This is a genomic window from Acinetobacter sp. AOR41_HL (assembly GCF_027854645.1).
GTDB lineage: Bacteria > Pseudomonadota > Gammaproteobacteria > Pseudomonadales > Moraxellaceae > Acinetobacter > Acinetobacter nosocomialis.
In genome coordinates this window covers 230686-288356 of record NZ_JAKTHZ010000019.1, presented here as the reverse complement: position 1 = coordinate 288356, position 57671 = coordinate 230686, and the positions used below count along the sequence as shown (strand labels likewise).

General features: G+C 38.1%; 52 protein-coding genes and 2 pseudogenes (2 of these 54 only partly in view). 21 read left to right on the top strand and 33 right to left on the bottom strand.

The window, feature by feature from the left end:
- The 4 genes from antA to MKL35_RS07155 all read left to right on the top strand — a co-directional run.
- Nucleotides 1-1252, top strand: partial view of an anthranilate 1,2-dioxygenase large subunit gene (gene antA / locus MKL35_RS07170; RefSeq protein ID WP_000204407.1) — the 3' portion only. 164 nt of this gene lie to the left of the window's left edge; only the last 1252 of its 1416 coding nucleotides appear in the window; the start codon falls outside the window, past its left edge; its stop codon occupies nt 1250-1252.
- Nucleotides 1253-1254: 2 nt separating this feature from the next.
- Nucleotides 1255-1746 (top strand): anthranilate 1,2-dioxygenase small subunit, encoded by a 492-nt coding sequence (antB, locus tag MKL35_RS07165; protein ID WP_032010360.1) that lies wholly within the window; start codon nt 1255-1257, stop codon nt 1744-1746.
- A gap of 5 nt (nt 1747-1751) precedes the next feature.
- Nucleotides 1752-2786 (top strand): anthranilate 1,2-dioxygenase electron transfer component AntC, encoded by a 1035-nt coding sequence (antC, locus tag MKL35_RS07160; RefSeq protein WP_209796226.1) that lies wholly within the window; start codon nt 1752-1754, stop codon nt 2784-2786.
- A 451-nt stretch (nt 2787-3237) separates the two neighbouring features.
- Nucleotides 3238-4296, top strand: a complete 1059-nt coding sequence (locus tag MKL35_RS07155) for an AraC family transcriptional regulator (RefSeq protein WP_106479364.1) — start codon at nt 3238-3240, stop codon at nt 4294-4296.
- Between the two features lie 56 nt (nt 4297-4352).
- Here the strand turns inward: MKL35_RS07155 and MKL35_RS07150 are convergent, their stop codons facing one another.
- From MKL35_RS07150 to MKL35_RS07130, 5 genes are read right to left on the bottom strand one after another with little or no spacing between them, the layout of a single operon-like run.
- Nucleotides 4353-5300: a SphA family protein gene (locus tag MKL35_RS07150; protein ID WP_032010356.1), complete on the bottom strand. Its 948-nt coding sequence runs from the start codon at nt 5298-5300 to the stop codon at nt 4353-4355.
- A 54-nt stretch (nt 5301-5354) separates the two neighbouring features.
- On the bottom strand, nt 5355-5885 hold the full coding sequence (locus MKL35_RS07145) for a flavin reductase family protein (protein WP_000379652.1): 531 nt from the start codon (nt 5883-5885) through the stop codon (nt 5355-5357).
- A gap of 28 nt (nt 5886-5913) precedes the next feature.
- A complete protein-coding gene (locus tag MKL35_RS07140; RefSeq protein ID WP_032010355.1) occupies nt 5914-7152 on the bottom strand; it encodes a styrene monooxygenase/indole monooxygenase family protein in 1239 nt (412 codons plus the stop codon).
- A gap of 42 nt (nt 7153-7194) precedes the next feature.
- Nucleotides 7195-7980 carry an SDR family oxidoreductase gene (locus tag MKL35_RS07135; protein ID WP_032010353.1) on the bottom strand — a complete coding sequence of 262 codons (786 nt, stop codon included), beginning with the start codon at nt 7978-7980 and terminating at the stop codon, nt 7195-7197.
- A 12-nt stretch (nt 7981-7992) separates the two neighbouring features.
- Nucleotides 7993-9243 (bottom strand): dienelactone hydrolase family protein, encoded by a 1251-nt coding sequence (locus MKL35_RS07130; RefSeq protein WP_032010350.1) that lies wholly within the window; start codon nt 9241-9243, stop codon nt 7993-7995.
- 330 nt (nt 9244-9573) lie between these two features.
- Here MKL35_RS07130 and MKL35_RS07125 point away from each other — a divergent pair, with 330 nt between their 5' ends.
- Nucleotides 9574-10917 (top strand): MFS transporter, encoded by a 1344-nt coding sequence (locus MKL35_RS07125; RefSeq protein ID WP_032010349.1) that lies wholly within the window; start codon nt 9574-9576, stop codon nt 10915-10917.
- 68 nt (nt 10918-10985) lie between these two features.
- Here MKL35_RS07125 and MKL35_RS07120 read toward each other — a convergent pair whose 3' ends face one another.
- From MKL35_RS07120 to MKL35_RS07110, 3 genes are all read right to left on the bottom strand, one after another.
- Nucleotides 10986-11972 (bottom strand): AraC family transcriptional regulator, encoded by a 987-nt coding sequence (locus tag MKL35_RS07120; RefSeq protein ID WP_022574581.1) that lies wholly within the window; start codon nt 11970-11972, stop codon nt 10986-10988.
- Between the two features lie 321 nt (nt 11973-12293).
- Entirely contained in the window at nt 12294-13079 is a 786-nt protein-coding gene (locus tag MKL35_RS07115) for a 3-hydroxybutyrate dehydrogenase (protein ID WP_270913212.1), read from the bottom strand.
- 33 nt (nt 13080-13112) lie between these two features.
- On the bottom strand, nt 13113-14534 hold the full coding sequence (locus tag MKL35_RS07110; RefSeq protein WP_002049969.1) for a GntP family permease: 1422 nt from the start codon (nt 14532-14534) through the stop codon (nt 13113-13115).
- Between the two features lie 669 nt (nt 14535-15203).
- Here MKL35_RS07110 and bla point away from each other — a divergent pair.
- Nucleotides 15204-16058: a putative subclass B3 metallo-beta-lactamase gene (bla, locus tag MKL35_RS07105; protein WP_081404400.1), complete on the top strand. Its 855-nt coding sequence runs from the start codon at nt 15204-15206 to the stop codon at nt 16056-16058.
- Nucleotides 16059-16194: 136 nt separating this feature from the next.
- On the opposite strand, the gene MKL35_RS07100 is transcribed toward bla, so the two are convergent.
- Complete coding sequence (locus MKL35_RS07100; protein ID WP_004708845.1) at nt 16195-16638, bottom strand: BLUF domain-containing protein; 444 nt, start codon at nt 16636-16638, stop codon at nt 16195-16197.
- Between the two features lie 230 nt (nt 16639-16868).
- On the opposite strand from MKL35_RS07100, the gene MKL35_RS07095 reads away from it, so the two are divergent.
- Nucleotides 16869-17132 (top strand): hypothetical protein, encoded by a 264-nt coding sequence (locus tag MKL35_RS07095; RefSeq protein ID WP_270913209.1) that lies wholly within the window; start codon nt 16869-16871, stop codon nt 17130-17132.
- 206 nt (nt 17133-17338) lie between these two features.
- On the opposite strand, the pseudogene MKL35_RS07090 reads toward MKL35_RS07095, so the two are convergent.
- Nucleotides 17339-17707: pseudogene (locus MKL35_RS07090) on the bottom strand (helix-turn-helix domain-containing protein); the annotation flags it as partial.
- On the opposite strand from MKL35_RS07090, the gene MKL35_RS07085 reads away from it, so the two are divergent.
- From MKL35_RS07085 to MKL35_RS07050, 8 genes are all read left to right on the top strand, one after another.
- Entirely contained in the window at nt 17684-18109 is a 426-nt protein-coding gene (locus tag MKL35_RS07085; RefSeq protein WP_228132246.1) for a hypothetical protein, read from the top strand. The pseudogene MKL35_RS07090 and the gene MKL35_RS07085 overlap by 24 nt on opposite strands.
- Nucleotides 18110-18292: 183 nt before the next feature.
- On the top strand, nt 18293-19228 hold the full coding sequence (locus MKL35_RS07080) for a LysR family transcriptional regulator (RefSeq protein ID WP_106479365.1): 936 nt from the start codon (nt 18293-18295) through the stop codon (nt 19226-19228).
- A 121-nt stretch (nt 19229-19349) separates the two neighbouring features.
- On the top strand, nt 19350-20075 hold the full coding sequence (locus MKL35_RS07075) for an alpha/beta hydrolase (protein ID WP_032012019.1): 726 nt from the start codon (nt 19350-19352) through the stop codon (nt 20073-20075).
- 279 nt (nt 20076-20354) lie between these two features.
- Nucleotides 20355-21236 (top strand): LysR family transcriptional regulator, encoded by an 882-nt coding sequence (locus MKL35_RS07070; RefSeq protein WP_002050110.1) that lies wholly within the window; start codon nt 20355-20357, stop codon nt 21234-21236.
- A gap of 244 nt (nt 21237-21480) precedes the next feature.
- Nucleotides 21481-22185: a CoA transferase subunit A gene (locus tag MKL35_RS07065; RefSeq protein ID WP_004887294.1), complete on the top strand. Its 705-nt coding sequence runs from the start codon at nt 21481-21483 to the stop codon at nt 22183-22185.
- Nucleotide 22186: 1 nt separating this feature from the next.
- Nucleotides 22187-22828 (top strand): 3-oxoacid CoA-transferase subunit B, encoded by a 642-nt coding sequence (locus MKL35_RS07060; protein WP_032012017.1) that lies wholly within the window; start codon nt 22187-22189, stop codon nt 22826-22828.
- A gap of 115 nt (nt 22829-22943) precedes the next feature.
- Nucleotides 22944-24353 (top strand): short-chain fatty acid transporter, encoded by a 1410-nt coding sequence (locus MKL35_RS07055; protein ID WP_032012016.1) that lies wholly within the window; start codon nt 22944-22946, stop codon nt 24351-24353.
- Between the two features lie 65 nt (nt 24354-24418).
- Nucleotides 24419-25591 (top strand): thiolase family protein, encoded by a 1173-nt coding sequence (locus MKL35_RS07050; RefSeq protein ID WP_023896762.1) that lies wholly within the window; start codon nt 24419-24421, stop codon nt 25589-25591.
- 61 nt (nt 25592-25652) lie between these two features.
- Here MKL35_RS07050 and MKL35_RS07045 read toward each other — a convergent pair whose 3' ends face one another.
- The 4 genes from MKL35_RS07045 to MKL35_RS07030 all read right to left on the bottom strand — a co-directional run bounded on the left by MKL35_RS07045 (nt 25653) and on the right by MKL35_RS07030 (nt 28954).
- Nucleotides 25653-26549: a LysR family transcriptional regulator gene (locus MKL35_RS07045; protein ID WP_004887299.1), complete on the bottom strand. Its 897-nt coding sequence runs from the start codon at nt 26547-26549 to the stop codon at nt 25653-25655.
- Nucleotides 26550-26786: 237 nt separating this feature from the next.
- Nucleotides 26787-27683, bottom strand: coding sequence for a LysR substrate-binding domain-containing protein (locus MKL35_RS07040; protein WP_002050172.1), 897 nt, complete (start codon nt 27681-27683; stop codon nt 26787-26789).
- A gap of 773 nt (nt 27684-28456) precedes the next feature.
- Nucleotides 28457-28678 carry a hypothetical protein gene (locus tag MKL35_RS07035; protein WP_000668585.1) on the bottom strand — a complete coding sequence of 74 codons (222 nt, stop codon included), beginning with the start codon at nt 28676-28678 and terminating at the stop codon, nt 28457-28459.
- Nucleotides 28679-28768: 90 nt separating this feature from the next.
- Nucleotides 28769-28954, bottom strand: coding sequence for a hypothetical protein (locus MKL35_RS07030; RefSeq protein WP_004708863.1), 186 nt, complete (start codon nt 28952-28954; stop codon nt 28769-28771).
- A 413-nt stretch (nt 28955-29367) separates the two neighbouring features.
- Between MKL35_RS07030 and MKL35_RS07025 the strand changes: the two genes are divergently transcribed.
- Entirely contained in the window at nt 29368-30786 is a 1419-nt protein-coding gene (locus tag MKL35_RS07025) for an aspartate ammonia-lyase (protein ID WP_002047389.1), read from the top strand.
- Between the two features lie 55 nt (nt 30787-30841).
- On the opposite strand, the gene MKL35_RS07020 is transcribed toward MKL35_RS07025, so the two are convergent.
- Entirely contained in the window at nt 30842-33061 is a 2220-nt protein-coding gene (locus MKL35_RS07020) for a TonB-dependent siderophore receptor (protein WP_119689260.1), read from the bottom strand.
- Between the two features lie 521 nt (nt 33062-33582).
- Between MKL35_RS07020 and MKL35_RS07015 the strand changes: the two genes are divergently transcribed.
- Nucleotides 33583-34869, top strand: coding sequence for an MFS transporter (locus tag MKL35_RS07015; protein WP_032012013.1), 1287 nt, complete (start codon nt 33583-33585; stop codon nt 34867-34869).
- Nucleotides 34870-34908: 39 nt separating this feature from the next.
- On the opposite strand, the gene MKL35_RS07010 is transcribed toward MKL35_RS07015, so the two are convergent.
- The 8 genes and pseudogenes from MKL35_RS07010 to MKL35_RS06975 form a co-directional block, all read right to left on the bottom strand.
- Nucleotides 34909-35190, bottom strand: a complete 282-nt coding sequence (locus MKL35_RS07010; RefSeq protein WP_032012012.1) for a gamma-butyrobetaine hydroxylase-like domain-containing protein — start codon at nt 35188-35190, stop codon at nt 34909-34911.
- Nucleotides 35174-36172: a HEAT repeat domain-containing protein gene (locus MKL35_RS07005; RefSeq protein ID WP_270913204.1), complete on the bottom strand. Its 999-nt coding sequence runs from the start codon at nt 36170-36172 to the stop codon at nt 35174-35176. Before MKL35_RS07005 ends, MKL35_RS07010 begins: the two co-directional genes overlap by 17 nt.
- Nucleotides 36169-37008: an ABC transporter ATP-binding protein gene (locus MKL35_RS07000; RefSeq protein WP_032012010.1), complete on the bottom strand. Its 840-nt coding sequence runs from the start codon at nt 37006-37008 to the stop codon at nt 36169-36171. The genes MKL35_RS07005 and MKL35_RS07000 overlap by 4 nt, the downstream gene beginning before the upstream one ends.
- A gap of 1 nt (nt 37009) precedes the next feature.
- Entirely contained in the window at nt 37010-37864 is an 855-nt protein-coding gene (locus tag MKL35_RS06995) for an ABC transporter permease (protein ID WP_032012009.1), read from the bottom strand.
- 34 nt (nt 37865-37898) lie between these two features.
- Nucleotides 37899-39329: pseudogene (locus MKL35_RS06990) on the bottom strand (ABC transporter substrate-binding protein).
- Between the two features lie 19 nt (nt 39330-39348).
- Entirely contained in the window at nt 39349-39594 is a 246-nt protein-coding gene (locus tag MKL35_RS06985) for a 4Fe-4S dicluster domain-containing protein (RefSeq protein WP_000864074.1), read from the bottom strand.
- 20 nt (nt 39595-39614) lie between these two features.
- Nucleotides 39615-41348 carry a fumarate reductase/succinate dehydrogenase flavoprotein subunit gene (locus tag MKL35_RS06980; protein ID WP_032012007.1) on the bottom strand — a complete coding sequence of 578 codons (1734 nt, stop codon included), beginning with the start codon at nt 41346-41348 and terminating at the stop codon, nt 39615-39617.
- 28 nt (nt 41349-41376) lie between these two features.
- Entirely contained in the window at nt 41377-42120 is a 744-nt protein-coding gene (locus MKL35_RS06975) for a GntR family transcriptional regulator (RefSeq protein ID WP_032012006.1), read from the bottom strand.
- Between the two features lie 241 nt (nt 42121-42361).
- Between MKL35_RS06975 and chrA the strand changes: the two genes are divergently transcribed.
- Nucleotides 42362-43711 (top strand): chromate efflux transporter, encoded by a 1350-nt coding sequence (chrA, locus tag MKL35_RS06970; RefSeq protein WP_209796229.1) that lies wholly within the window; start codon nt 42362-42364, stop codon nt 43709-43711.
- Nucleotides 43712-43729: 18 nt separating this feature from the next.
- Here the strand turns inward: chrA and MKL35_RS06965 are convergent, their stop codons facing one another.
- Nucleotides 43730-44584 (bottom strand): helix-turn-helix domain-containing protein, encoded by an 855-nt coding sequence (locus tag MKL35_RS06965; protein ID WP_002050074.1) that lies wholly within the window; start codon nt 44582-44584, stop codon nt 43730-43732.
- 166 nt (nt 44585-44750) lie between these two features.
- On the opposite strand from MKL35_RS06965, the gene MKL35_RS06960 reads away from it, so the two are divergent.
- Nucleotides 44751-45668, top strand: a complete 918-nt coding sequence (locus tag MKL35_RS06960) for a DMT family transporter (RefSeq protein WP_002050038.1) — start codon at nt 44751-44753, stop codon at nt 45666-45668.
- 31 nt (nt 45669-45699) lie between these two features.
- Here the strand turns inward: MKL35_RS06960 and MKL35_RS06955 are convergent, their stop codons facing one another.
- The 4 genes from MKL35_RS06955 to MKL35_RS06935 form a co-directional block, all read right to left on the bottom strand.
- Nucleotides 45700-46704, bottom strand: coding sequence for a homoserine dehydrogenase (locus MKL35_RS06955; protein ID WP_032012004.1), 1005 nt, complete (start codon nt 46702-46704; stop codon nt 45700-45702).
- A 109-nt stretch (nt 46705-46813) separates the two neighbouring features.
- Nucleotides 46814-47605, bottom strand: coding sequence for a sulfite exporter TauE/SafE family protein (locus MKL35_RS06950; protein ID WP_016805535.1), 792 nt, complete (start codon nt 47603-47605; stop codon nt 46814-46816).
- A 179-nt stretch (nt 47606-47784) separates the two neighbouring features.
- Nucleotides 47785-49440, bottom strand: coding sequence for a bifunctional protein tyrosine phosphatase family protein/NAD(P)/FAD-dependent oxidoreductase (locus MKL35_RS06945; protein WP_032012002.1), 1656 nt, complete (start codon nt 49438-49440; stop codon nt 47785-47787).
- A 12-nt stretch (nt 49441-49452) separates the two neighbouring features.
- Nucleotides 49453-50148: an MBL fold metallo-hydrolase gene (locus MKL35_RS06935; protein ID WP_016805533.1), complete on the bottom strand. Its 696-nt coding sequence runs from the start codon at nt 50146-50148 to the stop codon at nt 49453-49455.
- A gap of 191 nt (nt 50149-50339) precedes the next feature.
- Between MKL35_RS06935 and MKL35_RS06930 the strand changes: the two genes are divergently transcribed.
- The gene (locus tag MKL35_RS06930; RefSeq protein ID WP_032012001.1) at nt 50340-51611 is read left to right on the top strand and encodes a sigma-54 interaction domain-containing protein; all 1272 of its coding nucleotides are present in this window, start codon (nt 50340-50342) and stop codon (nt 51609-51611) included.
- A gap of 69 nt (nt 51612-51680) precedes the next feature.
- Nucleotides 51681-52592: a bestrophin family protein gene (locus MKL35_RS06925; RefSeq protein ID WP_032011999.1), complete on the top strand. Its 912-nt coding sequence runs from the start codon at nt 51681-51683 to the stop codon at nt 52590-52592.
- 51 nt (nt 52593-52643) lie between these two features.
- Here the strand turns inward: MKL35_RS06925 and MKL35_RS06920 are convergent, their stop codons facing one another.
- The 5 genes in view from MKL35_RS06920 to MKL35_RS06900 are tightly spaced (at most 29 nt apart) and all read right to left on the bottom strand, a layout consistent with a single transcriptional unit that may run on beyond the window.
- Nucleotides 52644-53702, bottom strand: coding sequence for a 2,3-butanediol dehydrogenase (locus MKL35_RS06920; RefSeq protein WP_032011998.1), 1059 nt, complete (start codon nt 53700-53702; stop codon nt 52644-52646).
- Between the two features lie 29 nt (nt 53703-53731).
- Nucleotides 53732-54517 (bottom strand): acetoin reductase, encoded by a 786-nt coding sequence (locus tag MKL35_RS06915; protein WP_032011997.1) that lies wholly within the window; start codon nt 54515-54517, stop codon nt 53732-53734.
- 26 nt (nt 54518-54543) lie between these two features.
- Nucleotides 54544-55947 carry a dihydrolipoyl dehydrogenase gene (gene lpdA / locus MKL35_RS06910; RefSeq protein WP_032011996.1) on the bottom strand — a complete coding sequence of 468 codons (1404 nt, stop codon included), beginning with the start codon at nt 55945-55947 and terminating at the stop codon, nt 54544-54546.
- Between the two features lie 10 nt (nt 55948-55957).
- Nucleotides 55958-57493, bottom strand: coding sequence for a 2-oxo acid dehydrogenase subunit E2 (locus MKL35_RS06905; protein ID WP_050598867.1), 1536 nt, complete (start codon nt 57491-57493; stop codon nt 55958-55960).
- 1 nt (nt 57494) lies between these two features.
- Nucleotides 57495-57671, bottom strand: the end of a protein-coding gene (locus tag MKL35_RS06900; protein WP_016805198.1) for an alpha-ketoacid dehydrogenase subunit beta. Its footprint extends 843 nt past the window's final position; the window shows 177 of its 1020 coding nt (coding positions 844-1020); the start codon falls outside the window, past its right edge; its stop codon occupies nt 57495-57497.

Here is a 57671-nt window from a genome sequence, read left to right as displayed (position 1 = left end):
TCATGAAAGTGAAATTCCAAACAATCATGATTTCCTAACCGTTCAAATTGGCCGCCAACCGATTATTGTAAGCCGTGATGGTAAAGGCGAACTACATGCCATGGTTAATGCTTGTGAACACCGCGGTGCGACCTTAACACGCGTTGCTAAAGGGAATCAATCTACATTTACCTGCCCATTTCATGCTTGGTGTTATAAGTCAGATGGTCGCTTGGTTAAGGTAAAAGCGCCTAGTGAGTACTGTGAAGATTTTGATAAATCAAGCCGTGGTTTAAAACAAGGCCGTATTGCCAGCTATCGTGGATTTGTATTTGTAAGCCTTGATACTCAAGCAACAGATTCACTAGAAGACTTTTTGGGCGATGCAAAACTGTTCCTTGATTTAATGGTTAACCAGTCGCCAACAGGTGAACTCGAAGTACTTCAAGGCAAGTCATCTTATACCTTTGCAGGTAACTGGAAACTACAAAATGAAAATGGCTTAGATGGCTACCATGTAAGTACCGTTCATTATAACTACGTCTCTACAGTCCAACACCGTCAACAAGTCAATGCCTCAAAAGGTGAAGAACTCGATACACTTGACTATAGCAAGTTGGGTGCCGGTGACTCAGAAACTGACGATGGCTGGTTTAGTTTCAAAAATGGTCATAGTGTTTTATTTAGTGACATGCCAAACCCAACAGTTCGTCCGGGCTACAGCACGGTTATGCCATATATGGTCGAAAAATATGGCGAAAAATATGCTGAATGGGCAATGCATCGTTTAAGAAACTTGAACTTGTACCCTAGCCTATTTTTTATGGACCAGATTAGCTCACAACTTCGTATTGTTCGTCCTGTGGCATGGAATAAAACCGAAGTCATCAGCCAATGTATTGGCGTTAAAGGTGAATCTGCAGAAGCACGCCGTAACCGTATTCGCCAGTTTGAAGATTTCTTTAATGTGTCGGGTCTTGGTACACCAGACGATTTAGTTGAATTCCGTGAGCAACAAAAAGGTTTTCAGGCACGGCTGGAACGTTGGAGCGATATTTCGCGTGGTTGTCAGTCTTGGGAATATGGCGCGACCAAAAACTCACAAGATTTAGGCATTCAACCCGTTATTACTGGCCGTGAATTTACCCATGAAGGACTCTATGTAAACCAGCATGGACACTGGCAACGTCTCATGCTCGACGGCTTAAATAAAAAAGCGCTGAAAATGCAGGATATTACTTTTGAAAACAATGCTGTAATGGATGAGGTGTAACCATGTCACAAGAACTACATTTTGCTGTATCTCAGTTTTTGTACAAAAAGGCAGAGCTTTGTGATGCTTATGACTGGGATGCCTACCTAGAGCTTTACGATGAAGATAGTGAATATCATATTCCACAGTGGATTGATGACCATAACTATGTTCAAGATCCAAATCAGGGCTTGTCTTATATCTATTATGCGGACCGTACAGGCCTTGAAGACCGTGTATTCCGTATTCGTACCGGAAAAGCAGCATCTGCAACACCGTTACCACGTACTTTGCACAGCATAAACAATATTCGAGTTAAAACACTGGAAGATGGTCTTATCGAAGCAAAAGTTGCATGGCAAACGCTTTATAACCGTCAAGGTTTAGAAGGCTGTTTTTACGGACATGCCGCTTATCTTTTACGTCAAACCGCTGATGGTTTCCGTATTCGTCGTCAGCACAGCATTTTGCTGAATGACAAAATTGATTCCGTTTTAGACTTTTATCACGTTTAAGGGGAATGAAAATGGGACATTCAGTTGCACTTAACTTTGCCGATGGCAAAACCTTTTTCATTTCGGTAAATAACGACGAATTGTTGCTTGATGCAGCAGTTCGTCAGGGAATTAACCTGCCGTTAGACTGCCGTGAAGGTGTTTGTGGTACCTGTCAGGGACATTGTGAAACCGGCATTTATGAGCAAGAATATGTCGATGAAGATGCATTAAGTGAACGTGATTTGGCCGAGCGAAAAATGTTAGCTTGCCAAACAAGAGTGAAATCCGATGCAGCTTTTTATTTCGATCATGATTCTGCTATTTGCAATGCTGGTGATACCTTAAAAATTGAAACCGAAGTGACTGCGGTTGAGCTGGTTTCAGAAACAACAGCAATTTTACATCTTGATGCGAGCAGTCATGCTGAACAACTTCAGTTTTTGCCAGGTCAATACGCTCGTTTGCAAATACCGGATACTGAAGACTGGCGTTCTTATTCTTTTGCAAATAGACCAAATGCGACCAATCAATTGCAATTTCTCATTCGTCTCTTACCAGACGGTGTGATGAGTAATTACTTACGTGACCGTTGTCAGGTTGGACAACGCCTACTTATTGAAGCACCGCTTGGTAGTTTCTATTTACGTGAAGTAGAGCGACCACTGGTTTTTGTGGCGGGTGGAACTGGTTTATCAGCTTTCTTGGGAATGCTTGATAACTTGGTTGAGCAGCCTAACTCACCTGCCGTTCAGTTGTACTACGGCGTAAATAGTGAAACCGACTTGTGTGAACAACAGCGTTTACATGCTTATGCTGAACAGTTACCAAACTTTAGCTATCACCCGATTGTGACTAAGGCAACGGAAACTTGGCAAGGTAAAGCCGGTTATATCCATGAGCACTTAAATAAAGATCAACTGGCCGAGCAAGCTTTTGATATGTATTTATGTGGCCCACCGCCAATGATTGAAGCCGTTAAAAATTGGTTAGATGAGCAAGCTCTGCAAAACTACCGTATCTACAGCGAGAAATTTTTACAGAGCAATACCTCACGTTAAAAGTATAAATAGCTTAAAAACTACTAAACCTGAAATGATTCAATATACTCTTATAAGGGGTATATTGAATTTTTGCATTTAAATTAAAAGCTTTTATATATCAATAATATAAAATAATGAATTCCGACAAAATAAATTGACCAGTTCGCACGGATTTGTTATAAATTTTGATAGATCTTAAGGAATAAGATCATGATGAGATTAAGTTATAGCACCTTTTATATCCCCCTATTCTATTTCTCGAATGTATTAAATTGATAGACAAAATCTGACTTAAAAATTTGAGAAAATCATATTAATTAGCGGTTAAATTGGTCTGTATTTTGCTTATATCTCATTGTATTTTACGCGTAACTTAATTTTTTTAAGTGCCGTATTTACTTGATGTACAGCGAAGTTTTAAAGCTTTTGCAACACAGGTAAATACAGGAGTGAGCCAAAAGGGATAAATATGAACCAAGCCAACTCCCACGAACTCAATGGACGTCATTTTCAAAATGAGTCTATCTTTACTGATCATAATTTGGTGTTCGATCACCACGATTTAAGCGAAACCTGCCGCAATGTAAGCCAAATTTTTAAACCGCATGATCTTAAAATCTCTCATCAGAAGCGAGATTTCAGTGCAACTATGCACCATGTTAAAACAGGTGCATTGTCTATTAGTCGCTTGGAATATGGTGCAGATGTCATTATTGAACCAGATCATCTGGATAACTTTTACTTAATACAAATTCCAACTCAAGGCTATGCAGAAATCGAATTTGGTTCGCAAAAGTTTATTTCTTATTCTCAAGTTGCTTCTCTTATTTCACCTCAGCAATCTTTACGTATGCGCTGGCATGCGAACTCACCGCAGCTCATTCTAAAAGTGTCAAAGGATGATTTTACTTACCATTGCCGTCAACACATTGCCGATTCAGAAAATAACTTACTTATTTTTGATCCAAAATTAGATTTTTCTACCCAAGGTGGAGCCTATTTTTTACAGCTTGTTAGAACCTTAATGGATGCTTTAGCATGCGAACAGCATCCGCTTCATCATCCATTAGCCTTTAAACAGTTTGAGTCAAATTTATTTAATGCGCTCATTTATGGTCAGCCCAACAATGCATTACATAAGCTTGATCATTATAAAGAAAAAACCGTTTCTCCTTATTTCGTGAAGCGTACAGAAGCCTACATTAAAGAACATTTGCATGAGCCGCTCAATGTCGAGATTTTAGCTGAACATGCAGGCGTGAGCGTAAGAACTCTATTTACTGGTTTTAAAAACTATTTGGGGACCACCCCAATGTCTTATTTAAAAGAATTACGCTTTGAACAAGCTCATTTAGAACTCATGCATAATGAAAATCTGTCGGTTACTGACGTTGCATTTAAATGGGGATTTACTCACTTGGGTCGTTTTTCTCAAGAATATAAACGCCGTTATGGTGAGTTACCTTCGTCTACTCGCCGTTCTGGTCACAGTGAAGGTTCAGGCTTAATTACTTCAATTTTTTCTTAAACTAAAACAGATAAAAGCCTTTTATATTTGTTGATATAAAAGGCCTTTTTTATGACTTAGAAATGATGAATATAACGAACTTGTAGTCGCGTACCTTCTGGACGATTTTCAGCATCTTGCTCAAAATATGCATTTGCAACCAAGTGATCATTTTTAGAAAAACTATACATCGCACCGGGACCAATTGCCCAAACTTGTTCACGTCGACCTTTGACTTTTTCACCATCGACTTCGGTATCTGTAACTTGTTTTAGCCAATAGCCATTGAGCCCTAAACGGAACTGTTCGGTAATGGCATAGTCTGTTGCAAAGTTTGCATGGATTGCTTGCCCTGCCTGCATATCATTTGCTCCAGCAAACGCATAGCTTGGGTCATTATTCTTAAAGTTATAGAGATAATGGATACGTGTTGAAGCTGTCCATTTTGGATTAAACCAATATGTGGCAGCCCAATACGGGTCAAATGAAACGGCGTTATTACCTGGGTTAATATCTTTTTGCTGGTCGTATTCGCCAGTAGGTAAATTCACCTGAAACTCAAAACGATGTACAAACTTCGGTCCTTGTGCGCCCATGACTGGATCGAACTGAATAAAAGGCCCAATCATAATGTCCCCAAAGCCACTTTGGGCTTTAATTGCCGCATTATTCAAGCCATCATCCATGTCCATTTTACTGACAAAAGGAATCAGAAAATTTATGCCTAGACTGGCTTTATCTTTTACTCGGATATTCGATAAATAACTAATCTGCTCAACCAGTACTTGATAATTTAAATCTGTTTTAGGTAAACCGAGTTTTTGTCCATTGGCATCGACCAGTTTATCGCTATTGTAATTTTGAAAATAGGTTTGAGCATACCAACCGGGTCCTGCGGGTAATCCACCATCGAGAAAGCTGGTCATACCTAAGTTTACGGTCGGTAAATCATAGGCATGTGCAGCCAAAGGCACACCCAACAATGTCCCTGCTAAAAAGCCATGTTTAATTAAAGTGCTTTTCATCTTCTTATTTCCTATAAAAAAAATCACGACCGGATTGATCGTGATTGTGGTGAATTAATGGGCTAATTCTGGATGCTCAGCAGCAATCCGATACTTTCCTGCGTGAAATACCAATGGTTCACCTTGGCGTTGTTGGTATTGTTCAATTTGACCAATAAAAATCAGGTGATCTCCGCCTTCATACTGATTTACATTGCGACAAACCAAGGTTGCGAGTGCATCAGTCAAAATTGGAACGCCAGCATTGCATTGTTGATGAGCAATGCCTGCAAATTTGTCTTCGGCACCTCGAGCAAAATGCCCCGAAAGCTGATGATGCTCTTGTGCCAACATGTGAATGGCAAAATATTCAGCTTCTACAAAATCAGGCAAACTTGGCGCCGTTTTTGAAAGGCTCCACAAAATTAATGGCGGATCTAAAGACAGTGAGGAAAATGAATTGGCTGTCATACCTATCTTCCGGCCATCTTTGCCACGAGTTGTAATCACGGTAACGCCAGTTGCAAACTGACCAAGCAAATTACGGATTTCTCTTGGGTTTTCGGCATTAATCGCTTGTAAAGCTAAAGTTTCAATTGTGTCCATTTTTAAATCTTCCTTTACTGTTTTGCCCTTAAGCTACTTTTGCTGTGGTTTTTGAAGTTAAGAATGCTTGAGCTTGATTTGCATCAAACCACCACGGAGCAAAAGAGCGCGGGTCATCAAAGTTATTGGCCATAATTGAAGCAATGCTCTGGTTTTGGCTTGCAGCTGCTAATAGCTCAACAACATGCGGTTGTGGCGGTACGAGCAAGCTATTGGTCCAAGCCACGACTTTTTCTGCATAAGCCCAATAGCGTTCAAAAGTTTGAACCATCCATTGTTCGCTAAAGCTTTGATTATCATTGGCTAAAATGGCATCAAAATAGATCTTGCTACACTTAGCCGCATTGTTTGAGCCTTGACCAGTAATTGGATCATTGACCACTAAGGCATCTGCCATACCAAAAATCTTCTTGCCAGACGGTAAGGTTAAAACGGGTTTGCGTACGGTCGGCGGGAAGCGCCCTGCTAAATATCCACCAGCATCGGTTAACTCAACATTTACGCAACGTTCATATTCCCAAGGCACAAATTTCTTGAGTAAATCCAGACTGCATTGCAGGTGTTGTTCAGGTGTTTTGACATCTTGCCAGCAGTCCATTGGTCCATTTGGAATACCTTCAAACACCATAATGTCGCAAGGCCCATTCACGGTAAGTGCCGGAAAAGAAAAGTACTCACCGACTTCGGGAATAATGTTAAAAGTTACACGTGAATAAGGTGAAATTGGCTTCATGTTTTTGACGTAGGTCAATGCCAAAGCGCGCTGCGGTTTATCGAAAACACTTCGTGCATCATCACGCTCAAACTGTTTAACAACTTCACCTTTACCAGCCGCGAGTAATACAAGCTCGTAGTCGTTTGCGAGTTGTTCTAACTCTTCTATTCCAACATCCTGAATCACCAATTGACCGCCACGGCGTTCAAATTCTTCCATCCAATATGGCATTTTGACGCGTTGATCGACCGATTGAGCGTAGCGCTCAAGACGAGCACTCCATTCAAATGCTTTACCACCATTTTCAGGATTAACTAAAGCTAGCCCAATGCCTTCTACGGCTGGACATTGTTCTTCCCAAAAATTTAAACCTAAATCACGTTCAGTTTGTAAAGCAGTATGAAACATACATTGGCTTGACATGACTTTACCTTGACGGATTTCATCGGCAGTTCGGTTGGTGATCATGGTCACGTCATAGCCTGTATCTAATAAACCCAAACCAAGCTGTAAACCAGACTGTCCTGCTCCAACAATTGCAATACGGCGCATAATCTTCTCCATAATTTTTAAATGTGCTTTTAAAACGCTGTGCTATTCGGCTAAACGCGGAATAGCGGGCTGTGATCCTTCAGGGCCCATCACTGAATAGCCACCGTCGACCGCATAATCTGCTCCGGTGACAAAGCTCGCAGCGGGTGACAATAAAAACAAAACAACATTGGCGACTTCTTCGGGATGACCCAATCGGCCTAGCAAGTGATAATCGGCTGCCACGCTATCGGCTTTTTCACGGTTATTGCCGCTGACTTCTGCAATGACTCGTGACCATGTCCAACCCGGTGAAACAGAATTGACGCGAATACCATCGGCAGCAAAATCCATTGCCATACTTTGTGTGAGTTGACGTATCGCGGCTTTAGAAACTGGATATAACCAGCGTCCTGTTTGTGCCACTTTGGCCGAGATAGAAGTAAAATTGACAATTGAACCTTGCTGCTTTTTTAAGTCATTGTATAAAGCACGGCTCAGCTCAACGGTAGAGACCAAATTAAGATCGAGTGCTTGTAACCAGTCCTGACGTGAAGATTTAAAACCGTCATCTAAATATGTACATGCCAAATTCACCAAGTAACTCACTTCACCTAAATGTTGATGAATATCTGCCACAGCTTGTTGAATAGCCGCATCACTGGTTAAATCGGTTTGAATAAACATCACATCATGGTTAAAGCTTTCGGCAATTGCCTTGCCTTTGGCATCAATATCTAAGATAGCGACATGAGTACCTGCACTCACCAAAGCCTGTACAACAGCTTTACCAATCAGTGTTGCACCGCCGCTCACCACAGCGACTTTTCCTTTTAAATCTATATTCATTGTCGATACTCCTTAATTGACTGGCTTGCCTTCACTACTTGACCAAGACGGCATCAACGTATTTGAAGGAAGATCTTCATCAAGAAGTTTTCGTGCGGTCTCGACACCTGCAACGGGTAAGCCCGTTGGGTCTAATAGACCAATTTGAACCAGTACCGACGCTTGGTCCCAATAAATATGCTCATGGCACAGCTTTGAGCCTCTGAACTGAATTACACCCAACATTGGAATTTCTACATATTTACCAGTCGGTTTTACACCCGGTAATAACCAGTCAATTTCAGCGTCGTGGGTAAAACTCATAATGAACTCGTCTACCACTTGCGTTGAGCCAACCGTACGAGAGATTGAAGTAATCTTCATATCTTTTGGGTTTTGATGAACAAAGTGATATTGATAAAAACGGGCAAGCTGGCTTTGGCCTACACCACCAGTCAAGGTTGGGATATGGTTGACATAAGGCTCCGCGACCATCGTTGCCATGGTTGCAGGCACGTCACGCGTATCAAACTCATGACGAATATGCTCTTCCCATAGTGCGACCAGGTCATATTTCGGCCCAATCGTTTCATGTAGAGCTGTTACTGTACGCTCGTGAGCAAAGCGTGCTGAAGGTTTGTGGTAATGGTTGCTTTTTGGTCGTGCAAAGGCATGATCAACACCTTCATAAACATAGGCTTGTACATTTAAATATTGGTTGGCTGCATCGACAATCGCTTGTCTCGCATCTGGCGGTGTAAATTGGTCCAGTTCAGCAATATGTAAAACCAAGCGCCCTTTTACGTTAGCTAACTCATCTAACGCTTTTTCAATGCCTACACCGTAATAACCTATGGCACATGCCACTTCCGAAAGTCGACAGCCTGCAAGATATGCAAGCTTTCCACCTAAACAATAGCCAACCACGCCGAGACCTGTAGAGGTATCACATTCTGGTCGTGTCTTTAAAAAAGCTAAGCTGTCTTGAATATCTTCAACACCGAGGTTTTCGTCATATTGCTGATAAAGTTCAAAAGCTTTTTGAAAATCTTCTGGTGTGTAACCCAGTTCAATATTAGGTGCTACACGCCAAAATAAATCAGGAACCAAAACGGTATAGCCTTCTTCTGCAAGAAAATCTGCCTTTTCCCGCATTGCTGCATTCACCCCAAAGATTTCCTGACAAAGCACCACACCGGGTCCTTTTCCTGTTTCTGGTGTCGCTAGATATGCACCGAACTGCTTTCCAGATGCAGTTTGAATTTGAATGGTTTGACCAGCCATAGTGTCAACTCCTGACATTGTTATGGCTTTATCTTCTATCTGAAAATTTTTTTAGACTGTCCAAAAGCTGCAAGCACTATCCAATCTCTGCGCAATTATCAAAATCAATCAAACTGGATAGAAAAATTAAAAATAAGAAACACCTATATTTCAAACGATTAAATTAAAAAATGAAATGAATGTTTTTTATCTCATTTGGAAAAAATGGATGAATATTCGGACTTATTGGATAGTGAATATTGGTTAAAAATAGTTCAATTAAAGACTCAGGTTTTGTAACGAATACATTGAATTACTCAGGGAATTAAATAATTTTAAGAAGGAATACATATGAAAACGATAGATGCAAACACGATTATCAACCGTGAAAAACTGTCTCTACTACAGTGGATAGTTTTTATCCTAGGCTTTTTTGTCTTTTTCTGTGATGGTCTAGATACAGGAATTATTGGTTTTGTTGCACCGGCATTATTGGATGATTGGGGAATTACCAAGCCTCAACTTGCTCCCGTTTTAAGTGCTGCTTTAATCGGTATGTCAATTGGTGCAATCATTTCTGGCCCCTTAGCCGATAAATTTGGCCGTAAAGGTGTTATTGTTTTTACAAGCCTTTTGTTCTCAATATTTACGATTTTGTGTGGCTTTGCTAATTCAACTCAAGACTTAATGATTTATCGCTTTATTACTGGCGTAGGTTTAGGCGCAGCTATGCCAAACATTAGTACCATTGTCTCAGAATATATGCCTGTAAAACGTAAAGCATTTCTCACAGGGCTTGCTGGCTGTGGATTTATGCTGGGTATTTCTTGTGGCGGTGTGTTATCAGCTTATCTGTTAGAAAGCTATGGCTGGGCCAAAGTGATTATTATTGGCGGAAGTATTCCCCTAATTTTAGTGGTTGCTTTATTACTTAAATTACCTGAATCAACTCAATACTTAATTACACGTCATCAACAAGATAAAGCGCAGCGTATTTTAGAAAATATTCAAGGCCATTCCTTCCAAGAACCGGTAAAACTTATTTTAGCTCAAGCAGAAAATCCTTCAGATGAAAATCCAGTTAAAGTGGTTTTAGGAAAATATCTGTGGGGTTCAAGCATGCTTTGGATCTGCTGTTTTACCAGTCTTTTGGTGTTCTATCTTTTAACAAGCTGGATGCCAACGATTTTAAAAACAGCAGGTTTTAGTACCCAACAGTTTAGTTTAATTGCTGCGATTTTCCCTTTTGGCGGTGTAATTGGCGCAACCATTATGGGATGGTACATGGATAAACTGAACCCAACTACAGTGATTAAATATTCATATCTCATCGCTTTCAGCCTATTTATTGTTGCTGGTCTAGTGAGCTCAAATATTTTCTTATTAGGCCTTACTATCTTCTTAATTGGTGCATTACTGGCTGGTGCACAGTCTTCATTACTGCCACTTGCAGCTATGTTCTACCCAGCGGTATGCCGCGCGGTTGGTGTTTCATGGATGCATGGTATTGGTCGTATTGGTGCAATTGTAGGTGCTTTCTTTGGCTCACTCATTTTCACCTTTAACTTAAGTTTAAGCGGTATTTTCTTTATTCTCGCTTTACCAACTTTCATCTCATTTATTGCACTTAGCCTGAAAGTGATCTATGAAAAATCTAAACACAAACAAGTATTAAAGTTTGAGGAAAGCCTATAAATATTAAGCAATAAATAAAAAACTGATTTAATTACTTAAATCAGTTTTTTAATGGCAAAAAGTAAATATCAGAAAATTTTGCCTTTAGTCTCACTTGGATTTTCGCCAAACTCTTCACGATATTCTTGAGAAAAACGACTTAAATGATTAAAGCCCCAGTCATAGGCAAGCTTTGAAATAGAAATCTTTCTATCTGCTCCTGTAGTGCTCAAGATTTTGTAAATTTGTTGGAGTCGATATTTTTTCAAATACGACATTGGGCTGGTGCCGTAGTACTGTTGAAATTCGTCATACAATTTTGATTTTGAAACCCCTGCCAGACGCTGCAAGTCTTCTGCACAGATTTCTTCGTGAGCATGTTCAATAATAAAATTACGAACCTTACGAATATAAGCTGGCTCATCTTGATGTGAAAGTGACTTTAAAGCTTCAGAGTAGTTGTTTTCTTGAGATAATAGTAAGGCTTTAATTACAAAATTTTCATAGTCTTCAGATAACATCTGCAAACCATAAAAATTGCTATATTGCGATTTTAGCTGTAAAAAATTCTGAATATTCTTCCACCACGCTCCAATCAGTTGCTCAGAGTCTAAGTGCATTTCAGGATTAAAAATGATAGGCGTTTCTATAGGTTTATTGAGTAGATCCGCAAGGACAATTTGCATACTCCGCTCAGGAATAACCACCTGAAATTTTCTACAGTCTTTATCGATAATCAGATCTTGCTGGTCGTTATTTGAAACAATAAGGCCTCTGTTTTCATCAGATTGATAATGTGCACCACGAATGTTGAGAGCTTGTCGCCCCTGTATAGGTAAACTAATGCTATACGCTTTTAAATTTGAGATGTTAATAGCGACGTTAGCACCATAACTGATTGTGCCGATTGCCATTTTTTTATTAGGCAAACGCATTCCGTCATAGTGGAAATCGAGATTGTCTTTGTAAATCGTGTCTAGACGGTGTTCACCACAAATTGTGGACATCAGATTCTGCGCAAATTCAGCTTTGCGTGAATAATGATTGAGTTCCATCTGTTGGCTGAGTGATATCATATCCTTTTCACCTAGCTAAAACTTATTGCTAAAAAAGCAACTTGTATGCCAATTAATACCCTTTAATTGACGAGTTTTCCTGAAAGTATTTAATCAGGACATGCGTAAATATTACTTTCTCATACTCTATTAAATTTTAAAAATGGAAATAAGTTAAATACCTTTAAAGTATAAATTTATACTTTAACGAACTTATTTTATTGGTTTTTTTATAACGAGTTATAGTAGAGATAAAGCATTATTTTGAACAGTAGACGATCGTAAATTTTTAAGAATAAAAAAACCGCTTATTTAAAAGCGGTTTTTTATAAAACAATTAAATTATTGGGCCGTATAACCGCCATCCATCAAGACAGCTTGGCCTGTTACCCCACCGGCTTTTTCACTCGCAAGGAAAATTGCATAGTCAGCGATTTCTTCAACAGATAGCAGACGCTTTTGAGGAACCATTGCCAAAATTACATCTTCAAGTGCACTGTCTAAACTTACATTACGGGTTTTAGCCAAATCTGCAATTTGCCCACGAACCAATGGTGTATCTACATACCCCGGACATAAAGCATTTACAGTAATACCGTCACGTGCACATTCTAATGCGGCAACTTTTGTTAGACCGATCACGCCGTGTTTAGCGCTGTTATAGCCTGCCTTTCCAGCGAAACCAATCAAGCCATTAATTGAAGCCATATTAATGATACGACCATATTTTTGAGCTTTCATGATTGGGAAAACATGTTTAATACCAATAAATGCCCCCGTTAACATGACTTGAACTAACTTTTGAAAAACGGCCGTTGGAAACTCTTCAATAGGCGCAACATGTTGGAAACCAGCATTATTAATTAAGATATCAACCGTACCAAATGTCTTTTGAGTAAGCTCAATTGCTTGTTTATAAGCGTCTTCATCAGTTACATCACATGGTGCAGATAGTGCTTCAAAGCCTTGCTCTTTAAGTGAGTTCGCCGTTTCTTGGCATTTTTCGGCATTCATATCAGAAATAACAACTTTGGCACCTTCTTGAGCAAATTTCTTAGCAATCTCTAGACCGATACCACTTGCAGAACCTGTAATAAAAGCAACTTTACCGTCTAAAAGTTTAGTCATCTATTTACTCCTTAATACTTATAACGTGCTGATTTAAACAATACCCGTTACGGTAAAGACCGTAATCACCACAAATACTGCTAATGTTTTAATTACCGTAACTGCAAATATATCTTTATACGATTGTTTATGGGTTAAACCTGTAACAGCGAGTAAAGTAATGACAGCACCATTGTGCGGTAAGGTATCCATACCACCTGACGCCATCGCAACTACACGGTGCATAACTTCTGGTGGAATACCCGCAGCTAAAATCGCCGCATTATAGTGTTCAGCCATCGCACTTAAAGCGATGCTCATACCACCAGAAGCTGAACCGGTAATACCTGCTAAAACAGTTGTCGTCACCGCCCCATTTACTAAAGGATTTGTAAAAGTACTGCTCATTGCATGACTAATCATGGCAAAGCCCGGTAATGACGCAATAATGGCACCGAAACCGTACTCAGAAGCCGTATTCATCACGGCTAAAAGTGAGCCGCCGATACTCGCATTAATACCTTCTTTAAAGTTCGTTACTACACGTTGGTAATCAAACAAAATTGCAGTAATAATCCCTACAATCAGCGCAAGTCCAACCGCCCATATCGCACCAGTTTTCGCAACATCTACGGTGTAATCAGCTAGACCAACTGAGGCAAAATCAAAGCCATTTGGATACCATTCTTTGATTGCTTTAGATAAATATTTGTTCATTACTGCAACAAGAATGAGCGGTACAAATGCTAGAAACTGACGAGCCGAACTTCCATTATTTTGCAAGTTCATATCAGCTTCAACTTCTTGAGACGGTGTATTGTCTATACCAAAACCAGAGAATCCTTCCCCCGCTTTTGCAGCAGCGCGGCGACGCCATTCTAAGTAACTTAAACCCATGCATAGAACAAAAATAGCACCAATAATTCCTAGAAATGGTGCGGCATAAATATTGGTACCAAAAAAAGTGGTTGGAATTACGTTCTGGATTTGTGGGGTACCTGGCAATGCATCCATAGTGAATGTAAATGCACCAAGCGCGATGGTTCCCGGAATTAAACGTTTTGGAATATTAGCTTGTCTAAATAGTTGGTTGGCAAATGGATAAATTGCGAATACAGCCACAAATAAACTCACGCCGCTGTATGTTAAAATTGCACCTAGTAATACAACCGTTAAAATTGCTTTTTTTGCGCCAATCCATCTCACAATGGTTCGAGCGATAGACTCAGCAATCCCTGACATTTCAACGACTTTACCAAAAATTGCCCCGAGCAAAAACACAAGAAAGTAATCTTTAATAAAGTTCACCATTTTGGGCATAAAGACACCCGAATAAAACGGTAAAACATTGGCTGGGTTAATGAGTAAAACTGCAAGTAAGGCACAAATTGGTGCCATGAGAATGACAGAAAACCCCTTGTAAGCTGTATACATTAACAGCCCAAGCGAAAGTAGAATTACAAATAATTCCCACATATATTCTTTCTCCCTAAAGAATAGATATTAGGTTCAACAAAATTACCAAAAGATATTTAGGTTATCCCAAACCTAAAATGATAAAAATCACAATATCTACGATTGGTAATAGATAAATGAGCTTAAAAATAAAATATCACTAAAATATTTAAAAACAATGTAATTTATTTAAATTTTAAAATATCAATAAAATACAGGTATTTATATAAATTTCTTGGTAAAGTAAATTATTTAAAAGCCATTATTAATTTATAAAACTTATTAATTATTGAGTAAATTAAATTAATAATTTCATATTATTTAGTAAAGACAATTAAATAATATATTTTTTAAAATAATTTAGTAGATATTCATAATTTAATCTTAAGAAAATAGTGAGAAAGCTGTATCTTAAACATCAAATCGCTATCCTCCCTACATTAAAAACTAGTCTTTACTAATTTATTAATTTGAGTTTTTTGAGAGCTATTTATAGATTGAGCCAAAGGCTTTTTAAAGAGACTGGTTCTGAAATGACTTATCAGTAAGAATGAATGAAAAACAAGCACGAACACATAAAAATTTAATGAATGGTCATATTTTTTTATGAATAAATTAGGGTCTAATTATAGTAAAGGCGTTAAAATATAAAATTTTAATTACTGCGACCAACCTATGAGTCCAATAAAGATGAAGAAAAAGATATTGTTTACAGGAAGTATATTGCTGACTTCTCTATCTGCCTCAGCTACACCATTAAAGTTACCTGATGACTGGACACAAAATACTCAGCCATTCCAAATTACTGAAAATATATACTATGTAGGTACTCACGGTCTTGGAACCTATTTATTGACCTCTGATCATCAAGCTTTATTGATAGATACAGGTCTTCCGGAAAATACAGAGCAAATAGAGCAGAATATTAAAAAATTGGGTTTTAAGTTATCAGATGTAAAAATTATGGTTACAAGCCATGCTCATTGGGACCATGTAGGTGCACTTGCCCGCATTAAACAAGACACTGGCGCCAAATTAATTGCTATGCAGCAGGATGTTCGAGCTTTAGAAATAGGAAAACCAATAGGTGAAAACACCTTCCAAAGTATTCCTTTTACTCCAGTTAAAGTTGATAAAGTCATTCACGATAGAGAAGTAGTTAAACTAGGGAAATTAAAACTAAAAGCTACTCTTACCCCAGGCCATACTCCGGGTTGTACAACTTGGTCAACTGAAGTTAAATCTAATGGTAAGAACCTAAATGTTGTTTTCCCTTGCAGTCTCTCTGTTGCTGGCAATGTTTTACAAAATAATCATCAATATCCAAATATTGTAGAAGATTATCGTCAGAGTTTTAAGCGTTTAAAAAATATGAAGGCAGACATTGTGCTTACTAGCCATCCAGAAGTTGCAGATGTTATGGGAAATAAAGCGCGCAAAGATGCAGGTCAAGTTAATGCATTTATTCAACCAGAAAAACTTTCTGCTATTGTAAAAGATGCAGAAATGGCATTTGAAAAATCATTAGTTAGTAGTAAGCCGTAAATGTAAAATAGTACTATTTATATTTAATATAATTTTAAAAGCCCTGATTGTGCAGGGCTTTTTTAGAAACTTTAATATCATCACCCTTCAACATTTTCTTTTTGGATCTATATCCAATCAAAAAATATATTTTTGGTTAAACTTGATATTGATCCGCTTTCAAATTGGGTTGATCTACAAGTAATTCAATAAAAGATGGGATTGAATTAGTGTTAAGTAAATACGGATTAAACTCATCAACATGATGATGAAAAAAGAAATCTTTTATTTTGGTATTTATAGGCGCAAATTTCATACTCCAATGTTTAAATAACCGCTGTTCGGACGGTTCCAAAAAGATAATTTCGCAGTTTTGATGTCTCGAATCTTTCAAAATTGATTTATAAAATAGCGTCTCAACTTGTTCTTTCTCCCCTTCTAAGTATTGTAAGAAGTATCCATTACCATAGTAAAGCACACCAGTAATGTCATTTTGAGAGTTGAATTTGACTGCTTCTGTGAGGATATCAATTAAATCTTGTTTTATTTGACTATGTTCACTATTGGTTTTACTTGCATACATAAAGCCTATTAAACTCATAGCGATAACTCGAAGATAAATGTCAACGTGCATTCTGACACTTAGATATAAGCCTTACAATGCAACCTACTTAAAACCTTGTATTTCAAGAGTAAAGATTATTATCATTTTGAAAATGACAAACTTTAACAAGTAGAAATGTTTTGTAAATGAATGCCAACCTAACCAATTAACCAGAAAATCTTATTTCAAGTACACTTAAAACCTGTTTTTTAATTTGTGGCGGTCTAATGGAGAACCATGAAATTATTCTTCAACACGAACACCATAAACAGCTTAAGATTGTCAAAGTCCAAGATGTTCGTTTTGATACTCATACACTGAACCATAGCTACCAATGGTTATGGGTATTTGATCATAGCTCAGAGTTTTTTCCATTTGAGCTGTGGGATCAACTCGACAGTGCAACCGTCCATCAAAAAATAAAGCTGAATAATCAGGTCTTTAAGATTATTAAGATTTTGACAAAGAAAACCAAATTAAGATATTCGTGATCAAAACTTTCTTTAACTAATTTTAATTAATAGAGAAGCTCCCGAAAGTGAGCTTTTCAAAACTTTGTCTAGTGTAAAATTATTAATTTAGCGTACGTAATTATGGTGTAACCATTAAGCCAGTGAGAGCTCCTTCTGGACTTAAAAAACTATTAACTGATTGTCCCCACAGCACACAGCTGCTTAATCAGACGATAAAGAAAATTTTATTTATAGGAATTTTCACCAAAAATATTCCGTAGATAACGGACTGGAGTAGTACCTGTATATTGGCGGAAAAAAACGATAAATGCACTATCACTGATAAATTCTAATTGCTGCGCTACCTCACTTATTTGTCTTCCTTTTGCTAGCATTTCCATCGCTCTTAATAATCTCCATTGCTGTCTCCAGTTTTGATAATTCATTCTTGTATCACGAATGAATATTCGGCTAATAGTGCGCTCACAAGCACCTACTATCTGAGCTAGTTGGCCTAACCGTGGAGGTAGTTCACCAAAACGGACATGCTCTAACCACGATTCTAGACGAGCATCTGATGGATATATTAATTGCCAATTTTCACTTCGTTTGGCTGGACAGGATTATTATTAGCAATCTCATCTCTTATGGGTAGTTTATTAAATCGAAAACTACTTGCCTCAAATATTGAACCAGAAATATTGGTAAGACATGCTTGTCACATCGCAATGTTATCAAGCGTGATTGTTTGGATATTACAAACAACCGTATGGATCTTGATTCCGATGGCTGGGGTCGTTCTAGCCTATGGTATTGCCATCCCAAACATACTTAGTCGGGCACTCTGTCATTATCGAGAACAAGCAGGTAAAGCTGGTTCATTGTTCGGTCTAACATATTGTTTACTTTTGGGATGTATGCTTGGACTGGCTGGGCTAGTACAACAATTGGGCCTTGTTCTTACAGTCTGTGCATCGTTAGCGTTACTTCTGCAGCCAAAGCTAGAGTCGAGTTAATTGAAATATCTAACTAGATATAATCATTTATTTTTTAGATTTAAAGTATATCTATTGAAAGCATTCTAGTATGTACTCTAATAAGAGTAATATAAATTTAAAACACTATGAAAGCATTGAGCGTACTTATTTCAAATTCTGTATAGCTTAAATTTTTTAAATTCAACTTTTGGTTTACAAGCTATGAAATCTTTGGATCTTACTCGCTTTGATCTTAATCTTCTGGTTGTACTTGAAGCTTTATGGAATGAAAGACACGTTGGTCGTGCGGCAGAAAGCTTGCATATAACACAATCTGCAACTAGCCATGCTTTATCAAGGCTACGTAATACTCTAGAGGACCCTTTATTCATTCGTAACCCTAAAGGAATAGAGCCTACTCCACTAACAGTTGAATTAATGCCACAAGTAAAAACAGCTCTTGAATTAATAAGACAAGTTGCTACTCCTAGAGGGCAATTCGATCCCATGAACTTAAAGAGGCCCCTTGTACTGGCAGTTACTGACCATGCAATATTAACAGTTATCAATCCTGCATTTGCTCAGCTTCAGAAGGCTGCTCCTGATATAGTTTTGAAGTTAAAACAAGCTAATACTGAATCAGCTTTAAGCATGTTAGATAATGGAGATATTGATATTGTAATTGGCTCAGGATCTTTTTTCCAAATCCCCCAGCGTTTAGATTGCCAATTTGTCCATCAAGAAAGATTTGTAGGGATTGCTCGTAAAAATCACCCAGCTTTAATCAAACGCGACAACAAAAAGTACATAGATATCAAAAATTTTATCAAATTTTCGCATATCTTAGTCTCACCGAATGGAGATATACGGGGAATTGTAGATGAAGTACTAAAAACTCATAACCTTACACGCAAAATTAGCGTAATTTGTCCTAGTTTTTTGGCTGTACCATTCTTAGTTGGTAATTCAGATTCAATAGCAGTAATAGCTGAGCGAGTAGCATTAAAATTACAAGAGACTGCTCAATTGAGCATTTTTGAGCTACCTTTGGTATTACCAACTTGGGAGGTTTATATTATTCGATCGAGAGATAGGATTAATGAACCTATGATCGAATGGATTACAAACACACTAATATCAGCGCAATCAGCCATTTAAAAAATTCTTTTTTTAATTATTAATTTTATGCATGCATTCAATGAATGAATGCCATTAGAGATCATAATTTCAGCTGATTAGAATCACTCTAATATGATTATATAAATTATTGGAGTAATTCATGAATAACCAGCCAACCCTAGTCATGATTCCATGCTTCTCAGGAGCAGCATGGCAACTTAATCAACTTACTGAATTAAAAAATTATAATATGCGCACTTTTTGTTTACCGAATGATATTAATAAAATAGAAGAATTAGCTGATTTCATTATGGATCAAGTAATAGATCTAGATAATTACGTTTTAGTTGGTGATTCTTATGGTGCTATAGCAGCAATTGCTGTTGCAATACGTCAACCAAAAGGTTTAACAGGTTTGGTTATTTCTGGCGGTTTTGCTAAAAGTCCGATTACTTCTCCACTACTCAAATTTTTATCAATGCTTGCCCCTTTCTTTTCAGGTCCATTTTATCGACAACTAACACTTCGATTTCATTCTGCACAGCTCACTTCATCTTTTGATAAAGAGGGAGAAATACCCTGGTCAACAAATCTAAGTAGAGATTTATTTATTAAATCCACGCCTCACAAAGCGTATATCAATCGTATTCAATCAATTGAAGAAATCAACTATATACCTCTCTTAGGAAACATTTTAGTACCCACATTAATTCTTACACCTGATGAAGACAAACTGATTGGAGAAGAAGCTTCTAAAACTCTTTTAAAGAATATTAAAAACTCAGAAGAAGTGATTATCAAGCGTACGGGTCATATGTTTCGATTTTCACATCCTTTCAAATACTCTCTTGAAATAAAAAAATTCTTGAAAAAATATCAAATGTAAATATTTAAAAGAAAGCCCTTCAAAGGGCTTTGACACATAAATCTTGCATACTTGGTATTAATAATATTAGTGGTATATCTTAATAAGCATATACAGAAAGCTAAAATCCTCGTTAGAAAATTAGCTTTAATATCTGTTCTTTACCATCCTACAGTTTCTGCTCTATCAAATAAGTCCATGATTTTTATTTTTCATAATTTTTTGTCAAAAAACATCATATTAGGCAAATTTTCGTATAAATTACTCTTCTAGGTAAGTTGAGTAATTTAAAGGAAAGAAATGACGCTTAAACAACTAAAAGCTTTTTTAGCCCTTGCACGTACACTCAACTATGCCAATGCTTCTTTGGAGTTACATTTAAGCCAATCAGCTTTAAGTCTCACCATCAAAAGTTTAGAAGAAGAGTTAGGCGGTAAACTGTTTAACCGTAATACACGCCGTGTTGAGCTTACCCAAGAAGGCAAATCCCTCATTCCGTATGCAAAAAAATTACTCGCCAATTGGGATGAAATGGAAAATGATGTCAAACAACGCTTTAAGCTTAATCGGGGAACTTTAAGTATTGCATCTATGCCCTTTGTGACTCACGCAATTTTGCCTGAAGTAATTCACCAGTTTTTAGCTGTTCACCCTAATCTTAATTTTTCAATTCACGATATTCCAAATGAGACCATTATAGAAAAAGTTCAGGATGGTATTTTTGAGCTTGGTATTTGTTTTGAACCAGATCTCACCGAAGGTTTAGAGTTTAAACCCCTATTTGAAGAAGATTTCTTGGCTCTTTTGCCAAAGACTCATCCACTTGCTCAATCATCTTCTATTACATGGCATGAGCTTTGTTCAAACCCATTTGTGACCTTACAGAAACCTTCAATTGTTCGATATTTAGTGGAGCAAAATTGTTTGCGAAATAATATAACGCTCGATTTAAAAGTTGAATGTCATCAAATTTCATCACTCTCAAGTTTTGTGGCTTACGGTATTGGAGTAAGTGCAATTCCAAGACATTTTGCCAAACACATTGATAAGGAACATAACGTACTGATAGATTTAAAAGATGAAGCCATTCATAAAACAGTAGGAATTGTTTATAAAAAGAACTTTGAAATTTCAAATATTTCTGCTCAATTTATTGAAGCACTGGTTCAATATAAATTTTAAAAAATTAAAGACTGTCTTTTAAGATGAATTAAGCACACGTTTAAGATAAATTTATTAATTATTATATTTTTCAGTATATTGCAATCAGTTTTTAACATTTTTTGCTCAGTGTAAAACTGTTATTTTGTTGAGAGTTTGATACCATTCATTGATTATACTTATTAATCCTTTAAAAAAATTAACTTCTATAACGCAAAATGTGATGCTAAAACTAAATTACTAAGGGATATAGGAAAACAACAGAATGAATAAAGTTTATGCCAATGCAGAGGCAGCACTGAAAGATGTTATTGCAGATAATCAAACACTTGCTGTAGGCGGTTTTGGTTTATGCGGAATTCCTGAAAAACTGATTATTGCAGTTAAGCAAAGTGGCGTGACTGGTCTCACATGTATTTCTAATAATGCAGGTGTAGATGATTTTGGTTTAGGTATTTTGCTTCAAACCAAACAGATCAAAAAAATGATCTCTTCTTATGTGGGTGAAAATAAAGAATTCGAGCGCCAGTATTTAAATGGTGAACTAGAAGTTGAACTAACTCCACAAGGTACCTTAGCTGAAAAGCTACGTGCAGGAGGCGCTGGAATTCCTGCGTTTTACACACAAACTGGCGTAGGTACACTCATTGCCGAAGGTAAAGAAGAACGTACTTTTCATGGCAAAAACTACATTCTAGAAGAGTCGTTAACAGCAGATGTGGCTCTTGTTAAAGCATATAAGGCAGACAAGGCAGGTAATTTAGTTTTTCGTAAAACTGCTCAAAATTTTAACCCTGAATGTGCGATGGCTGGAAAAATTACAATTGCGGAAGTTGAACAGGTGGTTGAAATTGGTGAATTGGATCCGGATGAAATCCACTTGCCAGGTATCTATGTAAACCGCATCGTATTAAATGCATCACCTGAAAAACGCATTGAGCATAAAACTTTAAGCACGGAGGCAGTATAAAATGGCTTGGTCACGTAATGAAATGGCACAACGTGCTGCAAAAGAACTTGAAGATGGTTTTTATGTCAATTTAGGTATTGGCTTACCTACTCTTGTTGCCAATTATATTCCTGAAAATATTAATGTTTGGCTTCAATCTGAAAATGGCTTATTAGGTATTGGTGAGTTTCCAACCGAAGAAACTGTTGATGCAGATTTAATTAATGCCGGGAAACAAACGGTTACTGCTCGTCCTGGTGCAGCCTTTTTCTCAAGCTCAGAATCTTTTGCCATGATTCGTGGTGGCCATGTCAACATTGCAATTTTAGGTGCAATGGAAGTTTCTGAAAAAGGTGACTTAGCGAACTGGATGATTCCGGGTAAGAAAGTCAAAGGTATGGGCGGTGCAATGGACTTGGTTGTTGGCGTCCAAAAAGTTGTTGTTCTAATGGAACACTGTGCAAAAGACGGTACACCAAAAATCGTGAAAAGCTGTAGTTTGCCTTTAACAGGTAAAGGTGTTGTTCATCGCGTGATTACAGACTTAGGTGTAATGGATATTACGCCACAAGGTGTAGAGCTCATTGAACTAGCTAAAGACGTAACGCTCGAACAAATTCAAACTGCTACAGGTGTTGAGTTTTATAAAACCTTAGTTGCGTAAATTCTAAGATTTAGTTAGCTGTACAAGACTCAAGTTAGTAAGTGAGCTTGGGTCTTAACCCTTTTAAGCACCGGATGTGCTGTTTATAAATAAGAACGAGAAGGATTTTTCAGTTATGGAAAAACAGCAAGGAAATTTTGAAAGATTTGCGCTTCGGATTAGTGACTGGTCTGAAAAATGGTTTCCTGATTCATATATTTTTGCTCTGCTTGGCGTCATTATTGTCTCTGTCGCTGCTTTAGCTATTGGCGCCCCAATCCACGATGTGGCCACTTCATTTGGTAATGGCTTCTGGAGTCTTATTCCTTTTACCCTGCAAATGACGATGCTTATTATTGTAGGTTATGTCGTTTCTGTATCTAAGCCCGTTAAATACCTCATCCAAAAAATGGCACGTATTCCAAGTTCTGGTCGTGGTGCTATTGTTTTGGTGGCAACCGTCAGTTTATTAATTTCACTGGTCAATTGGGCTGTTAGTACAATTCTTACTGCACTTTTAGTAATTGCATTAGCAAAACGTAAAGAGCTGAATATGGACTACCGTGCTGCGGCTGCGGCAGCAATTATTGGTATGGGGGCGACTTGGGCATTAGGAATTAGTTCTTCGGCAGCACAGCTTCAAGCCAATAAAAGTAGCTTGCCTGAATCAATTTATAACCTGACTGGTGTTATTCCATTTACCGAAACGATTTTCCTTTGGCAATCAATCGCAATGACCATTATTTTGGTGATTGTTTCAATTGCAATTGCTTACTGGTCAGCTCCAAAAGGTAATAATGTTAAAACAATTGATAGTTTTGATGTGCAGTTTGAAGAAGAAAAAACAAATGAAGCAAAATCTACTCGTCCAGGTGACTGGTTAGAAAATTCGCCTATCTTAACGATTATTGTGGTGGTTTTAGGCTTAATCTGGATGTTTTTTGAATTCTCAAAAAGCAATCCCATCATTGCCATTTCAAGTCTCAACACCTACAACTTCGTGTTTTTAATGCTTGGGTTAGCTTTACATGGCACACCACGAAACTTCTTAAATGCTGTCGCAAAAGCAGTTCCAGCCGTATCAGGAATTTTAATTCAGTTTCCACTTTACGGAAGTATTGCATTTATTATGACGCAAGCTTTAAACAGTCAGGATTTATCACTATCACATTACGTTGCCGAGTTTTTCGTTTCAATCGCATCAAAAGAAACCTTTGCGATTGTAATGGGAGTTTACTCTGCGGTACTTGGATTCTTTGTACCGTCAGGTGGTGGAAAATGGATTATTGAAGCCCCATATGTTATGCAAGCAGCAAATGATTTAAAGGTTCATTTGGGCTGGTCTGTACAAATTTATAATGCAGCCGAAGCTTTACCAAACTTAATCAATCCATTTTTTATGCTTCCAATGTTAGGCATTTTAAAACTAAAAGCAAAAGATGTGATTGGTTTTACAGTGACTCAGCTCGTTGTGCATTTTCCTTTAGTTTTATTCTTGCTGTGGTTCTTTGGTAGAACGCTCAGCTATACCCCTCCAACTTTTTAATTTAGTGGCGCCTTTAGTTTAGGCTGAAGGCAAATTTAGCAAATACACCAATAAGAGATATTAAGATGAGTTCAATTGTTATAGTTTCAGGTAGCCGTACTGCAATGGGTGGTTTTCAGGGTAGTTTATCTTCTCTAACTGCTCCAGAACTTGGCGCTGCTGTCATCCGTGAATCGATCCAACGTGCAGGTGTTAAGTCTGAACAAGTAGATGAAGTAATTTTTGGTTGTGTACTCAGTGCAGGTATTGGTCAAGGTCCTGCTCGTCAAGCCATGCGTAAAGCTGGTGTGCCTGATCATGTCGGAGCTGTGACCATTAATAAACTTTGTGGCTCTGCAATGAAAGCGGTGTTAATGGCATCAGATACCTTAAAAGCAGGCAGTGCCAATATTATTGTGGCTGGCGGGATGGAATCTATGACAAATGCACCTTATATTTTGCCTAAAGCTCGCGGTGGGTATCGTATGGGACACGGTGAAATTAAGGACCATATGTTTTTAGATGGCCTTGAAGATGCAGAAACAGGTCGTTTAATGGGTTCTTTTGCGCAAGACATGGCAAACACCAAAGGCTTTACCCGTGAGCAAATGGATGACTTTGCAATTTCTTCACTTAAAAAAGCGCAAACTGCAATTACGGAAGGTTATTTCAAAGAAGAGATTGTTCCTGTTGAAGTAAAAACCCGCAAAGGTGTTGAAGTTGTTGATCAAGATGAGCAACCATTAAAAGCAAATCTTGAGAAAATTCCAACTTTACGTCCTGCTTTTAGCAAGGACGGTACAATTACAGCCGCTAACTCAAGCTCGATTTCTGATGGTGCTGCTGCATTAGTACTAACCACTGAAGAATATGCTCAAAGCCATGGGTTAAATACCTTAGCAAAAATTGTGGCAACTTCGACGCACTCTCAGCATCCAAGCGAATTCACAATTGCTCCAATTAGTGCAATTCAGAAAGTACTTGAGCGTGCTGGTTGGTCTGTTGATGAAGTAGATGCTTGGGAAATTAATGAGGCTTTTGCAATGGTGGCAATGGCACCAATTCATGAACTAGGTATTGATGAAGCTAAAGTAAACGTCCATGGTGGTGCATGTGCATTAGGCCATCCAATTGGCGCTACAGGTTCAAGAATTATCCTTTCTCTTATTTATGCGTTAAAACGCTTAGGTAAAAAGAAAGGCGTTGCGGCTCTATGTATTGGTGGTGGTGAAGCAACAGCCGTTGCGATTGAAATTTAATTCAAAATTAAAAGAAGATGTAAGGATTTTTCTTACATCTTCTTTTTTATAAGTAAAATTCCTAAGCTGTTTTAAATAGCTCATAACAAGTTTGACGGAACCATTTATGGCTACTCTTATGGTGACAAGACATATGCCAATGTTGCTTAACATCATAAGTTGGAAAATCAAGCGGTGCAGGTAAAATTTGTAAGTTCTCTCTAACCAATAAAACTTGGCTTAAATAATATGGAACAGTGGCAATCGCATCTGTTTCCTGAACGACTAGACCTACACCTAAGTAACTTGGTAACCGAATTAAAATATTTCGATCCAACCCTTTATTTTGTAGCTCATTTTTAATGTGATAATGCCCAATACCTGCATCAATATCGATATGATATTCGCGCATATAATCTTCTAAAGTAAAATTATTTGGATCTAAACGCGGATGGCTTTTTGAGCTAATCACAACATAGTGTTGACGAAAAAACTTCTGCTGATAAAAACCTTCTTCTAATTGTGGTAAAAAACCTATCGCCAAATCAATTTCACCATTTGCCATTTGATAGCTGGTTTCTGGCGTAATAGGCCTAATATTTAAACGGATGAGAGGTGCTTTTTCTTTTAAATAGTTGGTTAACTGAGGCAGTAAAACTAAATGTGACACATCAGTCATTGCAATCGTAAACAGCTGGTCTGATGTCAATGGATCAAAGTTCACATTAAAGTTATTAATACTTTCAACTTTATCAATAACTTCACTAATCAGAGGAAAAATCTGCTTTGCCAGTTCGGTCGGAATCATTTCATTGCCGACTCGAATAAACAAAGGATCATTAAAATGTTGACGAATTTTGTTTAGACCGTTACTTACACTCGGCTGTGTTAGACCAATAGCATCTGCAGCCATTGAAACACTTTTGAACCGATAAATATGATAAAAAATATTTAATAATCTACTGTCTAGATCAAACAAAATTGTCTCCGCTTGGACTTAATAATCCATTGAAATAAGTTCAAAAGCAGTTATAAATGATAGAAAAATTCTTCTACCCTACTTTTGACTTATTGAATTTTACTCTAAATTAGCAAAGAATTCAGACGAGGGGCAATGCTTTATCATGCCTTTCATCATAAAGACCCAAGCATAATCTACTTATTTGCTTAATTTATATATAAATATCGTGTACTTCACCCTTTGAATGAGTATGCGTTATAGTTCTTGCTGGGCTTTAAAACCATTCCATATTTGTTGTACCGATTTATTATCACTCAAATTATTTTTGAAAATATAAATATCTTGAGCAAGGCAATATTCTTGCTGATCTAAAATAACCAATTTCCCAGCTGCAAGGTCTTCTTCAACATTAATTTTCGGAATCCAAGCAACCCCTAGACCTTGTAAAACCAGCTCTTTTAAATTGGTGGCATTATCAGTTTCATATAACGTTTTATATACGAGCTTACCTTCAATCAGTTGGTCCACTAATTTTCTTAAGTATGCGTGTTTACTATACGCTAGTAGAGCAAAGTTACTTTGTATTGTATGTTTTGGGCTATGGTCGGGTTCAGTTGCAGAAACCGGTACAATGACCGTTTCAGCAATTTTAATACCACTTAAAATATCATCTCCAACTTTTCTAATATTGCTTTTATCTGCATAGCAAATCATGAAATCACAGGCGCCTTCTTTTAACAAAGATAGACCTTCTCCACTATTCGTTGCGACAATTTCAATTTTTAAATCACGAATAAGAGTAGGAAATTTCTTTAAAAATGTTGTTAAAAAACCTGAAGCTAATGAGTGGACCACACAGAAACGAATGGTAGATTCAGTCTCATTCTTAATATTTTTAATGAGTTTTGCGGTTTCCTCTACCTGTTTTTCAATATTCTTAGACATCACTAATAAAATTCGGCCAATATCTGTAAATTCGATGTTGTTTTTATTGTTCCTAATAATGACTTCAGCACCAATCATTTCTTCAATTTGTTGAATTCTTCGAGTAAATGCAGACTGACTAATAAATCTTTTCTCGGCTGCTTTTGAAATTGAACGTTCACGTTCTAATGTGAGGAGATCCTCTACCCAACGGACTTCTAAATTCATCTTATCTATTCCCTTTTAGATTTGTAATTTTATTAATTGATATTTTTGGGAAGAAGCATAAATAAATTTAGGGATGAGAAAGAATGATAAAACATAGGGAGTACCTGCAAAAATGCGAGAAGTGAAAGGACAAAGCCAATCTATAAAATTAAGTATTTAATAATTCTGACATAGAAAAGAAGATAAGAAAATAATAGGTTTTGTTTTCACGAGACAAGAGATGAACATAAGTACAGTTCAGCTAAAAAAATTATTTAAATCAATCAATAAAAACCCATCATAAAATTAAATAAGTGATCTTAACAAGATAACTTTTAGAAATAAGCACGAAATTCTATTCGTACATTTTAATGATAAAAAAAGTCCGCACCTTGGGGAAGAATGCGGACTGTAAACTGTTTCAATAACCAATCTCTAGGTTATTGATTGAATTTTAAGAATCTTAAATTAATACACTATTCCACTATAAAAAGTATCTAAAAAATCTAGTTTTAGACTCTTTCTCACTTCATCTAATCATCAAAAAAAGAATTATTATTTACTCTTACTATGATTTGGTAAGGTAATAATTGATAAGTAAATGATTACCTTACCTCATTTCAGGATTTAAGCAGTATTAATAATTAATTGTATTTCATACAATATTTAAGGTAAGTATAAATTAATAAGATAATCCCGACTATTATACTAAAGTATCTATAGACTGACAGGGAGTGCATTAATTCATCAGTAAGAGCGATAATTCATCCACATAATGATCTATAGAAAATGAACTAATATTCACCAATTAAGTAGTATAACTTTCTTGAAATTTCAACCATCATGTTTGAGGTATATTGGCTGATTTCAAATATCTGTTTTTTCTGTGGGTTAAATACCATATTGTCTTTTTCATCACTAAAAAAAACATAAGTTGTGTATTTATCCATGTGATGAATATGCTCTTTCAAGCTTAGTTTTTCACCAGAGTTAGGGTCATATGCAATAAACTTCATTCTCATGCATTTGTCTCTTTACAGCGCTGACATCTTAATAAAATTTCAGTCAGAAGATTATTTAATAGACAATAATCTTCATTACCTCAATTACTTATACGATGCAGTAGGGATATTTTGTTTTGCTTTTTGAATAGATAACTCAGCATTCTTAATCGATTGCTCAGCTTCTTTAAGCATGTGTGAACTTTTGGTTTCAGTTTTTTCTTCATTTCCTATAAGGAGATAGCAAGTAAAACTTCCCAATATTAGTAAGGCACCAATTACTTTTAACATAAACTTAATAAATCAAAATTTTCTGTATTATAAGTATTTTTATGTGAAATGCATCACAATTTTATTAAAATTTATTAAACGAAACTCATTATTTCTTTATATAAATTAATTTTCACATGAAAATTCAAATAATTTAATAACGTTCCTGAATAAAAATCATTATTTAGTTCGCTTCAAATTTTTTAATTTACTTAATTCTTGTTGAGCAACTCACTCTAAAGAAATTATACAAGCAATTGAATATATTAAATTTTGTAAGATATATAGCTTCCAAGACTCATCAACTATTCCATATTCATTTTAGTGTAATTCATTTTTTGATATGCAAAAAATGCATAATTACTTTAATAAATGCATTAGAAGTGAAGCATTTCGAATTCTAAGATGAATCATCTTTAATGAATCGAAGTTTAATGATGAACGCAGATATTACTACCCGTATTGAGAAGGATCTTATTGGTCATAGAGAAATCAACAATGATCATTATTACGGAGTTCAAACATTACGTGCTTTAGAAAATTTCAACTTAACAAATAGCAAAGTTGGAAATTTCCCTAACTTAATTAAAGCATTAGCTATGGTTAAACTTGCCTGTGCTGAAGCAAACTATAATCTTAAAAACTTAGATCAAACTAAATTTGAAGCGATCGAATATAGCTGTAATCAGCTTATTCGTGGAAACTTCCATGACCAGTTCCCAATCGACATGATGCAAGGCGGTGCTGGTACTTCAACCAATATGAATGCAAATGAAGTATTGGCAAACGTTGCTTTAGAATATATGGGACATTCTAAAGGTCAATATCAGTACTTACATCCAAATAACGACATTAACATGTCACAGTCAACAAATGACGTATACCCTACTGCAATCCGTTTAGGTTTGTTACTTAGCCTAGATGAGTTAAATCTTCCATTTAACAATTTGATTCTTAGCTTCCTAAATAAGTCTCAAGAGTTTGCACACATTTTAAAAATGGGACGTACTCAGTTACAAGATGCTGTGCCTATGACATTAGGTCAAGAGTTTGGTGCTTTTGCGGTAACTCTACAAAAAGACCTTGAGCAAATTAATACGCTTATTCCAAATGTTTTAGCTTATATGAACCTTGGCGGTACAGCGATTGGTACAGGAATTACCACTGAATATAGTTACCGTGAACTCGCGATCCAAGCACTTGGAAAAATTTCTGGTAAGAAAATTAAGTCAGCTCCAGATCTAATCGAAGCAACTTCAGATATGGGTGACTTTGTTCTTTTATCTGGTTTATTAAAACGTACTGCAACTAAACTTTCAAAAATTGCCAATGACTTGCGTTTACTTTCAAGTGGTCCACGTACTGGCATTAATGAAATTAACTTAGAAGCACGTCAACCGGGTAGCTCGATTATGCCAGGTAAAGTAAACCCAGTTATTCCTGAAGCAATGAATCTTGCTTGCTTCCAGATTATTGCAAATGATTTGGCTGTAACTTTAGCTGCTGAAGCTGGTCAATTACAGTTAAATGCAATGGAACCACTTATTGCATTCAAACTATTTGAATCGATGGATTTACTTGGTAAAGCAATGGCAATGTTCCAAAGTAAATGTATTGATACGATTACGGCGAACCCTGAGCACTGTAAAGCTTTAGTTGAAAACTCAATTGGTATTGTGACTGCGCTTAACCCATACCTAGGTTATGAAACGACAACTCGTATTGCTAAAACAGCAAATGAAACTGGGCAAAGTGTATTGGCTCTAGTTCAGAATGAAGGTTTATTATCAGCACAAGTGCTTGATGATATCTTGTCGATTAATAATATGGTTAAACCAAAAATGTCGGCTTAATTCCTGAAATAAAAAAGGAGCTTTTAAAGCTCCTTTTTTATTTGTCCTGTAACTTTTAAAAGCTAAAAGTTGTAGAAAATTGAGCTGTGCGAGGATTACCTAAGAACACATAGTCATCCCCCATAAATGCCCCTACATCACGCCAATATTTCTTGTTAAATAAGTTATCAATATTGAATCTAAAAGTTGTGTCATGCCCAGCAAAATTTGTTTTATAGGCAGCACCAATATTAAAGACACTATATCCGCCTACTTTTACAGTTCCCTCTTTGTTTGCATATTTACTGCTACTATATTGCATACCACTGAGTAATCTTAATCCTTCAACTGACGGTACTTTATAAGATAACTGTGCAGTTGCGCGTACCTTTGGTACATTTTGAGTTTGATGACCTTTGTAGCTGTCAGTATCAATATCAACAAGACGAGATTTAGTAAAGGTAATGCCAGAGCTTACATCAAGTGTATCGGTTAAGGCGCCTGTTAAACCTAACTCAATACCTTGATTGTGTTGTTCGCCTTGCTCAACAAAATCAAAAGTCCCATCTACATTCACTTGGCTATATTGATTGTCTTGTTTTAAATCAAAAATAGCTGCTGTTAATAAGAAGTTGCGTAATTGTTGCTTAACACCAAGTTCATATTGTTCAGAATTTCTAGGTGATAATATCTGGGGACCAGTGCCATACATGACATTGTTTGTATACCAAGGAGCTTCGCCACCATCTGATAAACCTTTGGTATATGAAGCATAAAGATTAGTCGCGGAAGTTGGGCTATACATGAGTGCTAATTGTGGTAAAAACTTGTTTAAATCCGTATCACGGCTTTGCTGCCCATCTGGCTTATAGGCTTGCTCATCAAGGTGAATCAGTTTTCCACCGAGTAGAGTTGACCATTGATCATTAAATTGAACTCGGTCAGAGATTGTAAATGCAGTCTGATCACTCTCTAGAGCTTTGTAACGATCGCCTGGACTTTCCGATGACGGACTATAGTCAATCGTATCTTCATAGATATTGCCTGTTCCTACCGCTACATTCAGTGGTGTATGGTGCTTTAAGGTTTTATATGTACGTTGTAATTCGAAAGCGATTTGATGCTGGATATTAGCAGTGTTGAATTGACCATTTAACCCAGCAGCGAACTGGTTAGTAATACGTGTATCATCTGGGCTGCGGAAGTCATAAATGTCATAATTTCCGTGTTTATCAAAAGTATTGCCCAAACCAGAATATTCACAAATATCGTTATAACAGCCCCATGGGAAAGCACTATTATCATCAATTACAACACGGCTTTGCGATGCATTTAAGCTACCACTCCATTGATCATTAAATGCATATTGATATTTCAAACTTGCATTTACACTGTTATTTACAACAGGTTTACTCCAAGACTGGTAACCCAATAAACGGTCTTGATCTACATTTGTTGGTACTTCTTGCCCATCAAGCAGTTGATAACCTGGTACTGAACGTTGACTTTGATGCTGAGCTTCAATATCAAACAATAATTTAGAACGCTCATTAATTTTCCAGTCTAAAGCAACTGAACCAAACTCACGTTTACCATTTGCATGGTCAACATTTGGATGAATACTTTCATGCGCTAAATTGATTCGATAACCAAAATTGTCATTAACAAAACCACCTACGTCTGTTGCCAGTGTATAACCGCCTTCTGAATTTGCATCTACAGTAATGTTTTTAACATCGGCTGGTCTTTTGGTTACATAGTTAACCACACCACCCGGCGTCGACATTCCAGATTGAATTGCAGAAATACCTTTTAAGATTTCAACTTGTTCTTTATTTTCTAAAGCCACGTTTTGTTCGCCACGTATAGTATGGCCATTAATGAGATAACTTGAGCCTAAATCAAGCGCAAAACCACGTGCTACAAAATTTGGATAGTAGCCAATTGCAGCATAGCCATCCCCTAAAGAGGAATCATTTTTAATAACATCAGTTAAAGTTTTTGCGTGTTGGTCTGCTATACGCTCAGAGGTAATGGTTGTAATAGATGCAGGAACTTTCTTTACATCACTAGTTTGAAAACCAGATAAATTAACTTTTTTAGACGTATATAGTGCATCATTATTTTGTGTAGCATTCACAGTAATAGTTGGGAGCTGCGAAACCTCCGCTTCATTTGCATAGACGACAGATGTTATGAGTGCAATAGATGAAGCCAATGCTGTTTTAGAGCATGTCATGAAGTGAAGATTTATCGAACGTCTTTCCATTGAATAACTACCTGCCATACCGTGCATAATTCTAAAGCGCTAGAAATGAGTGCGGAGTCTATTTTTAGCCACGCAAGAATACAGCTACATATATTGAGAAACAATACATTCTGTACTTTTTCGATTAAGTGTATTTGACACAAATTTTATAAACTTATCATTATATAAATTTCATTTATTTTATTAGGAATTGACGCTATAACTTTTTAAGTATTACCAAATATTCAAATTACACTTAAGCTCAAAATGGAACCTAAAAAGGAGAAAGAGAATAGAAAAAATACTGGTATTAAATTAGCTCAATGATTTTAAATATAATTCATTATCAAATTGAGCGTAAGGAAATGTTCGATCATTGGTTAAAATATCTTTAAATCGAACAAAAGGACGTAATCTCACTAGAAACGAATTTTAAAATTAGAAAAAATGAATGGTTAGGAATTTTAAGGACGTGCTCAGGGTTGAGTAACTTTTACTGTTTCATTCTCTTTTCTGTTTAGCATACCTAAAAAATTCCTAGTTTTTGTCTACAAAACGATGGATGTAATATGACATATACTCAGGAAGAAAAACGTAGTCGAATACGTGGGATTGTAGGCGCAGCCTCTGGTAATTTAGTCGAATGGTTTGATTTTTATATTTATGCCGTATTTGCTGCTTACTTTACTCAAGCTTTAACCGCACCTGATATGGATAGTACGACCAAGTCTATTTATGTTTGGGGGGTATTTGCAGCAAGCTTCTTTATGCGTCCGATTGGAAGCTGGCTATTTGGTCGTATTGCAGATCGACATGGCCGAAAGAAGTCGATGATCATATCAATCTGTTTGATGGCTTTAAGCTCCTTTTTGTTTGCAGCTTTGCCTACTTATGATCAAGTCGGTTTATTTGCTCCTTTTCTGTTACTCCTTGTTCGTCTACTTCAAGGCTTATCAGTGGGTGGTGAATATGGCGCCGTTGCTACTTATATGAGTGAATTAGGTTTAAAAGGTCAGCGTGGTTTTTACTCATCTTTCCAATATGTCACTCTCTCTGGTGGTCAATTGCTTGCAAGCTTACTGGGCGTTATTTTGTTGACGTTCTTAAGTGAACAACAATTACATGATGGCGGTTGGCGTATTCCATTTGTTATTGGTGGTATCGCAGCAATCTTATCTTTGCTTGCACGTAGTCGTTTAGAAGAAACGCTTTCTCATCAAGATAGCGAACGAAAAGAGTCTGGTAGCTTAAGAGAACTTTTTAAAAAGCACTGGAAAACCTTTTTATTGGTGGTTGGATACACTTCTGCCGGTTCATTAACGTTTTATGTAGAGACCGTTTATTCAAAAACCTATTTAACCAACTTAGGGATGGATGGAAAAACCGTTGGTTATATCATGACCTTCGCCCTATTTGTTTATATGTGTGCTCAACCTGTATTTGGTGCAATTTCGGACCGTATTGGGCGACGCTCATCAATGTTGGCATTTAGCTTATTGTCCGCTATTTTTATTTATCCCGTCATGGTGATCGGGATGCGTACCTATATTGATTCGCCGATCATTATTACCTTACTACTCATCTTTATGATGATGTTACTCAGCTTCTATACTTCCATTAGTGGTTTGGTAAAAGCTGAAATGTTCCCACCTCATGTGCGAGCTTTAGGTGTAGGTTTCTCTTATGCAGTAGGTAATGCGCTGTTTGGTGGTTCTGCACCTTCGGTTGCCTTACAGTTTAAAGCTGCCGGAATTGAAAATACCTTCTTTATATATGTCATTGTCATGCTGATTATCTGTTTCTTATGTAGCCTTGCGCTTCCGAAAAAACCAGATTATTTAGAACATGATCATTAATTAAATAAAATGCCTTCTGTCCCAAGCAGAAGGCATCTTTTAGCTCTTAGCAAATTCTTTTAAAAAAGCCCACGGAAAAATCCCTTTATCATGCCCATCACTAAAGCAAATTTGAGCACCATAACCTTGATCAAACATAGCTGTCACTTCAACATTTTGATGCTCTATTTTAATTTGTTTAATTCGCTTCGTTCGACAAAAGCCACATGGGCAAATTTCCCTTAAACTTTGATGACTCAGATATACGCTTGAGCCATCGGTCCATATAAAGTGAACCTGCTTATTTATAGTGTCGACACGGATATCAGGTCTGATTTGCATACTTCACCTCACCAATTTGATTTAATCCAATACGAATCGCTTTTCGTACTTCAGGATCTAGATCATTTTGATGTTGTTCCAATAGCTTCTGAGCTTCTGCTGTACCAATTTCACCGAATGCTAAAGCGACTTCTTTACGCAAGTTACTAATTTCATGCTTAAAGTTTTCAGACAAATGAGCAATTGCCAGATGCGATTTGATTAGTCCTAAGCTTCTTACTGCTGCAATACGTACTTGCCAATACAAGTCAGATAAAGCATGAATTAAGGGAGTTTCAAGCTGAATGATATGTAATTTTCCAATCGTAAGTGCAGCTTCGACTCTTAGTTGCCAACTTTCCGAGGTTAAAGAATGTTGAAGTGCTTGGATCACCTCAGCTGATATGCTCTGACTATAGGCCAAACCACCTGTTGCAATACGGCGGACCTCATCATCTGTATCTGTTTCTGCAATTTTTGCCAATATCGTAATTGCTTGGTCTTGTTGTAACCAACTTAATGCACTGACTGCCTCACGGCGTACAAATGCATCTTCGTGATGTGCCAAAGCAGATATCTCTTCAAATAATTGCTGTGGTCGTAAAGGTTTTAAAGCACGCAGAATTGCACTAAGAGCAAAAGTATTCGTATGCTTTAAATAAGGCGCAAGGATTGGGGCTGATGCCGGATTTTTGAATTCACTTAAACTCTGGCTGGCAGCTTGTCTCACATTCAGATCAACATCAAATAAGGCTTGCGCCAATACTTGCAAACTGGTTGGGTCTTCCCAGCTTTCTAAGTTTTTTGCCGCTTCTTCCCGGACTAAAGCTGAAGAGTCGTGTTGTAGTGCTGTATGCAACCAAGGAAGTAAATCTGGATTTTCTTCATCACCAATATTCATTAAAGCGACGAAGCGAATCTTTTCATCTGGGTCATTGAGCTGTGCGAGAAATTCCTGATTATATTCATCGAGGTCATCTAAAGCTTGATAATAAAAACTCATTCGTATTCCTTAATTTGTGATTTCTTTCCAAGCCCTAATGGATTTAAACGGCTTAACTCTTCTTGTTGAGTAGCTTCTTTTAAAGACTGGATGCAATGTTTTTTAATGGCGGTAAACTCACTACTTGTTACAAGCTCAACGTCTCTTGGACGTTCAAACTTAAGCGGAATTTCTTCAATAATTCGCCCTGGTCGATGGCTCATAATCAACACTCGATCGGCTAAAAAAAGTGCCTCATCAATATCGTGGGTAATAAATAAAACCGACGTTTGGATTTCTTGCCAAATTTCGAGTAATAGCATTTGCATTTTTAAACGAGTTTGAGCATCTAAGGCACCAAAAGGCTCATCCATTAATAAAATACGAGGTTGATTAATCAGTACTCTCGCAATTTCAACCCGTTGCTGCATGCCACCAGAAAGTTCGGCTGGAAATTTATGTTCAAAACCTTTAAGTCCGACCAGATCAATCATTTTCTGAGCTTGTTCAATACGCTTTTGCTTAGCAATGCCCTTCATTTTCAAACCAAAAGCAATATTTTCAAGCACGCTTTTCCATGGAAATAAGGTATGTTGCTGGAACACCAAACCTCTATCTGGATGCGGTTCAAATATCGATTCATCATCGACCGTTAAAGACCCAGAACTAATTGGTAAGTGCCCTGCCAAAGCACCTAATAATGTTGATTTACCGCAACCCGATGGGCCAAGTAAACAAATAAATTCGCCCGGTTGTATTTCGAAATTAATCCGATCTAGTGCCTGAAAACGATTTTTAGCTTGCCCTAAATGTAGCGATAGATTTTGAATACGAACATGGCCTTGTGTAATTGACATTTTAAGACTTCCTCAATTGATACCATGGAGTAAATCGGTTTCCAATCACACGCACCAATGTACTGCTAAACATACCTAACGCTCCTATTAGCACCATGCCAACCACGATATTGCTATAGTTTTGCAAGGTGAAAGATTCCCATGTGAAATATCCAATTCCATGTTGCCCAGAAATCATTTCGGCAGTCACTAAACAGAACCAACAAGTACCCATTCCAATAGATAAACCAGTAATAATGTTCGGTAATGCACCTGGAATAATGACTTCATGAATAATGGCAAGATCAGAAGCGCCTAGACTTTTTGCAGATGCAACGAGTCTTGGGTCAACTGCACCAACACCATGTACGGTGTTTAATAAAATTGGAAATAAAGCCCCAATAAACGTAATAAAAATCATGGAAGCTTCTGATGAGGGAAAAATCAGAATTGCTAAAGGAATCCATGCAACTGCTGGAATTGGACGTAATACTTCTAATGGTGGCATTAGAAATGCAGCCAGTTTTTGGTAACGTCCTGCCAACAAACCAATACCTACACCAATTAGAGCCGCAAGCACAAAACCAATCACTACACGAAACACACTAGATTCAACATGTTCAAATGCAGCGCTGAGTTGAAAAAAAGCCCAAAGCGCATGGATGACATCTAAAGGTGTCGGGACATTGCTAAAGTTCACGAAGCCTAAATTTATTTTAAACTGAGCAAGTCCTTGCCAAATTGCTATCCAAAAAGCTATAGATGTGAAAGCAATGACATAGCTTTTCAAACGCGCTGGATATGATCTCAACTGCCGAAAAAATTTAATCAAAAATGTAATTTGGTTATTAGGTTTTGTCTGGGCTAAACTACTCATTTATTACCTCCTGCTCATTAGGTAAGACAACACATCAGCTCTGTGTTACAAGCTGAATAGCTTTAAAGTCATATACTTTTCCACCCTGTTGTTTAGCCCATTTTTCAGCATCATCTTTTAATAAAAAGGCTTGAATTTGTCCTGCTTTGTCTGTGGCATACCATGCCAAATTAGCAAGTAACTTAATGTCGGACTGATGATCTTGGCTATAAACCACACGCACTGTTTTTCCATTGGCTTGTATTTTCTTTAAATCAGAAAAAGCATGCTCAGGCGTTTCATAGCTACGAACTTTTTCTTCACCCTTTACCCAAATTTGAGTCACCCGATCAAATGTCTTGATGGGTTGGCCCGTTAATGCGTCATTGGCAACCAAAGGTGATTTTGCATAGTCGGCCAGTTGCTGGCTGTAATTAAGTCCAGATGCCTGAAATGCATCCTTAATATATTGATCATCAATAAATTTATTTACATCAAGCGTACCGTCGTTTTTGCCTAGAACTTTTAAGGTGTCTATCGCAATTTGAGTCGCTTTTCGATATTCAGGTTTCCACGTTAAGTCACGAGTTTGCAGACCTAAAGGGCCATGAAAGAGAAAAACGACTTCGGCGGGAATACCGGTTTTTTCAGCAATCAGTTCACTATATTTTTCTGGCTGTTCTCGAATCAAACGATTCGCTTCAATGGTTGCTTGTAATTAAGCCTTTATAACTTCTGGATGCTGCTGTGCATAATCCTTGCTCGCAAGCGAACCATGAAATGTCGGTGATTTTGCTTGAGAACCATCATAGATTTTTTTAGCAAAACCTTGGTAAGCAAATAACTCTCCAAATGGTACGAAGTCAGCATGCGCAGCAATCTTATAACTTTTTAAGGCAGGCCCTGCTACTTCTGGCGCCTGAGCAATCACTTTAATATCTTTATCAAGTTGCCAGCCTTCTGCCTGAATCGCTCGTAGCAACAGTCCATGAGCAGTTGAGGCAAAAGGTACAGAAATGGTTTGTCCTTTTAGTTCTTTAAGCGATGTTACTTTTGAGTCAATTGGAACAACAATCGCATTACCGCTACCATTAATACTGCCTGACAAAGGGGCTAAAAATATGCTTTCTTTGCCAGCTTTTTTAAATGCCGCTAAATTATTCACAGCAGGAAAGTCAGCCATTGCTCCCAAATCTAGACGCCCAGCTACCATTTCACTGGTAAGTGGTGCACCAGAGGTAAAGTTTTTCCATTGAATGTCATATTTAACGTGTTTGTATTTACCATCTTTAGGCAAATATTTTGGTAATAAATTCAATTCACGAATCAGCAACCCACCTGTTGCACAATTAATGGTCGTGTCTTGTGTACCAATCGCTACACGCACAGTTTCTGTTTTACTACCGCACCCCAAAGTGCCAAGTACAATGGCACCAATTAAGCTACTTAGTAATAGTTTTTTATTGATTAATTTATTTTGTCTCATGTTGCGTATTCCAAATTAATTATTTGAGTAGGTATGGGATATTTACTTTGACTGCATCTGTTGGACAGTCCTTTTCACAAGGCATGCAATACCAGCATTCATCAAATTGCATATAAGCTTTTTGGGTTGTTGGATCGATTGCTAATAAGTCCATTGGACAAACATCTACACAGACTGTGCATCCTTTATCAGCAATACATTTATCTTCATCGATAATGACGGGTGCGACAGTACGGTGCTGTACTTCTTTAAAAATAAAAGCCATGATTTGAATTCCTGATTTATTTAGTCTGCTAGAGCAACATCTTTTTGAATGCGTAAACGGTCATACGACACAGCTTCATCTTGATTAATCGGAACCACATAAGGCTCGATTGGCTTTTTGAAACTAACCATGTTGCCATGTTCATCTTTTTTCAAATGTGCGTGACAGAACCAATCCAAGTTATTTTTCTGAGGGAAATCTGCTCTATAGTGGTACAGTCCCCAGCGGCTTTCTTCTCTAAACAGTGAAGCTCTAGCTGCCATTTCCGCACAGTCTCGAATAAAAGAAACTTCAGCGGCACGCATCAGCTCATGCGGGTTCCTTGCAGAAATTTGCTTAATATCCTGTTTAATTTCTTCAAAACGCTTGAGCCCAATTTCCATTTTTTGGCGAGTTTTAGGGGGCTGCAAATAGTCATTTACAAAACGGCGCAGCTTATATTCCACTTGTTCTGGAGGTAAACCTTCTGAGCAATCTAGTGGCGCAAATATTCGTGCTTTTTCTGCTTCTATTTCGCTTTGGTTTAATTCACTATCTTCAACTGCATTCACGTATTGCGCGGCATTTACACCCGCAAACCATCCGTAGGTAAATGCACCAAGCATATAGTTATGAGGTACAGCCGCCATATCACCAGCACTGTATAATCCCTTAACCGAAGTCTCGGCTTTTTCATTAACCCATACGCCAGAAGCACTGTGTCCGCTACAGAAACCAATTTCTGAAATATGCATTTCCACCATATCTTGACGGTAATTGGTTCCTCGGCCCTCGTGGAAACGTCCACGGCTTGGGCGTTCATTGGTATGCAAGATTTCTTCAATGGTTTGAATGGTTTCTTCGGCCAGATGATCTACTTTTAAATAAACAGGGCCATTACCACTTTCCAGTTCTTGGTAAAACTCCCACATCATTTGACCACTCCAGTAGTCACATTCAATGAAACGTTCACCTTTACTATTGGCGGTATAACCTCCTAAAGGTCCGGTCACATATGCACAAGCCGGACCGTTATAGTCTTTAATCAGTGGATTAATCTGGAAGCATTCTAAATTGGCTAGTTCAGCACCGGCATGGTATGCCATTGCATAGCCGTCACCTGCATTGGTTGGGTTTTCATAAGTACCCATTAAATAGCCGGAAGCTGGCAAACCTAAACGCCCTGCGGCACCACAACATAAAATGGCAGCTTTCGTTTTAATGACATAAAAATCACCACTACGACAGTCAAAACCGAGTACACCATTGATTGCACCTTGCTCATTTTTTAAAAGCTTTGTGGTGACAATCCGATTATTAATTTTGACTTGAGCACGCTTTAATTGACGATATAAAACTTTTTTAACATCATGTCCTTCGGGCATTGGTAAAACATATGCCCCCATGTGATGTACTTTTTTTACTGCAAATTCACCTGTCTCATCTTTTTCAAACTTAATGCCCCATTGATCGAGCTGTTGAATGGTTTTGAAACTATGCTTTGCATATGCATATACAGTGGTTTGATTAACTACCCCATCATTAGCAATGGTAATTTCTTTGGTGTATTGCTCAGGTGTCGCATATCTCGGAATAACAGCATTATTCAGCCCATCCATTCCCATTGAAATCGCCCCACTACGTTTTACATTCGCTTTTTCAATGAGCAAGACTTTTAAATTCGGGTTTTCTTGTTTTGCTTTAATCGCAGCCATTGGCCCTGCAGTTCCACCACCAATCACCACAATATCAAACTCAAGATATTTAGTTTCCATTATAAAATCCTTATTTTTATTTGAGTTATTAACGATGAATACGTAAACGGTACTGGAAGGTATCGCCCGAGAAATAGAGATATTCATAGTCAATCGGTTGACCATTTGCATCGTGAGTCAAACGTTCGACCCGTAATACCGGAGTTCCGATTTCGACTTGCAACAAGGCCGCTAATTCTTCATCCGCTACAGTGGCATCAATACTTAAATCTGCATGCCCTAAAGGAATGCCACATTCTTGTTCTAATGCTTTGAAAATATCGGTTGTGCGTAAATCAATCGCTTTTTCTTTAAGTTTCAAACCAATATATTCTGGCAAATAAGTCAACTCATACGATACTGGCTGACGGTTGAGTAAACGAACACGTTGAATTTCATACACATTGGCTTTAACAGGTAACTTTAATTTCGGTACTACATGCATCGGGACCTGCTTAAGCTCGGCCGAGATGACGCGGTTTAAAATTTCGTGACCAGCAGATGACATTGCTTCTGCAAAACCTTGCAAACTTGAAATGTTCTGGAACGTTTTTGGTTTACTTACAAAAGTTCCTTTACCTGGCACCTTAAAAATATAGCCTTCTAACTGTAATTGGTTGAGCGCTTGACGAACTGTGATTCGGCTTACACCGAACTGTTCAGCAAATTCGTTTTCAGATGGAATTTGACTCAGTACGGCGTATTCGCCATTTACAATTTTGTTAAGGATGAGTTCCCTTAACTGATCGTAAAGAGGCTTATGATTTTTAGCATCTGGGGGTAGCTGGCTCACGGCTCACAACCTGTTATAACAACTTGAGCAAATAATGTTTAAAATGTTTCAGCTTTGGAAATAATTTAAAGCGATAACTTTAGTTAAAAAAATAATTTCAATGAATATCAATAAATTAATTAATAGCTATCTATAAAAGTTAAATGGTTATCATAAAAAATACATTTGTGTTTGTTATGCTATAAAACATACTCCGTTATGCCATAAACGTAAAAATTACTATTATTTTTTAGGGGATAATATGCAACAAAAACAATTAAATACCCCTGATGACTCAGTGGAACAAGTCACCTTCTGGCAAGCCTTCTTATTTTGGCTCAAGCTTGGTTTTATTAGCTTTGGGGGGCCAGCTGGACAAATCGCTGTGATGCATCAGGAATTGGTTGAACAAAAGCGCTGGATATCAGAAAAAAGATTTTTACATGCACTGAACTACTGCATGTTGTTACCTGGACCTGAAGCACAGCAGTTAGCAACCTACATTGGTTGGCTCATGCACAGAACTGCGGGAGGTTTAGTTGCCGGTATTTTATTTGTATTACCCTCTTTATTTATTTTAATTGGGCTGTCTTGGATTTATATAAAATTTGGAGACGTTCCGGTTATTGCGGGTATTTTTTACGGGATAAAGCCTGCTGTTACCGCAATTGTCTTTCATGCAACGTACCGTATAGGTAGCCGTTCGCTTAAAAATAGATTTTTATGGTTCGTCGCAATTGCTGCTTTTTTTGCAATCTTTGTCTTAAAACTTCCTTTCCCGCTTATTGTTTTATCAGCAGGCATTGCAGGTTATTTAGTTAGTAAAAAGTACCCTGAGCTACTTTCCTCAGCAGCTGGTCATAAAGCCAGCCAAAAAGATTACGGCCCGGCATTTATTGATGATGAGACTCCAACACCAGAACACGCTAAATTCCACTGGTCACGGTTAGCTAAACTTATTTTTGTGGCAATCGCTTTATGGTTATTACCAATTTTAGCTTTAGGCGTATATTTTGGATGGCATCACTCTTATACCCAAATGGCATGGTTCTTCACTAAAGCTGCGCTGCTTACGTTTGGGGGCGCTTACGCGGTTTTACCTTATGTCTATCAAGGCGCTGTCAATCATTTTGGATGGCTTTCACCTACACAAATGATTGATGGTTTAGCACTTGGTGAAACTACTCCTGGTCCACTGATTATGGTCGTTGCCTTTGTTGGTTTTTTAGGAGGTGTTAATCATTCACTACTTGGTTCTGAGCATCTATTTTTTGCTGGAGCACTCGGTGCAGTTATTGTGACTTGGTTTACCTTTCTCTTTTCTTTTGTATTTATTTTTGCGGGTGCGCCCATTATTGAATCTACACATAATGAAATTAAATTTACTGCGCCACTCACTGCAATTACCGCGGCTGTGGTCGGTGTAATTTTAAATCTCGCACTATTTTTTAGTTATCACGTGTTATGGCCACAAGGCTTTTCAGGGCATTTTGACATTGTTGCAGCCCTCATTACTCTTGCTGCATTTATTGTTTTATTCCGATTTAACATTAATGTGCTGTATGTCATTTTTGCTTCGGCACTGATTGGTTTAAGGGTTTATCTTTTATAGAAATTAGTCATGAGTTCTTTAACGTAATTGTGAAGGACTCATGCCATAAAACTGTTTAAAACGATGGCTTAAATGACTTGCTGAACTAAAACCACATACTAGGGCAATGTCTTGTAAAGAAAGCTGAGATGATTGAATGAGTCCTTTTGCCTTAGTTAAACGTCTTTGCATGACATACTGGTGAGGCGCCATATTCATGGACTGTTTAAACATATGAGCAAAATGGTATTCGCTTAAATTCACAACATTTGCCAAATCAGACAAAGTGAGAGCCTGATCTAGATGATCTTCAATCCATTCCTGAATATATTTGAGCTTATGAGGTGCCAACCCACCTTTAATAATAGGCTGTTGCCATTGAACACTGCTGTATCTTCTAATTAAATGATTTAGCAATAAACTTGCTGTTGTGCTCATTTGCAAATGATTTGAAGAATCTTGCCAATCACAATCTAGCAAGAAGAACTGATAAAGTGCTCGAATCCGTTCATCGTCATTAAAGACAACTTCATTTAACTCAATTTGATTAGGTTCTTTGTCCCATATTTTTTCAGCAACATCACGTAAATGTTGGTCGGTATAATACAAGTGAACAAATTTAAGCCCACCTCGTATATCCCAAGTCGACTCTTGATGCTCAGGCAATAAACAAAAACGCCCTGGCCCGCCACCATTTTTCCAGCCTGCAGGTGTTTTTTGATAACTTTCATAACCATCTTGGATATAGAGACTCAAAGTATGGTGGTCGCTACAGACACTTACACGATCTTGCTGATTAGACCAAAATGCAAGTTGCATATTTTCATCAAGCACCACAGTTTCGTGAAGCTTGGCTTTAGATTGCTGTAGCTGTTCTAAAGTTTGATAGGCCATGCAAAATTAAAACGAATATCATTGAGCTTAAGTTAACCATATTCAGTAAAATTCAGCTAGTTCAGACATATAAAAAACGCAAGATCTTGCATGTACTACACAAGAATATATACGTGAAAAATGAAGCATTCCTAGATACTTAAGCTTGGTAATCGAGGATAAAGTTATGAATATTTTACTCTATGTTGCGGTGGTGTTGATTTGGGGAACAACATGGATTGGAATTGCCGTTCAGAGCCATTATGCAACACCCGTCGTTGCAATTTTATGGCGTTTTGCCATTTCAGCCTTATTACTTTGGGTTGTTTTACTATTTTCCGGAAAATTACAACGAATTGCTTTAAAAGATCACTTGTTCTGTATGCTGCAAGGCCTTTGTGTTTTCGGTCTAAACTTTATTTGTTTTTATACCGCCGTTAAATATGTAAATAGCGGTTTAGAGTCTGTCATATTTTCCATGGCTGTTTTCTTTAATGCTATTAATGCACTTATCTTTTTTAAGCAAAAACCCTCCCCAAACTTTGCGCCGGCTGCACTTTTGGGTCTAAGTGGTATTGTTTTACTGTTTTGGCATGACCTGATTAATAGTCAGTTTAATGCACAGTTATTAATGGGTATTGGGCTATGTGCAATAGGCACTTACGGTTTTTCTTTAGGGAATATGATTAGTGTTAGACACCAAAAACGTGGCCTAAATATTTTTTCAACAAATTGTTATGCCATGACTTATGGGGCATTGGTGATGCTAAGTCTAGCTTTATTTACTGGACAAGATTTAATGCCGCCGATGAATTTCCCATTTTTAAGCTCGGTACTATACTTAGCTGTATTTGGTACGGTTATTGGGTTCTCTGCTTATTTTTCTTTAGTTGGACGAATTGGCGCAGCCAAAGCAGCCTATAGCACGTTGCTCTTTCCTTTAGTTGCTCTAACAGTTTCTACTTTCTTTGAAGGATATGAGTGGACTTTAAATGCTGTATTTGGAATTTTGCTAATCTTGCTTGGTAATTACTTAATGTTTAGTAAGTTTGAAATTGGAAAGAAGTTATTTAACACTCAAAAAAATTGTGAGAAGCAGGCTTAAAGCCTGCTTTTTTTATAAATCATAATTAATTTTAGTAGCCTGTTTTTAACATCAGCTCAAAATCTTTTAAAGCTGCGGCTGCTGTGGCTAAAGGCGCAGATGCCCCTCCACTTACAACAAGCTCACCCATTTCTTGTGTTAACACCCGAATGCATTTTTGAGAACCTTGCAGATGAGCAAACGCATGATTTGCTGTAACTAGTCTTAATTCCACACCTGTTAGAATTTGCTGCTTTTTAATATGAATAAAACCGACCAGACGAGGAATTACATTTTCTTTTTTCCAGTCACGAATATGATCGGCAGTCACGTGACTGATTCCTTGTCTTGGAATATCTTGAATTTTTATATCAGCCCCCAAAACAGTGTTGGCTAATATGGTAATTTTAGCCGCGGTATCCCATCCATCTACATCGAATGAACTGTCAGGTTCCGCAATACCTTTTGTTTGAGCTTTTTCAAGAGATTCTGTAAATGCACATTCGTGTTGCAACATATCATTCAAAATAAAATTTGTGGTACCTGTAAACACACCTTCTATTTCTAAAATTTGACAGCCTGCTAAGTTATATTCAAACAAATCAACCGTCGGTAAAGCTGCTGCTGTCGCACCGCTAAAAAATAATTTTTTATTGTGTTGATATGCCAAGTTAACTAATTTTTTACCTTCTACAACTAAAGCACCTTTAGATACCGCAATCGCATGCATGTTATGTGTTAAAGCATAATTTAAATAAAATAGGCCTTTCCCACCTGTCACATAGTCACTTGGTCCAGTTTCAATAATGACATCTGCTTGAACCTGTTCTAAAAACTTTTGCTCAGTTAGGCCTACTTGATATTGTGTTTTATCTAGCCACTTTGAAGCCTGTAAACCCTCTTGATCAATTAAACCTGATGATGAGTTGCAGACACCCACTAAACGGGCATCAATTTGATATTTTTGTTTATAGTACGTCGCTCGATTTAAAAGGAGCTCTGCAATTTGTTGTCCAATCCGTCCAAAACCACAAATTGCCACGTTAACTCGCTTCATATCGCTTTCTCAAAAATTTGAATGTTTTAAATGAAATTTCCAAAGATAATTTAAACATCTTATCTCTGGAAATTTAGTATTCATGAGGATGGTTAAAATACTATATATCTTAGATATTTGTTAGATTAACAATCTTAATGACCATATAAATTGCGACAGCGAAAACCATTAAAGCAAAGACTTTTTGTACAATTGATGCTGGAATAAAACGAATAGCTCGGCGCCCTAATAACATACCTGCCATACATGCAAGTGCAAATGCGCTGGTAATGGCAACTGGATAGTGAAAACCCTCTGCAATATGCATCACAATACTTATGCCACTGATGAGAAAAATAATCATAAGTGAGGTTGCAACAATGCTATGCATATCCAAATTGGTGACTTTTCTCAGCGCGGGCACAATTACAAAGCCGCCACCCACCCCTAACATACCAGTTAAAAGCCCAGCAATAATCCCGATGCTGGCAAGCACGCCACCAGTTTTAAAATTCCAGATAAAACGTCCCGTACTTGGGTTGACCTGACACGGCGGGTTGTGAAAATCCGAAACACGGTTACTGATAAGTCGATAGCCCACTGTAAACATGACCAAGCTAAACATTAACATGAGCCAAACAGGTGAAATCGCGTTGGCTATTAAAATGCCGATATGTGCCATAGGGGCACCAATTAAGGCAATCCAGATTGCAGCACGATAACGAACTATTTTTTTAAATAAACCTTCAATAGTTCCAATGAGTGTAGATAGCGCAACAGCCAATAACCCTATCGGTGCGGCTTGAGCCACGCTCCAGCCTTGACTGGTCATAAGTGCGGGTACAGCAAGAATGCCACCACCCGCACCAGTAAGACCAAGTAAAAAGCCAATCACAATGCCTTCAACGACAAGTAATAACATATTAAAAGCCTAAAATTGCATATACATTGTTTGCAGTAGACTGCTGGTTAATGAGTAAGTGGATTTTCGTCTTCTTCCGAAGCTTTAATCGCTTCTCAGGACAAAGGTTGCTTTGTTTATCCTCTTCCGCTCAAGCACAGCTTTCGCCTTGCGCTCGGGTAAAGATTATTAATCTTTACTCATCCTCGCTCAGGTTTGACCATCCACTCGCGGCCTTTGAGCATGCCTTGCCAATAAATTGGCGGTAAAATCTGCTCTTTAAGTAACCATGCCAAACGAGATGGCTTTTGCCCATCAATTACCCATTTCGGAAAACTTGGGAGTAATTTTCCCCCGTAACCAAATTCAGCCAGAACAATTTTTCCATGCTCTACGGTGAGTGGACATGAGCCATAGCCGTTGTATTCACAGAAGTTCTGCTCTCCCTTGAGCTGCGCTATCACATTTACAGCAACGATTGGGGCTTGTGCTCGCGCCGCAGCAGCAGTTTTGGCATTAGGTGCATTCATCACATCACCTAAAGCAAAAATATTGGCATGTTGTGTGTGTTGTAAGGTTTGAGGATTAACACTCACCCAGCCTGCTTCATCAGTAAGAGTACTTGCACGAATAAAGTCGGGCGCTTGTTGTGGTGGAACAACATGCAACATATCGAAATCTGTTTCGACCAATGCTGCATTTTCATCATTCACGACTTTAAACCATGCTTTTTTTTCAGGTCCGTCTACTTTGACAAGTTGATGGTTAAAGTGAAGTTCAGAGCCATATTTTTCGACGTATTGCATGAGTGCAGGTACATATTCCTTCACACCAAATAAAACACCGCCTGAGTTATAAAAATGGATAGATATATCTTTAAGTTTGCCTTGCTTTAACCAGTAGTCGGCTGAAAGGTACATCGCTTTCTGAGGAGCACCCGCACACTTAATCGGCATAGGTGGTTGAGTGAAAATTGCCTTTCCACCGTTTAGTTGTTGCACAAGTTCCCATGTATAGGGCGCTAAATCATAACGATAGTTAGACGCCACCCCATTTTTACCTAAGGTTTCGACTAAACCTTCAATGCCATGCCAATTCAGTTTTAAACCGGGACAAACCACCAAAGCTTTATATTGGATGGGCTGGCATCCTTCCAAAATGACTTGATTATGTTCAGGGTCAAATCCAGCAACGGCAGCTTTCATCCATTTCACTTTTGAAGGAATCACACTTGCCATTGAGCGTGCAGTTACTTGTGGCTTAAAAATACCGCCACCGACCATGGTCCAACCCGGTTGATAATAATGGGTGTCTGCCGGATCAATAATGACAATATCTAAATGAGGTTCCCGAGATAGTAAGCTCGATGCTACAGAAATTCCTGCTGCTCCAGCGCCCACAATCACAACGCTATAACAAGGAATTGTCGCTGGTTCATGATCACGTTTTAAAATACGTGGCACTAAGCCTTTTAAGTTAAAACCAAGTTTGTTACCCACTTCTACTAGCAGTGCTACATCTTGTGGAGCAACTTCAGCCAAAGCCCACAAACTGATTGCACGCATACCAGAACGGCAATATGCTAAAACAGGTTTTTGGGCATTCTGATAAAGCTGTTTAAACTCGGTAACTTGTTGATCGGTAATTTTGCCACTGGTAACGGGCTGGTAGATTACGTTTAGGCCATGTCGCTGAGCTGCTTCTTCAATTTCAATTACATTGGGTTGATCTGCACCTTCTCCATCTGGACGGTTACATATCAGAGTTTTTATTCCTTGGTCTGCAATTTTTGCAATATCGACGACTGTAATCTGGCCAGCAACATAAAAATCTTGATTAACTCGTTTAAGTTCCATATTGCCACCTTCTTATGATTGTGAAATTGAGCCGCAAGCCTGATTGGCAGGAAGTGCTTTATCGATTTGTTTTGGATATGGAAGATTTAAATTATTCATTAATTTAATAAAATCTTCACGCGAGCGATTTTGACCTAAACGTGAGTTATTTAAGCGTTCATAACCAATCGTTGAAGATAGACGACCTTTGTAATCGTGTCCCGGATATACAATAGTCTCGTCAGGCAAGCTGAAAAGTTGTTTATGAATACTGTCATAAAGTGTGCCTGCATTACCTTGCTGGAAGTCAGTGCGACCACAGCCATCAATTAATAATGCATCACCAGTGAAAACCATATTTCCAACTAGGTAACTCGTACAAGCATTGGTATGACCTGGTGTATAACGCGCTTCAATACTGAGGTTGCCGACTTTAAGCATGCAGCCATCTGTAATTAAAATATCTCCGCAATTTACATCTGAGTTTCGGTGTAAAACCGATTTGCAATGAAAGCGTTCACGAAGTAAATTTGCGGCCGTAATATGATCTGCATGAACATGAGTATCTAAGGTGTAAATGAGCGTAAATTGATGCTGTTCTAATTCTTTTGTGTAAACCTCTATATCTGATGCAACTGGGTCAATTAAAACAGCCTCTCGTGTTTCTTCACATCCAAGCATATATGTATAAGTCGAACTTTCCTGCTCAAAAAACTGCTTAAAGAACATGATTTATACCCTAATAATTTATTTCTTTCCTATATTTTGCAAATAAGATGCCAATTATTTAAAATTAAATAATAAATATAAAAATTAAATACTTATAACATTTAATAAAATTAAAGATAGAAAAAGGAATCAACTTGATGTTCCTATGAAACTCAAGTATGTTTCAATGAAACGATTGTGAAACAAATAAAATGGCAAAGCTAAATTTTGAGTCAGAACAGGATTTTTATATTTTATTTGAGCAGCTTAAGGCTCTCTTTCCAAATGCGAGTCTGTTTTTAGCAGACACATCAACTAAAGCAATTCATTATAAGTTTAATACAGATGACATTTCTGTTGAGAGCATGGCAGCGCTTACTCAAGACCATCACAATCAATATCTTGAGATCAATACTCCTAAAATGAGACAGCGATTTATCTATCAAGAACATGATATTTATATTGCCGAGCATCGCATTATCGGAAAGCTACATATTTTACAGCCTATTAGCATAGAAAATGATATTGCTAATCAAGTAGAGCTAACAGAACAGTTGCAAGACTTGGCCAAGGTTTTTAATAGCTGCTCACCAGAAATGACCCGTATGTTTTCAATTATTCAAAGAGTGGCAATTACTGAATTTCCAGTGCTTGTTCGCGGTGAATCTGGCAGTGGTAAAGAGCTTGTGGCAAAAGCAATTCATGATTATAGCCAACGTAAAAATAAGATTTTTGTAGCGATTAACTGTGCTGCTCTCAATGCCAATATTTTAGAAAGTGAATTATTCGGGCATGTGAAAGGTGCTTTTACGGGAGCAATTCGTGACCATAAAGGCGTGTTTGAACGTGCTGCTGGCGGAACGTTGTTTTTAGATGAAATTGCCGAGATTCCTTTAGAGCTTCAGGCTAAATTACTACGGGTTTTAGAAACAGGGGAATTTACTCCTGTCGGTGGTGAAAAACCGATTCAGGCCAATGTCCGAATTATTACCGCAACACACAAAGCTTTACGCGAAGAAGCTAAGGCTGGGCGTTTCCGCCATGATCTACTCTACCGTTTGCGTGTGATTCCAATTTTTATACCACCACTTAGAGAACGAAAAGTCGATATTCCTCTTATTGTCGATCAAATTTTAAAAGAAAGCTCAGCCCAACTCGAATCGATGCCTCGCCATATTAATCAAAAAGCCATGCAAGTTTTATTGAACTATGACTGGCCGGGAAATGTTCGTGAACTAAAAAACACTCTGCTTTATGCATTAACCATGGCAAATGGTAAGGACGAAATTGAAGCCGAAGACTTACCAAATGAGCTTTTGAATGCTGACGATTACGTTAAATTACCCGAGACAAATACAGAGCTGAGTCCAGAAAATGTGCAAGCTGCTTTAGAAAAATATAACCATAACTTAAATATGGTCGCGAATATTTTTGGAATTAGCCGCACTACTCTTTGGCGATACAGACAAAAGCACAAGCTTTAGCTAGGTATTTAACTCATCTAAGGCGTATCATATTGCAGTTGGTTAGGTCCGTTAGTTCAAAGGCTTTCTATGATTGTTCGCGATAAAAGCAGCGTTTTTAAACTCTTATTTGCATGGAAAGGAACTGTTCTACCCAAGGTTTTGCCAGCATTAAGTTTTGTTGTACTTATCTCAGCATGTGTGGTCTGGCTCTCTTATTATCATTGGATTCAAATTCCTACTGTACCCGCGATTGGATTTACTATCTTTGGCGTGATTCTTTCCATTTGTACGGGTTTTCGAAATAATGCCTGTTATGATCGATGGTGGGAAGGTCGCAAACTTTGGGGCGCATTAATTGCCAATGCCAGACACATTGTTAGAGACAGCCATGTTTTATCCAATGAACAACGTGAACATTTAATTCATCAGGTCTTAATTTTTAGCAATTTATTGCGTGATCGCTTACGCCAACAAACCGCTGAACCAACCAAATTTCTTGAACATGCCTATTTAAACAACTCCTCACTTGATTATTTAAATGAGCATATTAATGCACCACAATTTGTACTCGAAAATATTCAAAAAGATTTAGTCAAGGCTCTAAAAGACGGCGAAATTAGTGACATTATCTATAGCACTCTGACGCGTCATATTGTTGAGCTAGGCAATATTCAAGCGGGTTGTGACCGTATTGCTGGTACACCTTTACCCTACTCATATTCAGTACTTTTACATCGCGCTGTTTATTGTTTCTGTTTTATTTTACCGTTTAGCCTTGAAGCAGCTTTAGGTATTTGGACACCGCTTATTGTTGGCTTAATCGCTTATATGTTTTTAGGGCTAGATGCTTTAAGTGCTCAAATTGAAGAACCTTTTGGTTTACAAGAAAATGATTTACCGCTCGATTCAATTGTTCGCTTAATTGAGCGAGAGTCTCTAAGTTCTTTAGGGCAGCCATTACCACCCATTATTGAAGCCCAAGACAACAATTTACTTTAATAAAAAAGAGCGAATCATCGCTCTTTTTTATAGGCTCAAGTACCTATTTATTTATGGATGTACAATAATCTTAACTGCCGACTCATTGTTATGAATTAAGGTTTCAAAACCCTGTGAAATCAAATCATCAAGTTGAATACGCTGAGTAATAAAAGGTTCCAGATTTATTTTACCTTCTTCAACCAGTTTAATGGTTTCTTGATGGTCATTTACATAGGCAATTGTGCCTCGTACATCAAGTTCTTTCATTACAACACTGTGCACATTAATTGATGCTGGATGGCTCCAAATCGAAACAATAACTATAACGCCTGTTGGTTTCATTGCCGCAACCAAAGTATCTAATACCTTGTTAACGCTACTACATTCAAATGCAACATCGACACCATCGCCATTAGTGATTTTCATGACCTCAGAAACAACATCAACTTCTGAGGGGTCTAAAATATAATCTGCGACTCCCGACTCTTTGGCTTTTTCTTTACGTTTTGCACTTAGCTCAGTAATGATAACCTTAAGCCCTTTCGCTTTTAAAATTGCCGAAAGTAATAAACCAATTGGGCCAGCTCCGCCAACCAGTGCAATATCACCAGCCTTTGCACCACTACGTACGAAAGCATGATGACCCACCGATAACGGTTCAATTAAGGCCGCTTGATCTAATGGAATTTTATTGGAAATTGGATGTACCCAACGGCGTTTAACTGCAATTTTCTCCGACAAACCACCACCACGGCCGCCTAAACCAATAAAGTTCATATTTTTAGAAAGATGATAATTATCGCCGGGTCCAGTTGGTACATCATCAGCCACAATATAAGGCTCTACCACCACATGTTGACCAATTTCAATATCATCAACACCTTCACCTACGGCATAGACTACCCCAGAAAACTCATGTCCCATGGTAATCGGCGCAGATTCGCCTGAAATAGGATGCGGATGTCCACACGGTGGAATAAAAATCGGCCCTTCCAGAAATTCATGCAAATCTGTACCACAAATTCCACACCAAGCTACCTTGATACCTACAGTGCCGGGAGTGACTTCTGGTTCAGGGATATCTTCAATACGGATATCACCTCTGTCATAAAAACGCGCTGCTTTCATTATTATCTCCCTCAAATCAGGATGTTATTTTAGCGATAGACAATTCCGCCGTCCGTTAAAATGGATTGACCCGTAATATAGTCCGAATCTTCACTTGCCAGAAAAGCAACTAATGCAGCTACATCGTCTGGTGTTTGGGCTCTACCTAAAGCAATGCCTTCCACATATTTTTTATAAGTTTCACCAATTGCTGCACCCGTAATTTCAGCAAAACGCTTATCAATTTCAACCCACATGTCCGTTCCGACAATTCCGGGGCAATATCCATTTACCGTAATACCGTGACTAGCATATTCTTTTGCCGCGGCTTGGGTAAGTGCTCGTACCGCAAATTTAGTTGCCGAGTAAATACCGAGTAAAGCAAACCCGTCGTGGCCTGCAATTGAGCAAGCATTAATGATTTTACCTTTATGTTGCCGCTGCTTAAATTTTGCAGCAGCAGCCTGTATGCCCCACAGCACACCGCCAATATTAATATCAACAATTTTTTGAAATTCGTCGGGTGTGATATCAGCAATCGCTTGAACTTGGGCAATTCCAGCGTTATTAATCATGACATCAAACCCACCAAGGGTCTGCTCAGCATGATTTATAGCGGCATACACTTGCTCGCGGTCACTTACATCAGCAATAAAAGTGCTCGCATTTACACCTAAGGCCTGAATTTCCTGCTGCACATCGTTTATTCGTTCTTGTTTCATATCCACTAATGCAATATGTGCCCCTTCTTGCGCCAAGCGTAGGGCAATCCCACGGCCAATGCCTTGAGCTGCCCCAGTCACTAAAACGACTTTATTTTTTAATCCCTTAACCATGTTCAACTCCTGTAAATGTAGAATTTCTACATATGAATCGCTCGTTGCATGGAAGCCAAAATGGATTCATGCATGGCTTCTGATAATGTTGGATGCGGGAAAATCACTTTAGCTAAACTTTCATCAGTTGCTTCTAGATATTTCGCAATGGCAAATCCTTGGATATGTTCGGTCACTTCATGGCCGACCATATGTGCACCAAGTAATTCACCCGTCTCTGCATGTACCACCGTTTTAACGAAACCTGACGTATCTCCAATTGCCAAAGCTTTACCATTTGCAGTTAAAGAAAACTTGCCAATTCGTATAGGTAAATTCCGAGCTTTTGCTGCATTTTCTGTTAAACCAATACTCGCCACTTGTGGATGAGTAAAAATACAACCCGGAATCTGGCTACGATCGAGTGAATGGACGTTTGCTACACCAGCAATTTTCTCGACACAGACCATGGCTTCATGGCTTGCTTTATGGGCAAGACACGGTGCACCAGCCACATCACCAATCGCATAAAGCCCTGCTACGTTGGTTTTACAATAGTCATCAATTGCCACAAAACCTTGTGGATTCAGTTCTACACCTAAACGTTCTAGTCCTAGCCCTGTGGTATTCGGCTGTACACCAATTGCCGAAAGTACACGCTCAAAAACAAGCGTTTGAATATCATTTGCCGTTTCAACCACACAGTGAACTTGACCATTTTCAATTTGAATACTTTGAACGACAGCATCGGTTAAGACTTTCATTCCTTTTTGTTCAAACTGTTTTCTGACAAATTGAGCAACTTCTGCATCTTCGGTTGGTAAAATTTGTTTAGCCAAATCAATTAAAGTTACCTGACAACCCAAGTCTTGATAAAGGCTGGCAAACTCACTACCAATTGCACCTGAACCTACAACCAGCAAACTTTTCGGTAACTGCTCTGGAACAAGCGCTTCTTTATAGCTCCAGACATATGTTCCATCGACAGGAAGTTGAGGAATATGTCGAGCTTTAGCTCCAGTTGCCAAAATGATATGTGGTGCACTCAAATCCTGACTGTTACCTTGAGCATCGGTCACTGCAATTTTTTCTTTTGCCGTAAGCTGAGCACGACCATTAAACACGGTCACCTGATTCTTTTTAAGCAAGTAATCGATGCCTTGTACTAATTGAGCTGACACTTGTCGGCTATGTTGCACAAGCTTTTGAATATCAAAATCGAGTTGGGATACCTGAAAACCAAACTGTCCGGCATGTTTAAACTGTGTTGCGAGCTCTGCGCCTGCAAGCAAAGCTTTAGTTGGTATACAGCCCCAATTTAGACAAATTCCGCCTAAATGTTGCTCTTCTACAATTGCGGTTTTTAACCCGAGCTGGGCTGCACGAATTGCAGCCACATACCCACCCGGTCCCGCGCCAATCAAAATTAAATCAAATTGAGCTTCTGACATGCGGGTTCTCCTACACCAAAATTAAAGCAGGGTTTTCAACAAACTGCTTAAAGCTGGCCAAGAATTTCGCCCCAACTGCGCCATCAATGACTCGGTGATCGCATGACAACGTCGCTGTGACAATCTCACGAACCACTACATTGCCATTTTCAACAACAGCACGTGATTCAGAAGCACCTAATGCTATAATTGCACCTTGCGGTGGGTTAATAATGGCATCGAACTGTTTAATGCCTAACATTCCTAAATTTGAAATACTAAAGCTACCTCCCTGAAACTCATCCGGTTGTAACTTGCCAGTCTTGGCACGCGTTGCCAAATCACGCATGTCATCGGAAATCTGTGCTAAAGACTTCTGATTCACAGCTTTCACAATTGGTGTAATTAAACCGTTTGGAATAGCTACGGCCACCGAAATATCCGCTTGAGAGAACTGTAAAATTGATTGAGTCGCCTCATCAAATTGAACATTCACCTCAGGTACTTTAATCAGCGCGGCGGCAGCTGCTTTAATTAGCATGTCATTAATCGAAAGTTTCACTTGTGGAACAGTCTCATTAATCTGCTTACGTAGTTTTTGCAAAGCCTCTACGTTAAGATCGACCACTAAGCGGAAATGCGGTGCGTTACGTTTTGCAGCCTGTAACCGTGAAGCAATTGCTTTCCGCATCCCATTCATCGCCACAGTAGTAATGGTCGATTGTGGTTGAGCTACACATTGCACAGGTTGTTCATTTACCGATGTTGGGTTATTACGATAGTAAACTGCCTCAACATCTTCTTTACAGACACGGCCACGAGTACCTGAAACACGGCAATCATTTAGGTTAATGCCCCATTGTTTTGCTAAACGGCGTGCTACAGGTGTCGCTAAAACTTGGCTATCATCGGCCGTAGATTTAACCACTTTAGCTTGAGTTTGCTGCTTAACATCAGGCCATTGACCACCAGCAGCCTGTACAGCCTTCTGGATGTCTTGAATACTAATACGTCCTTCACGACCAGAACCTGTGACTTTTGCCAAGTTTACATTATGTTTTTCTGCAAGCTTTAACGCATGCGGCGTTGCAAACAACTCATTAGATGTTTGATAGCCTTGTAATGACTCTGGTACAGCGTAGTCATCTTTCGCTACCTTTGCAGGAGCTGAAGCACTAGCTACTACAGTCTGTGGTTGTTCTGCTTTTTCAGCAACAGGTGCAGATGTTTCCGCTTTACTTTGCTGCGAAGGTGCTTCAGATGCTTGAGCTGCTGAACCACCTAGTGATGCGATAAACTTTTCAATTTCTGCATCAGAAACTTCACTATCAGCACATACGGCAATAAGGCCACCAACAGGTAAAGTATCACCATCTTTCGCTAAAATTTTACGGAGCGTTCCAGCAAAAGGCGCTTCTAACACATTGACGATTTTTGTGGTTTCAATTTCACAAATTTCATCGCCCTTATTAAAGCTATCACCCTCTTTAATCAACCATTGGGCAACCGTGCCTTCTTCCATGGATAATCCCCATTTTGGGATCTCCAGCGTTTTAATTTCGCTCATCCTAAGCCTCCAATGTTTTTCGCACAGCTTGCTCAATACGCTCTACACTTGGAATCCATTCTTTTTCTAAAACTGGAGAGAATGGAACAGGCGTATGTGGTGGCGTTACGAGTTCAACAGGTGCTTTCAAATAGTGGAAACCTTTTTGGGCGATCAGGGCAGCAACATCATGACCAAA

Coding starts and splice junctions, on each gene's coding strand:
- MKL35_RS07095 (WP_270913209.1), top strand. CDS start 16,869: ATGGAGAACCATGAAATTATTCTTCAACACGAACACCATAAACAGCTT.
- chrA (WP_209796229.1), top strand. CDS start 42,362: ATGCAACAAAAACAATTAAATACCCCTGATGACTCAGTGGAACAAGTC.
- MKL35_RS07135 (WP_032010353.1), bottom strand. CDS start 7,980: ATGAATATAGATTTAAAAGGAAAAGTCGCTGTGGTGAGCGGCGGTGCA.
- MKL35_RS07150 (WP_032010356.1), bottom strand. CDS start 5,300: ATGAAAAGCACTTTAATTAAACATGGCTTTTTAGCAGGGACATTGTTG.
- MKL35_RS06985 (WP_000864074.1), bottom strand. CDS start 39,594: ATGGCTTTTATTTTTAAAGAAGTACAGCACCGTACTGTCGCACCCGTC.
- MKL35_RS06920 (WP_032011998.1), bottom strand. CDS start 53,702: ATGAAAGCAGCGCGTTTTTATGACAGAGGTGATATCCGTATTGAAGAT.
- MKL35_RS06935 (WP_016805533.1), bottom strand. CDS start 50,148: ATGTTCTTTAAGCAGTTTTTTGAGCAGGAAAGTTCGACTTATACATAT.
- MKL35_RS07120 (WP_022574581.1), bottom strand. CDS start 11,972: ATGATATCACTCAGCCAACAGATGGAACTCAATCATTATTCACGCAAA.
- MKL35_RS07130 (WP_032010350.1), bottom strand. CDS start 9,243: ATGGCTGGTCAAACCATTCAAATTCAAACTGCATCTGGAAAGCAGTTC.
- MKL35_RS07145 (WP_000379652.1), bottom strand. CDS start 5,885: ATGGACACAATTGAAACTTTAGCTTTACAAGCGATTAATGCCGAAAAC.
- MKL35_RS07025 (WP_002047389.1), top strand. CDS start 29,368: ATGATGAACGCAGATATTACTACCCGTATTGAGAAGGATCTTATTGGT.
- MKL35_RS07140 (WP_032010355.1), bottom strand. CDS start 7,152: ATGCGCCGTATTGCAATTGTTGGAGCAGGACAGTCTGGTTTACAGCTT.
- antB (WP_032010360.1), top strand. CDS start 1,255: ATGTCACAAGAACTACATTTTGCTGTATCTCAGTTTTTGTACAAAAAG.
- MKL35_RS07155 (WP_106479364.1), top strand. CDS start 3,238: ATGAACCAAGCCAACTCCCACGAACTCAATGGACGTCATTTTCAAAAT.
- MKL35_RS07110 (WP_002049969.1), bottom strand. CDS start 14,534: ATGTGGGAATTATTTGTAATTCTACTTTCGCTTGGGCTGTTAATGTAT.
- MKL35_RS06905 (WP_050598867.1), bottom strand. CDS start 57,493: ATGAGCGAAATTAAAACGCTGGAGATCCCAAAATGGGGATTATCCATG.
- MKL35_RS06930 (WP_032012001.1), top strand. CDS start 50,340: ATGGCAAAGCTAAATTTTGAGTCAGAACAGGATTTTTATATTTTATTT.
- MKL35_RS07065 (WP_004887294.1), top strand. CDS start 21,481: ATGAATAAAGTTTATGCCAATGCAGAGGCAGCACTGAAAGATGTTATT.
- MKL35_RS07075 (WP_032012019.1), top strand. CDS start 19,350: ATGAATAACCAGCCAACCCTAGTCATGATTCCATGCTTCTCAGGAGCA.
- MKL35_RS06955 (WP_032012004.1), bottom strand. CDS start 46,704: ATGAAGCGAGTTAACGTGGCAATTTGTGGTTTTGGACGGATTGGACAA.
- MKL35_RS07070 (WP_002050110.1), top strand. CDS start 20,355: ATGACGCTTAAACAACTAAAAGCTTTTTTAGCCCTTGCACGTACACTC.
- MKL35_RS06995 (WP_032012009.1), bottom strand. CDS start 37,864: ATGAGTAGTTTAGCCCAGACAAAACCTAATAACCAAATTACATTTTTG.
- MKL35_RS07125 (WP_032010349.1), top strand. CDS start 9,574: ATGAAAACGATAGATGCAAACACGATTATCAACCGTGAAAAACTGTCT.
- MKL35_RS07050 (WP_023896762.1), top strand. CDS start 24,419: ATGAGTTCAATTGTTATAGTTTCAGGTAGCCGTACTGCAATGGGTGGT.
- MKL35_RS07030 (WP_004708863.1), bottom strand. CDS start 28,954: ATGTTAAAAGTAATTGGTGCCTTACTAATATTGGGAAGTTTTACTTGC.
- MKL35_RS07015 (WP_032012013.1), top strand. CDS start 33,583: ATGACATATACTCAGGAAGAAAAACGTAGTCGAATACGTGGGATTGTA.
- MKL35_RS07005 (WP_270913204.1), bottom strand. CDS start 36,172: ATGAGTTTTTATTATCAAGCTTTAGATGACCTCGATGAATATAATCAG.
- MKL35_RS07000 (WP_032012010.1), bottom strand. CDS start 37,008: ATGTCAATTACACAAGGCCATGTTCGTATTCAAAATCTATCGCTACAT.
- MKL35_RS06980 (WP_032012007.1), bottom strand. CDS start 41,348: ATGGAAACTAAATATCTTGAGTTTGATATTGTGGTGATTGGTGGTGGA.
- MKL35_RS06965 (WP_002050074.1), bottom strand. CDS start 44,584: ATGGCCTATCAAACTTTAGAACAGCTACAGCAATCTAAAGCCAAGCTT.
- antC (WP_209796226.1), top strand. CDS start 1,752: ATGAAAATGGGACATTCAGTTGCACTTAACTTTGCCGATGGCAAAACC.
- MKL35_RS07055 (WP_032012016.1), top strand. CDS start 22,944: ATGGAAAAACAGCAAGGAAATTTTGAAAGATTTGCGCTTCGGATTAGT.
- MKL35_RS07010 (WP_032012012.1), bottom strand. CDS start 35,190: ATGCAAATCAGACCTGATATCCGTGTCGACACTATAAATAAGCAGGTT.
- MKL35_RS07020 (WP_119689260.1), bottom strand. CDS start 33,061: ATGCACGGTATGGCAGGTAGTTATTCAATGGAAAGACGTTCGATAAAT.
- MKL35_RS06945 (WP_032012002.1), bottom strand. CDS start 49,440: ATGGAACTTAAACGAGTTAATCAAGATTTTTATGTTGCTGGCCAGATT.
- MKL35_RS07035 (WP_000668585.1), bottom strand. CDS start 28,678: ATGAAGTTTATTGCATATGACCCTAACTCTGGTGAAAAACTAAGCTTG.
- lpdA (WP_032011996.1), bottom strand. CDS start 55,947: ATGTCAGAAGCTCAATTTGATTTAATTTTGATTGGCGCGGGACCGGGT.
- MKL35_RS07040 (WP_002050172.1), bottom strand. CDS start 27,683: ATGAATTTAGAAGTCCGTTGGGTAGAGGATCTCCTCACATTAGAACGT.
- MKL35_RS06925 (WP_032011999.1), top strand. CDS start 51,681: ATGATTGTTCGCGATAAAAGCAGCGTTTTTAAACTCTTATTTGCATGG.
- MKL35_RS07060 (WP_032012017.1), top strand. CDS start 22,187: ATGGCTTGGTCACGTAATGAAATGGCACAACGTGCTGCAAAAGAACTT.
- MKL35_RS06950 (WP_016805535.1), bottom strand. CDS start 47,605: ATGTTATTACTTGTCGTTGAAGGCATTGTGATTGGCTTTTTACTTGGT.
- MKL35_RS07100 (WP_004708845.1), bottom strand. CDS start 16,638: ATGAGTTTAATAGGCTTTATGTATGCAAGTAAAACCAATAGTGAACAT.
- MKL35_RS07115 (WP_270913212.1), bottom strand. CDS start 13,079: ATGACTAAACTTTTAGACGGTAAAGTTGCTTTTATTACAGGTTCTGCA.
- MKL35_RS06915 (WP_032011997.1), bottom strand. CDS start 54,517: ATGGTTAAGGGATTAAAAAATAAAGTCGTTTTAGTGACTGGGGCAGCT.
- MKL35_RS06960 (WP_002050038.1), top strand. CDS start 44,751: ATGAATATTTTACTCTATGTTGCGGTGGTGTTGATTTGGGGAACAACA.
- bla (WP_081404400.1), top strand. CDS start 15,204: ATGAAGAAAAAGATATTGTTTACAGGAAGTATATTGCTGACTTCTCTA.
- MKL35_RS07080 (WP_106479365.1), top strand. CDS start 18,293: ATGAAATCTTTGGATCTTACTCGCTTTGATCTTAATCTTCTGGTTGTA.